Source organism: Poseidonocella sp. HB161398 (assembly GCF_005870025.1).
Lineage (GTDB): Bacteria > Pseudomonadota > Alphaproteobacteria > Rhodobacterales > Rhodobacteraceae > Mangrovicoccus.
The window spans coordinates 1-56709 of record NZ_VATA01000011.1; the positions used below are offsets into that span (position 1 = coordinate 1).

At 71.0% G+C, this 56709-nt stretch carries 47 protein-coding genes and 1 pseudogene (1 of these 48 only partly in view); 24 read left to right on the top strand and 24 right to left on the bottom strand.

Features of this window, described 5'->3' with window-relative positions:
- Positions 1-492: 492 nt before the first annotated feature.
- Positions 493-624, bottom strand: a complete 132-nt coding sequence (locus FGX59_RS39295; protein ID WP_255471569.1) for a hypothetical protein — start codon at positions 622-624, stop codon at positions 493-495.
- A 638-nt stretch (positions 625-1262) separates the two neighbouring features.
- On the opposite strand from FGX59_RS39295, the gene FGX59_RS10765 reads away from it, so the two are divergent.
- The 7 genes and pseudogenes from FGX59_RS10765 to FGX59_RS38650 all read left to right on the top strand — a co-directional run.
- Positions 1263-2330 carry a LacI family DNA-binding transcriptional regulator gene (locus tag FGX59_RS10765; RefSeq protein WP_171060603.1) on the top strand — a complete coding sequence of 356 codons (1068 nt, stop codon included), beginning with the start codon at positions 1263-1265 and terminating at the stop codon, positions 2328-2330.
- 26 nt (positions 2331-2356) lie between these two features.
- A complete protein-coding gene (locus FGX59_RS10770; protein WP_206078334.1) occupies positions 2357-3616 on the top strand; it encodes a sugar ABC transporter substrate-binding protein in 1260 nt (419 codons plus the stop codon).
- 10 nt (positions 3617-3626) lie between these two features.
- Positions 3627-4532 (top strand): carbohydrate ABC transporter permease, encoded by a 906-nt coding sequence (locus tag FGX59_RS10775; protein WP_138466542.1) that lies wholly within the window; start codon positions 3627-3629, stop codon positions 4530-4532.
- Positions 4529-5371 (top strand): carbohydrate ABC transporter permease, encoded by an 843-nt coding sequence (locus FGX59_RS10780; RefSeq protein WP_138466543.1) that lies wholly within the window; start codon positions 4529-4531, stop codon positions 5369-5371. The genes FGX59_RS10775 and FGX59_RS10780 overlap by 4 nt, the downstream gene beginning before the upstream one ends.
- Before the next feature lie 6 nt (positions 5372-5377).
- Positions 5378-6994 carry an FAD-dependent oxidoreductase gene (locus FGX59_RS10785; RefSeq protein ID WP_138466544.1) on the top strand — a complete coding sequence of 539 codons (1617 nt, stop codon included), beginning with the start codon at positions 5378-5380 and terminating at the stop codon, positions 6992-6994.
- Positions 6995-7018: 24 nt separating this feature from the next.
- Positions 7019-8080, top strand: coding sequence for an ABC transporter ATP-binding protein (locus FGX59_RS10790; RefSeq protein ID WP_138466545.1), 1062 nt, complete (start codon positions 7019-7021; stop codon positions 8078-8080).
- 786 nt (positions 8081-8866) lie between these two features.
- Positions 8867-9628 (top strand): annotated as a pseudogene (locus tag FGX59_RS38650) (IS5 family transposase); the annotation flags it as partial.
- Between the two features lie 24 nt (positions 9629-9652).
- Here FGX59_RS38650 and FGX59_RS10795 read toward each other — a convergent pair.
- From FGX59_RS10795 to FGX59_RS10805, 3 genes are all read right to left on the bottom strand, one after another.
- On the bottom strand, positions 9653-9850 hold the full coding sequence (locus FGX59_RS10795; protein ID WP_138466546.1) for a hypothetical protein: 198 nt from the start codon (positions 9848-9850) through the stop codon (positions 9653-9655).
- A 1167-nt stretch (positions 9851-11017) separates the two neighbouring features.
- Positions 11018-12223 (bottom strand): IS256 family transposase, encoded by a 1206-nt coding sequence (locus FGX59_RS10800; RefSeq protein ID WP_138466547.1) that lies wholly within the window; start codon positions 12221-12223, stop codon positions 11018-11020.
- Positions 12224-13017: 794 nt separating this feature from the next.
- Complete coding sequence (locus tag FGX59_RS10805; protein WP_171060604.1) at positions 13018-15039, bottom strand: TonB-dependent receptor; 2022 nt, start codon at positions 15037-15039, stop codon at positions 13018-13020.
- 322 nt (positions 15040-15361) lie between these two features.
- On the opposite strand from FGX59_RS10805, the gene FGX59_RS10810 reads away from it, so the two are divergent.
- Positions 15362-16132 carry an IclR family transcriptional regulator gene (locus FGX59_RS10810; RefSeq protein ID WP_138466549.1) on the top strand — a complete coding sequence of 257 codons (771 nt, stop codon included), beginning with the start codon at positions 15362-15364 and terminating at the stop codon, positions 16130-16132.
- Here the strand turns inward: FGX59_RS10810 and FGX59_RS10815 are convergent.
- The gene (locus FGX59_RS10815; protein WP_138466550.1) at positions 16122-16829 is read right to left on the bottom strand and encodes a DnaA N-terminal domain-containing protein; all 708 of its coding nucleotides are present in this window, start codon (positions 16827-16829) and stop codon (positions 16122-16124) included. The genes FGX59_RS10810 and FGX59_RS10815 overlap by 11 nt on opposite strands.
- 378 nt (positions 16830-17207) lie before the next feature.
- Between FGX59_RS10815 and FGX59_RS10820 the strand changes: the two genes are divergently transcribed.
- Positions 17208-18521 carry an AAA family ATPase gene (locus tag FGX59_RS10820; RefSeq protein ID WP_138466551.1) on the top strand — a complete coding sequence of 438 codons (1314 nt, stop codon included), beginning with the start codon at positions 17208-17210 and terminating at the stop codon, positions 18519-18521.
- Positions 18514-19590 carry a ParB N-terminal domain-containing protein gene (locus FGX59_RS10825; RefSeq protein ID WP_138466552.1) on the top strand — a complete coding sequence of 359 codons (1077 nt, stop codon included), beginning with the start codon at positions 18514-18516 and terminating at the stop codon, positions 19588-19590. The genes FGX59_RS10820 and FGX59_RS10825 overlap by 8 nt, the downstream gene beginning before the upstream one ends.
- A gap of 1844 nt (positions 19591-21434) precedes the next feature.
- Here the strand turns inward: FGX59_RS10825 and FGX59_RS10830 are convergent.
- Positions 21435-22433 carry a tyrosine-type recombinase/integrase gene (locus tag FGX59_RS10830; protein WP_240722383.1) on the bottom strand — a complete coding sequence of 333 codons (999 nt, stop codon included), beginning with the start codon at positions 22431-22433 and terminating at the stop codon, positions 21435-21437.
- Between the two features lie 120 nt (positions 22434-22553).
- A complete protein-coding gene (locus FGX59_RS10835; protein ID WP_138466554.1) occupies positions 22554-23189 on the bottom strand; it encodes a TetR/AcrR family transcriptional regulator in 636 nt (211 codons plus the stop codon).
- Positions 23190-23464: 275 nt separating this feature from the next.
- On the opposite strand from FGX59_RS10835, the gene hpbA reads away from it, so the two are divergent.
- Positions 23465-25501, top strand: a complete 2037-nt coding sequence (gene hpbA / locus FGX59_RS10840; RefSeq protein WP_138466555.1) for an N-methyl-L-proline N-demethylase HpbA — start codon at positions 23465-23467, stop codon at positions 25499-25501.
- A gap of 723 nt (positions 25502-26224) precedes the next feature.
- Here hpbA and FGX59_RS10845 read toward each other — a convergent pair.
- Positions 26225-27229, bottom strand: a complete 1005-nt coding sequence (locus FGX59_RS10845) for a TAXI family TRAP transporter solute-binding subunit (RefSeq protein WP_138466556.1) — start codon at positions 27227-27229, stop codon at positions 26225-26227.
- 159 nt (positions 27230-27388) lie between these two features.
- Between FGX59_RS10845 and FGX59_RS10850 the strand changes: the two genes are divergently transcribed.
- The 3 genes from FGX59_RS10850 (at position 27389) to FGX59_RS10860 (ending at position 30110) form a co-directional block, all read left to right on the top strand.
- Positions 27389-28753 (top strand): mechanosensitive ion channel family protein, encoded by a 1365-nt coding sequence (locus FGX59_RS10850; protein WP_138466557.1) that lies wholly within the window; start codon positions 27389-27391, stop codon positions 28751-28753.
- A gap of 101 nt (positions 28754-28854) precedes the next feature.
- Positions 28855-29256, top strand: coding sequence for an SRPBCC family protein (locus FGX59_RS10855; RefSeq protein WP_138466558.1), 402 nt, complete (start codon positions 28855-28857; stop codon positions 29254-29256).
- The gene (locus FGX59_RS10860) at positions 29253-30110 is read left to right on the top strand and encodes an RNA polymerase sigma factor (RefSeq protein ID WP_138466559.1); all 858 of its coding nucleotides are present in this window, start codon (positions 29253-29255) and stop codon (positions 30108-30110) included. The genes FGX59_RS10855 and FGX59_RS10860 overlap by 4 nt, the downstream gene beginning before the upstream one ends.
- A 263-nt stretch (positions 30111-30373) precedes the next feature.
- Here FGX59_RS10860 and FGX59_RS10865 read toward each other — a convergent pair whose 3' ends face one another.
- The gene (locus FGX59_RS10865; RefSeq protein ID WP_138466560.1) at positions 30374-31306 is read right to left on the bottom strand and encodes a LysR family transcriptional regulator; all 933 of its coding nucleotides are present in this window, start codon (positions 31304-31306) and stop codon (positions 30374-30376) included.
- 128 nt (positions 31307-31434) lie between these two features.
- Between FGX59_RS10865 and FGX59_RS10870 the strand changes: the two genes are divergently transcribed.
- From FGX59_RS10870 to FGX59_RS10905, 8 genes are all read left to right on the top strand, one after another.
- Positions 31435-33249: a CocE/NonD family hydrolase gene (locus FGX59_RS10870; RefSeq protein WP_138466561.1), complete on the top strand. Its 1815-nt coding sequence runs from the start codon at positions 31435-31437 to the stop codon at positions 33247-33249.
- Complete coding sequence (locus FGX59_RS10875) at positions 33246-33692, top strand: hypothetical protein (protein WP_138466562.1); 447 nt, start codon at positions 33246-33248, stop codon at positions 33690-33692. Before FGX59_RS10870 ends, FGX59_RS10875 begins: the two co-directional genes overlap by 4 nt.
- On the top strand, positions 33683-34483 hold the full coding sequence (locus tag FGX59_RS10880) for an ABC transporter permease (protein WP_138466563.1): 801 nt from the start codon (positions 33683-33685) through the stop codon (positions 34481-34483). Before FGX59_RS10875 ends, FGX59_RS10880 begins: the two co-directional genes overlap by 10 nt.
- Before the next feature lie 17 nt (positions 34484-34500).
- Positions 34501-35550, top strand: a complete 1050-nt coding sequence (locus tag FGX59_RS10885) for an ABC transporter ATP-binding protein (RefSeq protein ID WP_138466564.1) — start codon at positions 34501-34503, stop codon at positions 35548-35550.
- A 47-nt stretch (positions 35551-35597) separates the two neighbouring features.
- On the top strand, positions 35598-36635 hold the full coding sequence (locus FGX59_RS10890; RefSeq protein ID WP_138466565.1) for a PotD/PotF family extracellular solute-binding protein: 1038 nt from the start codon (positions 35598-35600) through the stop codon (positions 36633-36635).
- Between the two features lie 3 nt (positions 36636-36638).
- Positions 36639-37469, top strand: coding sequence for an ABC transporter permease (locus FGX59_RS10895; RefSeq protein WP_138466566.1), 831 nt, complete (start codon positions 36639-36641; stop codon positions 37467-37469).
- A gap of 124 nt (positions 37470-37593) precedes the next feature.
- Positions 37594-38070, top strand: coding sequence for a hypothetical protein (locus FGX59_RS10900; protein WP_138466567.1), 477 nt, complete (start codon positions 37594-37596; stop codon positions 38068-38070).
- Positions 38067-40301 (top strand): M48 family metalloprotease, encoded by a 2235-nt coding sequence (locus FGX59_RS10905; RefSeq protein ID WP_138466568.1) that lies wholly within the window; start codon positions 38067-38069, stop codon positions 40299-40301. Before FGX59_RS10900 ends, FGX59_RS10905 begins: the two co-directional genes overlap by 4 nt.
- 133 nt (positions 40302-40434) lie before the next feature.
- Here the strand turns inward: FGX59_RS10905 and FGX59_RS10910 are convergent, their stop codons facing one another.
- The 4 genes from FGX59_RS10910 to FGX59_RS10925 form a co-directional block, all read right to left on the bottom strand.
- On the bottom strand, positions 40435-41622 hold the full coding sequence (locus FGX59_RS10910) for an efflux RND transporter periplasmic adaptor subunit (protein ID WP_138466569.1): 1188 nt from the start codon (positions 41620-41622) through the stop codon (positions 40435-40437).
- Between the two features lie 3 nt (positions 41623-41625).
- Complete coding sequence (locus FGX59_RS10915) at positions 41626-43986, bottom strand: ABC transporter permease (RefSeq protein ID WP_138466570.1); 2361 nt, start codon at positions 43984-43986, stop codon at positions 41626-41628.
- The gene (locus FGX59_RS10920) at positions 43980-44696 is read right to left on the bottom strand and encodes an ABC transporter ATP-binding protein (protein ID WP_138466571.1); all 717 of its coding nucleotides are present in this window, start codon (positions 44694-44696) and stop codon (positions 43980-43982) included. Before FGX59_RS10920 ends, FGX59_RS10915 begins: the two co-directional genes overlap by 7 nt.
- Before the next feature lie 153 nt (positions 44697-44849).
- Positions 44850-45173 (bottom strand): hypothetical protein, encoded by a 324-nt coding sequence (locus FGX59_RS10925; RefSeq protein ID WP_138466572.1) that lies wholly within the window; start codon positions 45171-45173, stop codon positions 44850-44852.
- Between the two features lie 777 nt (positions 45174-45950).
- Between FGX59_RS10925 and FGX59_RS10930 the strand changes: the two genes are divergently transcribed.
- Both FGX59_RS10930 and FGX59_RS10935 read left to right on the top strand, forming a co-directional pair.
- Complete coding sequence (locus FGX59_RS10930; protein WP_171060605.1) at positions 45951-47507, top strand: GH3 auxin-responsive promoter family protein; 1557 nt, start codon at positions 45951-45953, stop codon at positions 47505-47507.
- On the top strand, positions 47504-48565 hold the full coding sequence (locus FGX59_RS10935) for a hypothetical protein (protein ID WP_138466574.1): 1062 nt from the start codon (positions 47504-47506) through the stop codon (positions 48563-48565). Before FGX59_RS10930 ends, FGX59_RS10935 begins: the two co-directional genes overlap by 4 nt.
- A 4-nt stretch (positions 48566-48569) precedes the next feature.
- Here FGX59_RS10935 and FGX59_RS10940 read toward each other — a convergent pair whose 3' ends face one another.
- From FGX59_RS10940 to atpD, 11 genes are all read right to left on the bottom strand, one after another.
- Complete coding sequence (locus tag FGX59_RS10940; RefSeq protein ID WP_171060606.1) at positions 48570-49355, bottom strand: SDR family oxidoreductase; 786 nt, start codon at positions 49353-49355, stop codon at positions 48570-48572.
- Between the two features lies 1 nt (position 49356).
- A complete protein-coding gene (locus FGX59_RS10945) occupies positions 49357-50604 on the bottom strand; it encodes a pyridoxal phosphate-dependent aminotransferase family protein (RefSeq protein WP_138466576.1) in 1248 nt (415 codons plus the stop codon).
- 310 nt (positions 50605-50914) lie between these two features.
- Entirely contained in the window at positions 50915-51772 is an 858-nt protein-coding gene (locus FGX59_RS10950) for a F0F1 ATP synthase subunit gamma (protein ID WP_138466577.1), read from the bottom strand.
- Entirely contained in the window at positions 51769-53292 is a 1524-nt protein-coding gene (locus FGX59_RS10955) for a F0F1 ATP synthase subunit alpha (protein WP_138466578.1), read from the bottom strand. Before FGX59_RS10955 ends, FGX59_RS10950 begins: the two co-directional genes overlap by 4 nt.
- Positions 53285-54019, bottom strand: coding sequence for a F0F1 ATP synthase subunit delta (locus tag FGX59_RS10960; protein ID WP_138466579.1), 735 nt, complete (start codon positions 54017-54019; stop codon positions 53285-53287). Before FGX59_RS10960 ends, FGX59_RS10955 begins: the two co-directional genes overlap by 8 nt.
- An 8-nt stretch (positions 54020-54027) precedes the next feature.
- Positions 54028-54276 carry a F0F1 ATP synthase subunit C gene (locus tag FGX59_RS10965; protein ID WP_138466580.1) on the bottom strand — a complete coding sequence of 83 codons (249 nt, stop codon included), beginning with the start codon at positions 54274-54276 and terminating at the stop codon, positions 54028-54030.
- Positions 54273-54971, bottom strand: coding sequence for a F0F1 ATP synthase subunit A (locus FGX59_RS10970; RefSeq protein WP_206078335.1), 699 nt, complete (start codon positions 54969-54971; stop codon positions 54273-54275). Before FGX59_RS10970 ends, FGX59_RS10965 begins: the two co-directional genes overlap by 4 nt.
- Positions 54968-55258 carry an ATP synthase subunit I gene (locus FGX59_RS10975; RefSeq protein ID WP_138466582.1) on the bottom strand — a complete coding sequence of 97 codons (291 nt, stop codon included), beginning with the start codon at positions 55256-55258 and terminating at the stop codon, positions 54968-54970. Before FGX59_RS10975 ends, FGX59_RS10970 begins: the two co-directional genes overlap by 4 nt.
- Positions 55255-55533, bottom strand: coding sequence for an AtpZ/AtpI family protein (locus tag FGX59_RS10980; protein ID WP_138466583.1), 279 nt, complete (start codon positions 55531-55533; stop codon positions 55255-55257). The genes FGX59_RS10975 and FGX59_RS10980 overlap by 4 nt, the downstream gene beginning before the upstream one ends.
- Positions 55530-55985, bottom strand: coding sequence for a F0F1 ATP synthase subunit epsilon (locus tag FGX59_RS10985; RefSeq protein WP_138466584.1), 456 nt, complete (start codon positions 55983-55985; stop codon positions 55530-55532). Before FGX59_RS10985 ends, FGX59_RS10980 begins: the two co-directional genes overlap by 4 nt.
- A protein-coding gene (atpD, locus tag FGX59_RS10990) for a F0F1 ATP synthase subunit beta (RefSeq protein ID WP_138466585.1) crosses the window boundary here: on the bottom strand, positions 55982-56709 show its 3' portion. The gene runs 694 nt beyond the window's last position; only the last 728 of its 1422 coding nucleotides appear in the window; its start codon lies off the right edge, out of view — the gene reads right to left on this strand; its stop codon occupies positions 55982-55984. Before atpD ends, FGX59_RS10985 begins: the two co-directional genes overlap by 4 nt.

The window sequence follows — 56709 nt, forward strand, 5'->3', positions numbered from 1 at the left end:
TCGCGACCGCAAGCTTGTCCCTGGACATATCAATTCCGGCGCAGATCGTTCCATGGGCGTTCCGCATGTCGTCCTCCATCGCAAACGGACGGCCCCCGCCGCCCCGCGATCAGGATGCAGACTGATCCGGCAGGGCCGGGCCGGTGAGAAAGACATGCGGTCTTGGTGGGTGGCCTCCTTGATCGCTGGTTGCATCCGCCCGACCTGGCCGTTCGTCCGGGGATGACTGATCTTCGCCTGCCGGTGGTCTTTGCCGGTCTCTTGACAGACCCTGCCGGACACGGGGGCCATTGCCTGGCAGTCCCGTTGACGATTGGCAAGTTAAACGCTGTCGCCAATAGGCGCTCGGAGCAATTGCGCGACAATGCCCAATTCCACGCGGGGGTGCCCAGTCGGGCAAGCCTCGGATCTCCGCTTCGGCTTGTCGTCCTTTACATCGGGCAGCCGACTGATCCCGCGGCGCTGCAGTCAGCAGTGCAGAGAATGAGCGCGTCAGCCGCGGTTTGGCGGCTGCAAGGCATAGTGGCGGTCGTCCAGAGGCAGAAACGCATAGCGCCGGAACGCTGCTGCCGCAGTTTCTTCTTCCGGGTCGAGAGCGGTTGATCTCACCTTGCGGGGTTCCATCCGGGCATCCTCGACGCGCCCCGCCCCGGTGGTGCAGATGGCTGCCCAGCGGCCTCGGTGCGCGACCAGAAGCGAACTGCGGCCGGGCTCGGGCGCGACCGCGCGCTTGACCACTCCGAAGCGGCAGAGCCGCCGTTGACCACCTGCCACGACCAGGGTCCCGGGCCTTTCACTGGCTCGCGGACACCTTTCCGCCTCCCGCTCCTCCCGACGCGCCCGCCGGGTCCCGGTGCCATGGCGATCGGCGATACGCCGGAGGCAGAAAGACCTGGCCGCGACTTTTTCCGTCCTGCGAGTCACGTGCCGGGCATCGCCGGACCGGAGACCGCCCCGCGATCTGCGGCCCGAATGTGAGCATCCCGTGCCGGGCGGTTTCGTGGGGCATGCCGACGCCGCGTCCCGCCTGCCGCTCCTCCCCTTGCGCAGGCCAAGAGCGCCTGGGGCAGCCATCCGCACCGCGCAGATGGCGGCGCCGCCGACCATGTTCCGATCACCCGCCCGGCGATAGTGCAGGCAAACGACAGCTCCATCCGGAGAATTGGCGCGGCACCAGTCTCATTCGGTCCCGTCTCGCAAAAATCGCGGATTGCCTTCGGCCATTCCCCATGATAAAGCGCTTAATCAGGGAGGAAATGCAGGTGGCAATCAGCTCAACCAGCGGAAGGCGCCGGGTCACGCAAGCCGATGTCGCGCGCCTGGCCGGCGTTTCGACGGCAGTTGTCTCGGCGATTCTGAATCCCAATAGCGCGACCGGCGTCCGCGTCAGCCAGGAGACGGCCGAACGGGTGCGGAAGGCGGTTCGCGAACTGGGCTATTCGCCCAACCTGGTCGCGCAATCGCTCGCCCGCGGGAAGCGGAACATCCTCGGCGTCTTCACCTACGAGCCGGTCTTTCCCTCCGAACGGGGCAACTTCTTCTACCCGATGCTGCGCGGGATCGAGATGCAGGTGTCCGGCGCGGGCTACGACCTGCTTCTGTTCACGTCGGCGCAGACGGATGACCGGCCGCGGCAGATCTTCGCCGGCGGGTCGAACCGCCTCGGGGTTGCCGACGGGGCGATCCTGCTGGGACAGGAACCGGATTCAAGCGAACTCGAGCGGCTCGTCGACGAGGGCTTCCCTTTCGTGACGGTGGGGCGGCGCCATTCCGGGCGCGTCGAGCTGAACTGGGCGGCGGCCGGCTACGCGGAGGCGACCGCCGGGATCGTCCAGCACGGCCACGAGCGCGGCCATCGCCGCATTGCCTTTCTCGGCGGCGTGACCATCCGCGAACAGCAGCTGGACCGGGAGACGGGATTCCGGTCCGCGATGCAGACGCTCGGGCTGGATGCGGGCCCGGACTGCTGCTGGCACATCGATCCGGAGGCGATGGACGCGGACTGGCTGGAGAACGCCCTCGGCCAGGGCGTCACCTTGATCCTCGCGGAGACGCTCGGACATGCAGAGCGGGCGGAAGACCTGCTGCGGGCGCGGGGGCTGTCCGTCCCGGATGATCTGTCCATCGCCGTTCTCGGAACGCCGCTGGAAGATTCCAAAAGCATCTCGCGATGGACCCATTTCGAGGTTCCGCGCGAAGAGATGGGCCGGGAGGCCGTGCGCCTGCTGCTGGCCCAGCTCGACGGCCGGCTGAGGGGCCCGGCGCAGACGACGCTGCCTTGCAGCTTCATTCCGGGCGGAACGCTGCGCCGGATCGACAGCGCTCACTGACATGAAAATCCAGGGGAGGAGAAACCATGGAACGACACGACAGGATGATAAAGCGCTTAATCGGCGCGAGTGCCCTGATGGCCGGCATGCTCGGGACCACGGCCATGGCCGAGGAGCTTCGCTTCACCGTCTGGACCGGGAGCGACGCGCATCTGGCGATGCTGGACGGGATTGCGGCCAGCTATACGGAAAAGCACCCCGATGTGACGGTCCGGTTCGAGACCATTCCCTTTGCCGACTACGTGCAGAAGATCACCCTGCAACTGGCTGGCGGCAACCCTCCGGATCTCGGCTGGCTGCTGGAGAACTCCGCCCCGACCTTCGTGGATGCGGGCGTGCTGCTGGATGTGTCGGATACACTGAAGGACACGGACGGGTATGACTTCGACGACCTGTCCCAGGCGGCGATGGGGCTGTGGCAGGAGGGCGGCGCCGTCTACGGCGTGCCGTTCTCGACCTCGCCCTTCATCATCTACTACAATGCCTCCCTCTATGACGCCGCCGGGCTGGAGCACCCGGACGTGCTGGCCGCGAAGGGCGAATGGACCTGGGAGCGGCTGAAGCAGGACGCCGCAGCGCTGGCCGATGCCGAGGAGGGGGTCTGGGGGTTCCAGAGCGTCGACGGCCAGGGCTATGGCGGACGGGTCATCCACACGCTGATCCCGATGATCCGCTCCTATGGCGGCGCGGCATGGGAAGATGGCACCTGCGGATTGTCGAGCGACGAAGCCGTCGAGGCGGTCGCGCTCTATCACGACATGATCTTCAAGGACCGCTCCGCAGTGCCCCCGGGCGAACAGGGCGACTTCTTCACCGGCAATGCCGCGCTGACCGTCACCCAGCTCAGCCGGGTCTCCAAGCTGTCGGATGCCGGGTTCGACTGGGGCATCGCCCCCCTGCCCTCTGGACCGGCAGGGGCGGTCTCGGTCATCGGCCAGGCAGCCGTCGTGGCCTTTGCGCAAGGCAGCCAGACAGAGCTGGCGGCCGATTTCCTCGCCCATATGACCCGCCCCGAAAACGTCGCCGTCATGGCGGAATTCTTCCCGCCGGCCCGCTTGTCGGTCCTCGAGGACGAAGCCTTCCTGTCGAGCAACGCCGCGGTCACGTCGGCGCAGATGAAGATCGTCGCCGAGGGCATCGCCAATGGCTCGGTCGCGCCGGGGCACATCGCCTATCCGCAGATCGAGTCCGCCATGCGGCCGAAATTCGACGCGCTGTGGAAGCCGGATGCCGATGTGAAGGCGGTTCTCGAAGACGTTTGCGCAGCAATCGAACCGCTGCTCTGAGGCCGGTGCGATGAAAGCTGCGGCCATCCGGCCACCGATCCCGCTGCGCACGCGCGAGGCGCTGGTCGGATGGCTGTTCGTCAGCCCCGTCACCATCGGCTTCCTGATCTTCTTCGTCGGGCCGCTGATCGCGGTGCTGGGCTACTCGCTGACGGAGTGGAACCTGCTGTCGCAGCAATCCAGCTTCGTCGGCATGGACAATTACGCCGACGCGCTCGGCCGGAACCCGGAGTTCTGGACGGTGCTGCGCAACTCGCTGGTCTTTGCCGCCGGGCTTGTTCCCTTGAACATGGTCCTCGCGCTGACCCTCGCGGTGGCCCTGTCGCGCCCGTTCCGGGGGGTCGTGATCTTCCGGACGGTCTTCTTCGCGCCGGTGGTCACGGCCGCGGTTGCCTGGGCCATTGTCTGGACCTTCCTGCTGCAGGGCGAGAGCGGAGCGGTCAACCAGGGGCTGGCGCTCCTGGGCATCGACGGGCCGAACTGGCTGCGGCATCCGGACTGGGCGATGTTCGCGGTGATCGTCACCCGCGTGTTCAAGACCGTCGGGCTGAACATGATCCTCTACATCGCCGCCCTGCAATCCATCCCCCGCGACTACGAGGAAGCGGCGCGGCTGGAGGGCGCCTCGGGCTGGCAGGTGTTCCGCATGATCACCTGGCCGCTTCTGGCGCCGACGACGCTCGTGATCATGGTGATCACCGTCGTGGGCTCGCTGAAGGTGTTCGACCATATCTACCTGATGACCGAGGGCGGGCCGGAGAACGGCACGCTGGTGCTGGCCTTCTACATCTACGAGCAGGCCTTCGAGTTCTTCCATGTCGGCTATGCCGCCGCCCTGGCGGTGATCCTCTTCCTGCTGATCGCGCTGCTCACCGTCACCCAGGTCATGCTCAAGCAGCGGGGGGGCCCCAGATGACCCGTTTCCGGTCGCCGGCCGTCCGCGCCTGCTGGTACCTGTCGCTCGCCATCCTCGCCGTGCCCTTCGTCTTCCCCTTCCTGTGGATGCTCTCGAGCGCGGTGAAATCCCAGGCGGAGATCTTCTCGCCCGCGCTCTCTCTGCTGCCGGAGACCTGGCACTGGGAGAACTACGCCGAGGTGTTCCGCTACCAGCCCTTCGCGCGCCAGTACGCCAACTCGCTCTACATCGCGGGCCTGGTCACGGCGGGCACGCTCTTCATCTCGTCGCTGGCGGGCTATGCGCTGGCCCGCATCCGCTTCGCCGGCAGCGGCCTGCTGCTCCTGGTGCTGATCTCCGCGCTGATGATGCCCGAGGAGGTCACGATCATCCCCAACTTCTTCCTGATGAAGCAGCTGGGCCTGATGAACACGCACATGCCGCTGATCCTGCTGCCGATGTTCGGGTCGCAGGGCGTCATGGCGACCTTCCTGATGCGGCAGTACTTCACCGCGCTGCCGCCGGAGCTGGAGGAGGCCGCGCGGATGGACGGGCTGTCCCGGTTCGGCATCTTCTGGAAAGTGGCGCTGCCGCTCTCGCGGCCCGCGCTGGCGGCGGTGGGGATCATCACCTTCCTCTACTCCTGGAACCTGTTCCTCGAGCCGCTTGTCTTCCTGAGCGATATCGAGCTCTTCACCCTTCCGCTCGCGCTCTCCAACTTCACCGACGCCTACGGATTGCCGCTCTGGCACCTGCAGATGGCGGCGACCAGCCTGGCCGTCGTGCCGATCCTGGTCGTCTACATCGCCGCACAGCGTCAGATCGTCGAAAGCTTCGCCCTCTCGGGCGTCAAGGGATAGCAGACCATGAAAGACCTCCACGCAGACATCATCATCATCGGCGGCGGCCTGGGCGGCGTCGCCGCGGCGCTGGCGGCGCTCAAGATGGGCCGCAGCGTGATCCTGACCGAGGAATACAAGTGGCTGGGCGGGCAGCTGACCACCCAGGCCGTGCCCCCCGACGAAAACCCCTGGATCGAAAAGGACGGCTCCACGGCCAGCTACCGGCAGCTGCGCGAGGGCATCCGCAGCTACTACCGGCGCCACTACCCGCTGACGGAGACGACGCGGGGGCTTTCTCTCCTGAACCCGGGCAGCGGCAATGTCAGCCCGCTGACGGCGGAGCCGCGGGTCGGCGTGGCGGTGATCGGCGAGATGCTCGCCCCCTGGTTCGGGACCGGGCGCCTGACCGTCCTGCTGGACACGCGGCCGGTTGCGGTCGAGCAGACCGGCGACCGCTTCGACGCCGTCGAGGTCGACAGCCGGGAATACGGCCCGCTCGTGCTGCGCGGCCGCTATGTCATCGACGCCACAGAGCTGGGCGATCTGCTGGAGATGGGCGCGGTCGAGCACGTGACCGGCGCGGAGAGCCAGGCCCAGACGGGCGAGCCCTCGGCGCTGCCCGAGGCGGACCCGATGGACCAGCAGGCGGTCAGCTGGTGCTTTGCCATGTCCTACCACCCGGACGAGGACCACACGATCGACCGGCCCGCCGAATACGACAAGTGGCGCAGCTACAAGCTCGATTTCTGGCCCGACCGGCAGCTGTCCTTCACCGGGCCGGACCCGGTGACCCTCGCGCCCGACACCCGTCCGCTCTTTGCCGGGGACAGCGACGCCGAGGGGATCGAGGACAACTGGCACTACCGCCGCATCCTGCGGCGCCGGAACCATGCAGAGGGGCATTTCCCGTCCGATGTCTGCCTCGTGAACTGGCCGCAGATCGACTATTGCGAAGGCCCCGTCGTCGGCGTTCCGCCAGACGAGGCCAGGCGCCACCTCGAAGGCGCGCGCCAGCTCTCGCTTTCCATGCTCTACTGGATGCAGACGGAGGCCCCGCGCCATGACGGCGGCACCGGATATCGCGGCCTGCGCCCGGCGGGCGAGGTCATGGGCACGCTCGACGGGCTGACCGTCGCGCCCTATATCCGCGAAAGCCGCCGGATCAAGGCGCTGTTCACGGTGACCGAGGCCCATGTTGGCGTGGAGGCGCGCGACGGGCTGGTCGGCGCCGAGGTCTTCTCCGACAGCGTCGGCGTCGGCAGCTACCGGATCGACCTGCACCCCTCGACCGCGCCGCGCAACTACGTGGATATCGCCAACTGGCCCTTCCAGATCCCGCTTGGCGCGCTGATCCCGGAGCGGATCGAGAACCTGCTGCCGGCCTGCAAGAACATCGGATCGACGCATATCACCAATGGCTGCTACCGCCTGCATCCGGTGGAGTGGAATATCGGCGAGGCGGTCGGCGCGCTGGCCGCCTACTGCCTCGATACCGGCGAAACGCCGCGCGGGGTGCGCGAGGCGCCCGGCCATCTCGCGGCCTACCAGCAGCTGCTCCGCCAGCGTTTCGCAATCCCCCTGGAATGGCCGACGCACATCTACCGCACGCCGCGGATGGAACTGTTCGGCCGGGCAGAATGACGGTCCCCGCGAAGGAGAGAAGATATGGCTGACCTGACCCTGACGGGCGTCTGCAAGTCCTTCGGCGCGCTGGAGGTGATCCGCAATGTCGACCTGCAGGTCCGGGATGGCGAATTCGTCGTCTTCGTCGGCCCCTCAGGCTGCGGGAAGTCGACGCTGCTGCGATGCATCTCGGGGCTCGAGGACATCACCGGCGGCACGCTGGAGATCGGCGGCACGCGGATGAACGACGTGCCCGCCGCCAAGCGCGGCGTGGCCATGGTGTTCCAGTCCTACGCGCTCTATCCGCACCTGCGGGTGCGCGAGAACATGGGGTTCGGCCTGAAGGTCCGCAAGGTCGCCAGGCCCGAGATCGCGCGCCGCGTCGACGAGGCCGCCCGCACGCTCAAGCTCGAGAGCCTGCTCGACCGGTTCCCGCGCGAGCTCTCCGGCGGCCAGCGCCAGCGGGTCGCCATCGGCCGGGCGATCGTCGGCCATCCGCAGGTCTTCCTCTTCGACGAGCCGCTGTCGAATCTCGACGCCGAATTGCGCGTCCACATGCGCGCCGAGATCTCCGGCCTGCACAAGCGCCTCGGCACCACGATGGTCTATGTCACCCATGACCAGATCGAGGCGATGACGCTGGCCGACAAGATCGTCGTGCTCCGGGACGGCCGGGTCGAGCAGGTCGGCTCCCCGCGCGACCTCTACGACCGGCCGGCCAATGTCTTCGTGGCCCAGTTCATCGGCAGCCCGAAGATGAACCTCTTCGACGCCGCCGGCCTGGCGGCAAGCCTGCCCGGACACCTCCGCCCGGCATCCGGCGCGGTCCGGGCCGGGTTGCGGCCCGAGGACATGCAGGTGCTACCGGAGGGCGAGGGACTGGTGAGCGGGCGGGTCGAAAGCAACGAATATACCGGCGCGGGCTCCCTTCTGCACCTTCATCTCGACGGATTGGGCCGCTGCCTCGCGCTCTACAACGGCGGGGACGCCCCCGGGGAAGGGGCCGGGATCTCGGTCGGCTTCGACGCGACCCGGCTCTACTGGTTCGACGGGCAGGAGCGGCGCATCGCAACCCGCGAATCCGCTGCCGGGATCTCGACATGAGGCCTTCCGGCAGTGCTTTCAGATCCGGCGATGCCCGGCTGCGGCATGGCGGTGCCCCGCGGCGGTGACGATCCGCCCGGTCCCGAGCATGGAACAGGACGGCAAAGCGGCCAGCAGAACCGTCCCGGGCCCTGCCGTGGCGCGCGGCAAGGGCGGCCGCCATGTCTGGCCGCCGGAGCTGGGCCCGGAGGGTCCCGGACGAAGGCCTGCTCCCGACCAGAGCGCGCCGGGGACATCCGCGCCAATGACAGCATGCTCCGCGCCTGGCTGAAGGACGAACGCGTCCGCCGCGCCTCGCTCCGGCACGCGTCTGCCGGTTGAGCCGGGGTCTCCATGGAAAACGCAGGGGCCACCCTGCCCGCCCTCGGCGTCGTTGCAGACCTCGCCGGATTCCGGGAGTCACGGCGTGAACCCTGTGGTTCAGGACCCCGCCATGACGAAACCCGAACCAGCCCGCCGCCGCACGACGAACGGGATGTCTCATCGTGAGCCATAGATGCGCCACTGGATCGAGCACACTGGCGCACACGCGGAAGCCGGGCTGTACCGGGACATGGCCCGAAGGAGGAGCGCCCAGGGCGTCTACCGCACTTCTCCGGTTGAGGAGGATCAGCACACGGTCCGGGGGAGGCCGGACCGGTCCGCGCCAGCGGCAACTCCTCCGGGGGAGGCTTTGGGGACCGGACGGGCGGCGCCCCGTCCGGCGAATGCAATCCAGGGCCTGACGGGTTGGAGACGCCCAGTCGGCGGCGTTGCGCCAGGCCGGAGAGATCGTCACCGTCAAAAATGGCCGCCCGCATCCTCGAGATGGCAGGCCCGGATTGGCCGGTGCCCGATTTCTCCTCGCTCAGCCGCCGCCAGGAACCCAACGCCGTAGAGGTGTCGAGCCGGCGTGCTACGGGCCCGCCGAACTTGCCGGTCCCTCTCGGGCATTGCTGCGCAACACCCTGCCAGGCAGCGGACAGCGCGGGCATCAAGTTCCCGGACGACGGAGAATGGCCCGCCAGGACGCACGGCAGCTACCGCCAGTACCGCAAGGTCCATCTCGCCTTGCACACGGCAACGGGCGGCATCCGGGCGGTGGAGTCCGCCTCCAGCCGCGAGGGCGACAGCCCTGTCCGTCCCGAACGCCTCGGCCTGATCCCGGACGGCCAGGGGACCGAACCGTGACGGGCGATGGTGCCTTCGACACAGGACGGCGCCATTCGGCGATCCTGGCGCGCGGCCCTACTGGCATCATTCCGGTCCGGAGAAAGGCCGCCTCTGGAGCGAGGACCGCCCCGCTGCGCTGGCGCGCAACGATACCCTGCGGGCCACCCGGCGCCTTGGCGGGACGATACGGAAGAGGTGGCCTGCCCCCCGCGTCCGCGGCCTGATCGAGGCCGGGATGAGCCCCCTAAAATCCTCCGGCGAGCGGAGCGCCGCGAGGCAGCCCCGACCGCCAGACCGCCGAGATCCGCACCCGCGCCGCGCCCGGACCGATGGCGCTTGCCACGCATGCATGCACCGTTTCAACGCCCCGGCGCCGCCGAGGTCGAACGCGTGGCCCGACCTCGGCTCGGGAAAGGCGCATCACGTCCGGATGTCGATTTCAGCACCAATGATGCCGAGGCGGCCCGTGACCCCGGTCCGGGCGGATCCGCGAACGCGCCGCTTGACGCCGCCATGCTTGCGCCTGTGCCACGCGCCTTCGCCCTCCATCTCGCTGCCATTCGGGATCGTCCCCGGACCGGTGGCGGACGCCGCCTCATTGTCCACGCGCAGGAGCAAGGCGCGCTTCGGGCCGCGATAAGAAACGGCCGCATCCTGTATTCGACGGATTTGCGCGGCGACACTGGCGCCGGGACAGGGTGCTGACATCCGGCACGGCTCGCTGAGCCCCGGACCGTTCCAGAAGGCTCGCCACGAAACCGGTCGCCAGAGGGCTCGAACCCGTGGCGTCCCGCTGGTTCGCCCTCGCGGAGCGGCAGGTCAAGGAGCACCTTGATGGTCAGGCAAGCCTGGATGGCGTTCGTCGCGGATTTGATCTTCCTTGCCGCTCTACGCCAGCCGACGGCCATGGCGCCTGGATGGCTTGGCCGCCACCGCATCTCGGGAGGGAGCCGGACGGTCAGCGAGCCGCGCTTCCTCAGCACCTGACGGCACGCGCGCCAGTTGGCGGCATGCTCGTGGCGTCGGTCTATAGCATTGGCTTTACTAAGTAATTCCCTGCCAGAATTTGCGCGACAAGGTCCATTGGATGCACAAGGTGAACCCCCGATCTCCTTCGTGCAACTAGGCCCCTCCGCCCGTTCCGCGACCAAGGCGGTACCCGGCAGGCCCCGTAGCGCGCTCCTCTCTCGGCGCTTGTACGCAATATTTCACCCGAAAACCGCCAGCTTCTGCCGGGCGTCACTATGTCCGGTAAATATGCCAATCTATTCGCCCGGGGCCTCCGCCAAGAGCAGACAAACCTCATGCCCCATCAGCCAGGGGCGCACTCCTGTCGGACTTCTCCCCAACCGCCGAGCGCCTCCGCGGAGCTGGACTCGTTCGTCCCGCGCAAGAGGCCCTGCACCGCAGCCGCCGGAGCTGGCGGGCCGGACTCTTGCCTCTCCCGCCCGCCGACAGCCTCGGGTCATTGGTCGCGCGCATCCAATCTTGCCCTGCGCGACTCTGACCCGGTCCACGGACACGGGACCACTCCGCCAACCCCCCCCATCTGGCAGACAGCCGTCGCCATCCGTCCGGTCCGGCGGCTGGAAAGACGTTTGCTCGGTCGCACGCCTTGGGAACGCCGACACCGACGCGCGATCCATTTCCACGCTGCACTGCGGGTACGGCACCGCGCGCGTACAGGCCAGCGGCTCCGCTCGGCGACGGAGAGAGACATGGCGGCGATGGAGACGATAGCGTCCGTCAAGCTGGTGCAATTTCCCGGATGGCCTGAGGTCATGATCAGGCGGCCTTCGTGGTTATGCTGAGAATGGGGTCGATCTCCTCCTTGTCGATCTGCGCAAAGGCCTCGACCATCATGTAGCGGCTGGCGGTCTGCCATTCGTCGTTTTGCTCGAACAGGACGGCGCCGATGAGGCGCTTGATGGATGCCTCGTTGGGAAATATCCCCACGACGTCGGCCCGGCGTTTCACCTCTTTGTTCAACCGTTCGATGGGATTGCTCGAGTGCAGCTTGGTGCGGTGCTGCCGTGGAAACGTCATGTAGGCCAGCACGTCATCTTCGCTGGCGTCCATCAGGTCCGCGAGTTTCGGCCATCTGGAGCGCAGCTGCTCCGCCACCTTGCGCCAAGTCTCGCCTGCATGGGGGCGGCCGGGCTGGTCGAAAGCCTGCCGGATGGCGGCCGCGACCACCGTATGCTGGCCGCGGGACACATGCGCCAGGGCGTTGCGCATCCAGTGAACGCGGCACCGCTGCCAGGTCGCCTCGAAGACCCGCGATATGGCGGCCTTGAGACCGCTGTGCACATCGCTGATCACCAGCCGCACGCCATCCAGGCCGCGGGCCTTCAGCGAGCGCAGGAACTCGGTCCAGAACGCCTCGGCCTCCGAGGGCCCCAGCCCCAGGCCGATGATCTCGCGCCGTCCCTCGGTGTTGGCCGCGACGGCGATTATGGCCGCCACCGGCACGATACGGCCGCCCTGCCGGACCTTCAGGCAGGTGGCGTCGAGCCAGACATACGGCCATTCCCCGGTCAGCGGGCGGTTCAGGAACTCGCCGACGCGCTCGTCTATGTCCTTGCACAGCTTGGACACCGTGCTCTTGGAAATGCCGCTCAGGCCCATCGCCTGCACCAGCTCGTCGACGCGCCGGGTGGAGACGCCGCCGATCCAGGCCTCCTGGATCACGGCCACCAGGGCCTGCTCGGAGGTCTTCCTGGCCTCGAGAAAGCCGGGGAAATAGCTGCCCTGCCGGAGCTTGGGCACGCGCAGGTTCAGCGTCCCGAGGCGCGCGCCCAGCGATCGGTCGCGGTAGCCATTGCGCCACGTCGTTCGCTCGCCGCTGCGCTCGTGGCGGCCAGCACCGATCAGGCCTTCGACATCGGTCTCCATGATCAGCTGCAGCACGGCCTCGGCGATGCTTCGTAGCAAGTCGCCCTGATCATGATTGGCCATGAGCTCGGACAGGTCCATGTTCGTCTTGGTCATCGGGGTCCTCTTTGGTCCGTGGTTGAAGTCGCCAAACTCCACCTCGACCATACACCTCGGTGACCACCCGGGATCACACCGTCGACGGCGCTGAAATTACACCACGTGCTCGGACACTATCATGAAGACCCGGGGCGGGCGCATGCCGGTTGGGCGCGGCGAACTGACCATCGAGACGCTGGGCATGGCCCCCGTCCCCTGCCCTTCCCGTCATTCGATCCGCTGACGCAAGCGGGCCCGCAGCCGCTGCCGGACACGCGGCGGGTGCTTGCAGCGATGGCGCAGGAGAGGACTTTCCGGGGGGTCCAGCGCCTCCGCGCCCGAAGATCGAGCAGACCGGTCGGCCGTTCGATCTGCGGGACACCCCGCTGGAGCATATCTTCGGCGCGCAAGAGCAAAGGTGGCAGGACTGATCACGGTCCGGGCGCGCCGTGCCGCAATGGCCTCGCGATCTTCCGCAACGCGCGGGCACTTGAACATCGCCGAGGGGACGCCGGACCTGGCGAGGGCGGAGCGGGACCTGCTCCCGGAGCCAAGCTCGGGGAAGACGCAGCACGACCGTTTCGCCCCGGGGCAGGCAGCCTGTCCTCGATCCGCGCCGCGGGCGGCGAAACGGCTGATGCAGACAGCCTCCGCGGAAACTCGGCTGGGATCTCCGCCGGAGCGGAGCGGCTCTCCCCGTCCCGGGGCCAGCGCCTGAGGCTCGCAGGACCCCACCGCGCTCTGTCGACAGAACGCCGGAGGCCGGGCCCGGCAGGACACGCGGGCGGGACCCAGCCCGCCCGCGCGCAGGATCAGAAGGTCGCCTTCAGCCCGATGCCGAAGACCCGCGGCATGGTCATCTTGCCGACCGTGCCGCCGACCGAACGGTCGGTGACCAGGTAGGTCGCCGTGCGCTCGTCCAGCAGGTTGTCGACATAGCCGTAGACCTGGAACCGGTCGTTGATGTCGTAGGCGGCGCGGACATCGACCAGCGTGTAGTCGTCGACCTCGAATTCCGGCGTGTTGGTGTCGTCGGAATAGTAGCCGTCGATATGGCGGATCTGCCCGCCGAGGGTCAGCCCCGGCAGCGCCTCCCAGTCGGCCCCCAGCGTCAGCGTGTAGCTCGGCGCGTTGGCGAAATCGCTGCCCTCGTATTCCACGCCCATCGCATCGGTGAACTCGCCCAGCTCGGTCCACATCAGGCCCAGCCCGGCCGAGACCCGCACCGTCGGGATCACCTGGTAGGCCATGTCCGCCTCGAGCCCGTAGGAGGTCGCGTCATCGGCATTGACGACGACCGTGCCCGACTGGGTGGTGCCGCGGTATTCCGGCAGCTGGCGCTGGGAATTCTCGGCCTCGGTGTAGAACAGGTTGCCGTTCAGCTGCATCCGGCCGTCCATCAGGTTGGCGCGGGCGAAGAGCTCGTAGTTCCAGGAGGTCTCCTCCTCGAATTCCAGGTACTCGCCGGAGATGAAGCTGAGACTCACGCCGCCGGGGTTGTAGCCGCGCGAGATCAGGCCGCCGACGGTGACATCGGGCGTCGCCTCGTAGGCCAGCGACAGCCGGGGCAGCCATTCGTCGAAGCTCTCGTCATAGTCGAGATCCTCGATCGCCACGCCGTTGCCGACATGGCCTTCGCGGCTGATGTCGTCGCGCTGGTAGCGCAGCCCGCCCGAGACCGACCAGCGGTCGGCAAAGCGCCAGGTGACTTCCGAGTAGATCCCGAGGCTCTCCTTGGTGTCGTCGAATTCGGTGACGCCGCCGTAATAGGAGGGCGAGAGGTTCAGCCATTCATCCGCGTCGGTCTTGGCGACATAGACGCCGGCCACGCCGCTGATCGTCGAGACCTCGTCGCCGAAGACCAGCCGGGTCTCGTTCGAGATCGTGTCCATGTCGGTGCGCGCCGTGCCCGAGGTGTCCGGCTCGGTATAGCGGTCGGCAACCAGGTCGGAATAGACGAACTGGTTGATCAGCTTCGCGCCGTTGTCGAATTCGTAGCTGGCGTCGAGCACGCCGTAGGTGGAGTCGATCTTCTGGCTCGGCATGCTGGAGGTGGCGTTCTCCAGGTCGTCCCAGTCGCTGGGATCGCCGGAGGAGGCCTCCCAGGTCGGCACGTTCGACTGGATGTCGGCGATGGTCAGCTGCACTTCGAGCTGCGGCATCGCCTCGGGCTTCCACAGGATCTTGCCGCGGGCGGTGCGGGACTCGAAATCCTGGTCGGTCTTGCCTTCCTGGAAATCCGGATTGGTGTAGTCGATGAAGGTGTCGCGCGACTGGTAGTCATAGGTGAAGCGCGCCGCCAGCGAGTTCGACAGCGGCCCCGAGGCCATGACCGAGGCGCGGCGGGTGTTGTAGCTGCCGAATTCCAGCTGCGCCGCCGCCTCGGGGGTGAAGGTCGGATCGGCGGTGTTGACGATGATCGCCCCTGCGATCGAGTTGGCGCCCTGCGCCGAGGTCTGCGGCCCGCGGAACACCTCGATCGTGTCGACATCCCATAGCGAGCCGATGCCGAAGACCAGCTCGTTGTAGCTCAGCACATGGCCGTCGACATTGACCGGCACCCGCGGGATCGTGCCGCCGAAGAAGGCGTTGCGCCCCTCGGCCGGACCGGCGGCGTTCTCGCCGCGGATCACCGGCGCGCCGGTCGTCGCGGTGTAGATGACGTTCGGCACCGAGCCCACCGCCTCGGCGACGGTCGAGGCGCCGCTGCGCCGCGCCAGCGTGTCGGTCGAGATCACGCTGACCGAACTGGCCGTGTCCTCGAGGCTGCGGTCGATCCGCTCGCCGGTGACGGTGATGGTGTCGAGCACCAGGACATCTGGAATGTCCTGCATGCTCTGGCCCCAGGCGGCAGGGGCAAGCAGGCAGGCTGCTGGAAGCAGGCTCTTGCGGAAACTCGGCGGCATGACTGTCCTTTCGACCGAGGAGTCGCTGGCCGATCGGGGATCCGCTGGCTGTCCTTCTTTCTGGTTCTATGGTTGGGAGGCGGACCCGTCTGGCGGCGGCAGCGGCTGGCGGCCCGCGAATTTCGGTTCCAGATTGCAGAATGCGTTCCGTCATGCAATGCAAAGACGACAATTTTTGTCAGGTGTTGCCGGGCCGATACGAGTTGCATCCGGCGCAGGCGACTGCGATGCCGGAGGAGGCAGGTATGACATGACACAGACAGACGACGACCGCCGCCGCGGCGCCACCATCCAGTCGATCGCCGTGGGCGCCCGATTCCTCGAGGCGCTCGCCGCCGCGGACGGTCCGCAGGCGCTCGGCCAGCTTGCCCGGCGCACGGGCAGCGGCAGCTCGACCGCGCATCGCTACCTGCAGAGCCTGGTGCGCGAAGGCCTGGCGCGGCAGGACCCGGCCAGCGGGCTCTACGATCTCGGCCCGTCCGCCCTCGCCCTCGGCATCGCCGCGCTGAAGCGGATCGACCCGGTCGACATCGCCTCTGCCGAGATGCGCCGCCTCGCGGAGGAAAGCGCCGCCAGCGCCGGGGTGGCGATCTGGACGGAGCGCGGCCCGGTGCTGGTGCGCTGGCACCGCAGCGCGATCTTCTCGATCAGCTCGCTGGGGCTCGGGGACATCCTGCCGCTCGACAACACCGCCTGCGGGCTGGTCTTCCAGGCCCATCTGGCCCCGGCGCTGATCGCTGTCGCCCGCGCCAGCCAGCCCGCGGCGTTCCGCGGCAGCCCCCCTGCCCCGGAGACCCTCGCCGCGATCCGCCGCAGCCGCCGTGCCGAACTGACCAGCCATCTGCTCAGCGGCGTCACCGGCCAGGCCGCGCCGGTCTTCGACGCCCAGGGCGGGCTCGCCTGCGTCATCACCACCGTCGCCGATCTCAACCGCATGCAGGGCCCCGGGGAGCGCGAGGCGATCTTCGCCGCCGCGGACCGCATCGCGGCGCAGAGCGGCACCGCCGTCTTCAGCCGCTGACGCCCAGCACCATCTCGGTTTCCGCGCCGAAGGCCTCGGCCACGGCGCCCCGGAGCATCTCGCCGAAATGCGTCTCGATATAGCGCAGCACGAAGGCGCTCTGGGCGGCGATCTCCACCCGCCCCTCTCCGGCGCCGGTCAGCTGCAGCCCCGCGAACCAGGCGCCATAAGCCTCGGGCGCCGCGGCGCGCAGGCGTGCCTGCACCTGGCTCCACGGGTCCCCTGCCCCGTCGGCGGGCTCCGCCCCGCGCAGCTTGCGGAAATCGACGCGCAGCACCTGCGGCCCCTCCTGCGTCACCGGCGCCGCGCGCCGTGCCGCCAGCCGCTCGATGAAATCCGGGCCGACCCGGTCCCAGTGGGGCTGGGACAGCGCGGCCACCGCTTCGGGCACCAGCCGGTAGCTGGCCACCCTGCCCCGGACCCCAGGGCGCAGAACCTCCAGGAGGCCTAGCTGCCCCAGCCGCTTGATCTCGCGCTTCACCGTCCGCTCGGTCACGCCCCAGAGCCGCGCCAGGTCGCGCTGTCCGATGGCGATCTCGTCGCGCTGCCAGTTGTAGCGCGCGGTGATCATCGCCACGAGCCGCAATGCCGTCGCCTGCTCGCCCTGGGAGCCGTGAAGACCCCATAGCGTCAGCGCCGTGAGAATGTCATACTTCCAGACACCGGCCCCCGGGCCGGTGATGCGTGCGCGCTCCATGACAGCGATCTGTCCTATGCCTCAATACGGGACCCTGTTGCCGGATCCTCGATTCCTTGTTTCGGGAAATGAAGCATGAAGTCCTGCAATCTGTCAACGCGGGGGGAAATACGGGAATTCTAATTCCGGATCCGAAAAAGCTGAATCGGAGAGTCTTATAGGAGATAGGGGACACTCTTATCTGTCACCCTATAAGCCCCTGCCTGTCACCAAAATACGGGAATCCCGGGCAAACCTGTCCCCTTTTCGGCTATGGCATCCGTGCAACATCGCGTTTTTCCGCCCGGTGCCGGCAATTACGCGCGCGAAATTGCCGTTTTGCAGTTTCCCGATTTCGCGTTATTCAGAGCACAACGGTAAAAAACACGAGCAGGCATGATGCGAGACCATTCAGACCTCCAGACAATGAACGAGCGCAGCCTCGCACAGCAGTCCGCCGTGCGCCGCGCGACCTTCTCTCCGGCCGAAACGAAGGAGCTGCGCCGCTTCTCCATCTGGGAGATAAGCCAGTTCATGTTCGATGTCGCCGCCGACACGCTGCGCAAGAAGCTGGCCGAGGATCCCTCCCTGCCCCAGGGCGAGACCGAGGAGGACGGCCGCCAGCGCTGGTTCACCCTCGAGGAGATCAACGAGCTGCGCCGCCGCGTGCGCCTGCGCGGCAAGTCGCTGCTGCCGCGCCGCCCCAAGGGCCGCGCCACCCGCATCGCCGTGTCGAACTTCAAGGGCGGCGTCGGCAAGACCGTGGTCGCCCAGCACCTGGCCAATGCCGCGGCGCTCGACGGCTACCGGGTGCTCTGCGTCGATTTCGACCCGCAGGCGACGCTGACCCATTCCATGGGCCTCGTCGAGGTGAAGGAGTGGAACACCGTCTGGGGCATCATGTGCCGCGACCTCTGCCGCGAGGCCGACCGCATCGCCGCCTCCTATGACGACCCCGACGACTGCCCCTACCCCGCCTCCGACGAGCTGCCCGAGGATGTCCAGTCGATCGGCGCGCAGCGCTTCCAGGACTTCATCCAGCCGACCTGCTGGCCGACCATCGACATCATCCCCTCCTGCGCCAACGCCGCCTTCGTCGAGTTCGCCTCGGCGCAGTACCGCTCCATGCACAAGGCCTGGAGCTTCTTCGGCTGCATGGACCGCTACCTGGCCGAGCTGCCCGCCGACCAGTACGACCTGATCATCTTCGACTGCCCGCCGGCCATCGGCTACCAGTCGCTGAACGCCGCCTTCGCCGCCGACATCCTCTATATCCCCTCGGGCCCCGGCTACTGGGAATACGACTCCACCACCTCCTTTCTCGGCCAGCTCGGCGACGCGCTGCAGGACATTGCCGACGGGTTCGACACGCTGGCCGAGGATGCCGGCCTGTCGCTGCCCAAGCGCTTCCGCGACATCAAGCTGCTGATGACCCGCTTCGAGGTGTCCAATCCCCTCCACGCCGCGATGCAGGGCGCCTTCCGCAATGTCTTCGGCGCCGATGTCTGCCAGAACCCGATCGAGATGACCCGCGCGGTCGAGCAGTCCGGCCGCTTCCAGATGTCGGTCTACGAGCAGGACTACCGCCAGATGACGCGCGAGACCTGGAAACGCGCGCGCCAGAGCTTCGACGCCGCCTACCAGGAATTCAAGGCGACGGTCCTCGCCTCCTGGGAGGAAGGCGCCCGCGAGAAGGAGCTGATCGATGGCTGACCGCAACAAGTTCGGCTTCGACGCCCTCGATACAGGCCTGCCCTCCAAGCGCCGCGAGCGCTCCGTCGGCCCGATGGGCGCCGCCGTGCGCGAGGCGGCCCAGAGCCTGCAGGAGACCACCGAGGCCAAGGTCGAGCAGCGCCGCCGCAATGCCGAGGATGCCAAGGCCTTCCGCGAGGCCGAGGCCTCGGGCCTGGTGCTGCGCCGCCTCTCGATCGGCGACGTGCGCACCGACGACCTGCCCCGCGACCGGCTGGAGCTCGAGGCCGTCGCCTCCTCCGACGAGATGGAAGAGCTGAAATCCTCGATCCGCGCCCGCGGCCAGCGCGAGCCGATCGAGGTCTTCGTCGACGCCAAGGGCCGCTTCCAGCTGAAGAAGGGCTGGCGCCGGCTGACCGCGCTGAAGCAGCTCTATCTCGAGACCGACGACCGCGCCTTCGCCGAGGTGGTCGCGCGGATCGACAGCGCCGGCGACGAGGACCGCGTGGCGCGCTATGTCGACATGGTCGAGGAAAACGTCGTCCGCGAGGATCTGACCTTCGCCGAGATGGCGCAGGTCGCGCTGGCCGCCGCGCTCGATCCGGACGTGCCCGAGACCGATGCCGAGGCGCTGGTCGCCCGTCTCTACGGCTCGCTCCACAAGATGAAGCGCAGCTACATCCGCAGCTTCGTCTTCCTGCTGGCGGAGCTGGGCCCGTCGCTGCAATGGCCGCGCTCGGTGACCCGCAATCTCGGCGTCGAGGTCGCCCGCGCGATGAAGGCGCAGCCCGGCCGCGTCGCGGGCCTGCGCCGCGCGCTGGCCGCAGTGGGCACGGTCGAGGACCAGGCGCAGGTGCTCTCGGACTTCATCTCCGACCGCCGCAAGAGCGACAAGCCGAAGCGCGAGCGCCGCGAGAAATACGAGTTCCATGTCGGCACGACCAAGGTCACGGCGCGCAAGGGCGAGTGCCGGATCGTCTCGGGCGACGACTTCGCCGACATCCCCAAGGACCGGCTGATGCGCGCGATCCGCGCCTTCGAGGCGGCGCTGCGCGAGGAGGAAGGTAACCCGCGGGTTACGTCGCTCTGAGCCATCCGCCTTTGCTCTGACAGAGGGCGCGGCCGCCGGGGCCGCGCCCTTTTTCGTTCCGGAGCATCCGGCACCGGCGTCTCGCGGAAAGCGTCCCCGCGGGACGCTCCCCCTCGGCCCAGCGTCCCGCGGCAAGGCCAGTCCGGCGCGCGCGGCGGAGTGCGGCACCGGGCAGGCGCCGGTGCAGGATGGCTCCTTCACCGGGGGCGCGTCCTGTCGGCTCCGCGGGGCGCTGGCGCTCGGGGTAACCCGCGGGTTACCCATGCCGGAGACGCCCGGACCGGCTTGGCACATGCAGGGACGCCGACGCTCCGTCCGCCCGGCCGGACCTGTCCCGCAGCGCAGGGCGACGAGCGCTATCGCTCCGGCCGGGGTCCGGGGCTTGTGCGAGGTGCTCCAGCTAGGCGCCCCGCGCTGAGCCCGCCGCTCGCGCCTTTGGCGGCCTCCACAGGCTGCCGCACCAGGCGCGGGGTCTGTGTTGCAAGAGGATCTGAAACCGGCGCAGCCAAGCCGCAGCCAGAACGGCAGACAGAGTTCCGCGGTGGAGCTGGGGATGACGGCAATGCCGCGCGCTGCGACGGGATGGCAGGCGCGGCTCGAACGCATGACTTCGGGAGCTGGCTGCAGGCGTCCGGCGGGAGGCGACGCTGGGGGCGAAGGGCGCAGCACCAGCCGTCGATGACCGCGTGCTCCGGCGACGCAGTAACCCGTGGGTTACGGCCGGGCCTGCCGGTTGCTGGTGGCGGCGGAGCTGCGGATCTGCGGGACGTTGCCTCCAGCCTGTCCGTCCGCTTTGACCGAAGCAGGACGGATGACCGATTTTCTCCACGCTCCACGCTCCACGCTCCACGCAGGCCCGTGCCCGGATCGCGCGTCCCTCGCGGTCAGGCTCCCGGCCCAGTGATGCGGGCTTGCGGGGCGGGTCGGTGGCCATGCGGAACGGCCTGTCAGGGGGATGGGCCCCGGCGCGCATGAGCGCATGCGACCGGATGCCGGGCTGGTGCGACCGGCGTTTCGACCCGGGCGGCCGGGCGTGCTGTTTCGGAGCGGCAGCCGGCCGCAGGGACTGCGGAGAACTGCGCGGCTGCCGTTTGGAGAGGGACCACTCATGGCACTGGAAGGCCCGCGCAACTCCCCGGCGGTCTGAGGCCGAGAGTTGTGGCGGCAACGGGCGTCACTGGTGGCGGGTGGATTGCGAAACCGGCGTAGAGACGGGCAACGGCAGGCCGCCCGGGCTTGGAAGGAAGAGCGGTTCCTTCGTCGAGATTGCGGCTGGGCCAAGCGGGTGGGCGATGGTTCCGGTCAGGAGCAGGAGCAGGAGCAGGAGCAGGAGGAGGAGCAGGAGCAGGAGCGGTGGGTGGCCTCGGGCATTGTGTGATTGCGGTGGCGGCGCGGCGCGTCGGACGTGTCGCGGCGGGCTGGCGTTTCTCTGGACCGTGTCTCGGGCCCGGGCATCGTTCGGATGGTAGGGGCCCGAGGTCGGGCGTGGCTCGGTGGGGGAGACGGGACCGGCGGCGTGGTGCCGCGACGGCCAAAGGGGCAGAGACGGCCCGCTCAGGTAACCCGCGGGTTACCCTGGCCAGGCGCGGGGTGTCCTCGGTGGGGTCGGGTGCGCGTGAGGGCACGGGCGAGCCGGGAACTGACTCGATTGCCTGCACCGCTCCGGAACGGCACGGGGCCTTGGGCATCGAAGAGGCCGGGCCGCCGCGGACGGGTGCCGAAGTCACGAGACCATGCCTCCTGCGGCAGGGGATCGAGGAGCGCCGAAGGGTCCCGGACGGCTGGCGCGCCTGGGGCGGGAGGCGGCCGTCGGGGGCGGGTAACCCGCGGGTTACCCGGCAGGGTCAGAGGCCGGCGGCGCGGGTCAGGTTCACGCGGAACCGGTCGCGGCGGCGCTGGTAGCGGCGGGTCATCTCCAGGCTCGCATGGCCGAGCTGGCGCTGGATGTCCTGGTCGGGCGCCTCGGCATGGCTGGCCAGGCCCGCGCGCAGCGAGTGGCCGGCGAAGAGCGCGGCGCGCTCGGCCTCGGGCAGCTCGGGGCGCAGCCCCGCGGCGAGCGCCGCGGTCTTCACCAGCCGCGCCACATGGCGGTCGTTCATCCGGCCGCCGAGCGCCCGGCGGCCGTCGCGGGAGACCCGGCGGAAGACCGCGCCGTCGCTGATCCGGCCGAGCTCCAGCCAGCGCTCCAGCGCCGCCACCGGGCAGCTCCGCTCGGTCGAGCCGCGGCCGACCTCGACCTCGCGCCAGCCGGTCTTGCCGCGCAGCACCAGGAGCGCGCCCTCGGTCTCGATCTCGACCCAGCCCGCGCCGTCCTCGGTGCCGTCGCGATGCAGGTCGAGCCCGGTCAGCTCGGAGCGGCGCAGCGCTCCGGCGAAGCCCAGCAGCAGCATCGCCCGGTCGCGGAAGCCGCGCAGGTCGCGGGGCAGGGTGGCCGCCATCGCCATCAGCTCCTCGGCGGAGATCGGCGCCTTCTGCACCGGCGGGCGGCCATGGCGGCGGCGGATGCCCTTCATCACGGTGGAGATGTGGCGGTCGCCGCGGTCGAGCTCCATGCCGCGCTGGCGGTAGCCCCAGCCGATCCCGGCAAGGCGCCGCTCGAGGCTGGAGACCGACAGGGTCCGCGCGCGCTCGGCCAGGTAGAGCCCGACCAGCTCGGCCGAGGGCGGCAGGGCAGGGGCGCCGCGCAGACGGCACCAGCGGGAGAAATCCGCCCAGTCCTGGGCATAGGCGCGCAGCGTGTTGTCGGAGGCGGAGGCGCGGGCATAGTCCTGCGCCGCCTCGGCAAGCTCTTCCAGCGCCGCGGTGGGCGCAATGGCGGGGATCTCGGGATCGGTCTGTGACATGGTCGGCCCTGCTCGTATTGCTCTTGTTTGAGAGCAATTTACCGGACATGTCTGCATCCGGCAAGCCGTGGCGGTTTTTCTGGTGGAACCGGTTGGAAAGCGCCGTCGCGAAAGGCCGTGTCAGGCCGGGCCGCGATAGCCGATCCGCGCCCTGAACCGCGCCATCTCGTGTTCGGGCGGGCGCTGTCCGGTATAGATTTCGACGTAATGGGGGAAGCGGGCAAGCCGTTCCTCGAGGCTTTCCTCGACGCGCATCGAAATGTAGCCGACCTGCACCAGGTAGATCGTCCGCGCCCGCACATCGGCATCGACCGCGTCATGGCCCCAGCGCATCAGCATCTCGCGCAGCGCCGCCAGCCGCTCGGCATCGGCGGCCTGCAGCCGGTCCAGCACCGCCGGATCCTGCTGCGCCCAGGCGCGCACGGCGAGCTCCAGCCGGGTGTCGAAGCTGTTATCCGACAGGAAGGTCGAGATGACGTTCAGCATCGCCTCGGTCTCGGTCGCGGCATAGTCCCCGGCGGCGGCGACCAGATGGCGGGTGGTCGAGGTCTCCCAGCGGTCCAGGAGCGCCGAAAGGAGCTGCTTGCGGTCCTTGAAGAACCAGTAGAAGCTCGTCCGGGACAGCTTCAGCGAGCTTGCCAGCGGCATGATCTTGACCGCGTCCACGCCCTTCTCGACCAGCGCCGCATAGGCCGCGTCGAGCCAGATCTCGGGGGAGCCGCGCCAGCCGCGCTCGGGGAGGGTCTCTTCGCTCATGGCCGACTCAATAGGCGCCGGGCCGCCCTGCGGCAACCGGATTGTCCGCATCTGTCGTCAAAATGTACAGGACTGACTATTTTTTCAGCCGCCCCGCGCGGGACCGGTTGCGCGCCGTCGCGACGTCCGGCGCGCACAGGGCCTTGGCGGCAAGGGATTTTCCCGCGGAGGGCAGGGCAGGGGGCGCGGAACAGCGGTGATCTGAATGTTGACAGGTGTGTACACTTTGCCCAGCCTCGCCGCAGGACCCCCCTAGTTCCCCGGAAGGCACCGCGATGACGAACGACCCGCTCCTGCAGCCCTACCAGCTGAAGCATCTGACCCTGAAGAACCGGATCATGATCACCAGCCACGAGCCGGCCTATCCCGAGGACGGGATGCCGAAGGAGCGCTACCGCGCCTACCATGTCGAGCGGGCGAAGGCCGGCGTGGCGCTGACCATGACCGCGGGTTCGGCGAGCGTGTCGCGCGACAGCCCGCCGGTCTTCAACAACATCCTCGCCTGGAAGGACGAGGTGACCGGCTGGATGAAGAAGATGGCCGATGACTGCCATGACGAGGGCTGCGCGGTGATGATCCAGCTGACGCATCTGGGCCGCCGCACCCGCTGGGACAAGGCCGACTGGCTGCCGGTCGTCTCCGCCAGCCACGAGCGCGAGCCCGCCCACCGCGCCTTCCCCAAGAAGATGGAGGACTGGGACATCCAGCGGATCATCGGCGACTATGTCGATGCGGCCGAGCGGATGAAGGCGGCCGGGCTCGACGGGGTCGAGATCCAGGCCTACGGCCATCTGATGGACCAGTTCTGGTCGCCCTTGACCAATGATCTCGACGGGCCCTATGGCGGCAGCCTGGAGAACCGGCTGCGCTTCACCTTCGAGATCCTCGAGGGCATCCGCAAGCGCTGCGGCGAGGACTTCCTGCTGGGCGTGCGCTATACCGGGGACGAGGATCTGCCGGGCGGGCTGACCCTGACGGACGGGCTGGAGATCTCGCAGCGGCTGAAGGCCTCGGGGCTGGTCGACTTCCTCAACGTGGTGAAGGGGCATATCGATACCGATCCGGGCCTGACCGACGTGATCCCGATCCAGGGGATGCGCAACGCGCCGCATCTGGATTTCGCCGGCGAGATCCGCAAGGCGACCAATTTCCCGACCTTCCATGCCGCCAAGATCCCCGATGTCGCCACCGCGCGGCACGCGATCGCCTCGGGCAAGCTCGACATGGTCGGGATGACCCGCGCGCATCTGGCCGACCCGCATCTGGTGCGCAAGGTGATCGAGGGCCGCGAGGACGAGATCCGGCCCTGCGTCGGCGCCAATTACTGCCTCGACCGGATCTACCAGGGGGGCATGGCGCTGTGCCTGCACAACCCCTCGACCGGGCGCGAGATCGAGATGCCGCATGCGATCGCCAAGGCGGAGGCGCCGAAACGCGTCACCATCATCGGCGCGGGCCCGGCGGGGATGGAGGCGGCGCGGGTCGCCGCCGAGCGCGGCCATGCGGTGACGGTGCTCGAGGCGGCCGACCAGCCCGGCGGGCAGATCCGGCTGACCGCGCTGCAGGAGCGGCGCCGCGAGATGTCCTCGATCATCGCCTGGCGCTACGACCAGTGCGAACGCATGGGGGTGACGTTCCGCTTCAACACCTATGCCGAGGCCGAGGACGTGCTGGCGACGGCGCCCGACGAGGTGGTGATCGCCACCGGCGGGCTGCCCCATACCGAGGTGCTGGCCGCGGGCAACGAGCTGGTCGTCTCGGCCTGGGACATCGTCTCGGGCGACGTGAAGCCTGGGCAGAGCGTGCTGGTCTATGACGATGCGGGCGATCATGCCGGGCTGATGGCGGCGGATATCGCCGCGGCGGCGGGCGCGAAGGTGGAGATCGTGACGCCCGACCGCAGCTTCGCCCCCGAGGTGATGGCGATGAACCTGGTGCCCTACATGCGCGCGCTGCAGGCGAAGGACACGGTCTTCACCGTCACCTGGCGGCTGGCGGAGGTGCAGCGCGAGGGCAACGGGCTGAAGGCGGTGCTGGGCTCGGATTACGGGCCGGTGCGGCGCGAGCGGCTGGTCGACCAGGTGGTGGTGAACCATGGCACGCGGCCGCTGGACGAGCTCTATTTCGAGCTGAAGCCGCAGTCGAAGAACCTGGGCGAGGTCGATTACGAGGCGCTCTCGAACGGCGGTCTGCAGGCGGTGGCGCCCAATCCCGGCGCGGCCTTCCGGCTGTTCCGGATCGGCGACGCGGTGGCGGCGCGCAACACCCATGCGGCGATCTACGACGCGCTGCGGCTGGTCCGCGGCCTCTGAGCCGTCCGCTCCGGCGGGGTCCCACCGCCGGGGCAGGCAGGTCGCCCGGGGCGCTTCCGGCGGGGCTCCGGTTCCGCCGCTGGCGGACCGGAGCGGGCAGGGGCAGACCCCGTCCCCGTCCCTCATGCGGACGAGGGCGGGGCCGTCCCGGCGGACGCAATTGCGCCCAGTCTGCCGGAGGGGGCCGGTCGGCGGTCCGGAGGCGCGCGGCGCTGCCTGCAGGGTCTTCGGCCCTGGCCCGCCTTGCGCAAGATCCGGTGCGCTGGACGGCCTTGGCGGAGCCGCGGCGGCTGGAAGATCTGGCAGGCTGCCGAAGGAGGCTTCCAGGGCGTCGGGATGGCGGAATTTGTTCCAAATTCGGTCACGACGGCTGTCATAGTCAGTAGAGCAGGGCCGCCTCCAGGCCGATTCTCCCGTTCTTGCCCTCGCCCGCAGCCGTCGAAACGGTTTTTCGGCACTCTGCTGGTGGCGCAGGACCCGCCGTGGTCCCCGGCCCGCTTCGCAATGGCGGAAGGTCCTGCCGGGAGGTTGTCCCTCTCCGCTTCTGTCGCGGGTGCCGGAACCCGGGAAGGGTCAACGGGCGGCGACTGTGCCGGCATCCGATCTGGGCGGTCTGCCGCGCTCCGGCACGACCGGATCGGGAGGGGCGCCCCCGGTCCGGTATGCGGTCCGCGGGGGGCGGCTATCCGTCTTCCCGGCCAATTGGGCAGGACGGGCGGCAGGTCAGTTGGCGGGCGCCTGCGCGGCCTCTTCCAGCTCCAGCCGGATGCCCGGATAGCGCGGGGCGGACATGCCTTCGCCCAGCATCTGCCCGGCGTCGAATTCCGAGAAGGCCGGGTGCCGCGCGCGGAAGGCCGGGAGATCGGCGAGGATCGCCCCGGCCACGTCCTCGACCACCGGCGGGGGCACGCGGGTGGAGGTCACGAGCCCGGCCGCCAGCGCGAAGCCCGGGACCGCGATGCTCTGGCCGGGATAGGTCCGCGCCGGGATCGAATAGGCGAAATAGGCCGGGTGCGCGTCGATCAGGGCGCGGATCTCGGCGGTGTCCGCGGGCAGCAGCACCGCGCCGCAGGAGGAGACCATCTCCTCCACCAGCAGGTTCGGATGGGCGATGATGACCAGCGCGGCGTCGATCTCTCCCTCGCAGAGCGCCCGCGGCAGGTCGCTCCAGCCGAGCTCGGAGAGATGCTCGAAATCCCCGCCGCTCCAGCCCATGGCGTCGAGCACGATCTCGGCCGTCGCCCGGCTGCCCGAGCCCGGCGGGCCGATATTGACGCGCTTGCCCGCGAGATCGGAGAGCCGGGCGATGCCGCTCTGCGGGCGGGCGACGACGGTGAAGGGCTCGGGGAAGAGCGCCAGCACCGAGCGCAGGTCGCGGTCGGGGCCGAAGCCCTCGAACACGCCGCTGCCCGCCACCGCCGCCTGCTGCCAGTCGGACTGCACGATGGCGAAATCCGCCGTGCCGGTGCGCAGCGCGCGCAGGTTGTCGATCGAGCCGCCGGTCTGCCGGGTGACGCAGCGCAGCCCGGTCTGCCAGCGGCGGGCATTGACGAGGCCGCAGATCGCGCCGCCGGCATAGTAGTAGACGCCGCTGCGCGAGGCGGTAGCGATGGTGACCAGCCGCTGCTCGGTGCTCTGGGCGCCGGCCGGGAGCGCCGCGGCCAGGGCGAGGAGGCAGGCCAGGGCGGCCCGTGCGGGGAAGCGTCCCCGGGTGCGTCTCGGCGGCATTCGGTTCTCCCTTGCCCGTCATCGTGCAGTCCTGCCCGCAGAGACTACACGACCCGTGCCGCGACGCAAAAGCCGAGGCGCAAACTGTTGATTTTCCGGTCTCCGGATGCGGTACTCGGGGCAAGACGACGGGATCGGGGCAAGCGGATCGGGGCAGCCATGGAAAGCTATCAGCGACTGGTCGACGTGATCGCGCTGGAAAACCTGCAGATGCGGGCGGAATACTGGGTGCTGACGCAGGTCCTGGTGGCCGCCACGCTGTGGCAGCTGGCGGCGCTGGCGGTGGCCGGCGGGCTCGCCTGGCTGCTGTCGCGCCCGCTGGAGGCGCGGCTGCGGCACCGCCGCGCAGGCCTCGCCGCGCGCCGCCAGGCAGAGCAGGCGGTGCTGCGCGCGGCCGCGGCGGCGGTGCGGCCGCTGGCGGCGTTCTGCCTCGTGATGGCGGCGGTCGGCGGCTTCGGGCTTGCCGGGCTGCCGGTGCCGATGCTTGTGGCGGCGGCGAAGCTCCTGGCCTTCTGGACCGGGCTGAGGCTGCTGTCGCTCTTCGTGCGCAATGCCTTCTGGTCGCGCGTGGCGGCGCTTGCCGCCTTCGCCATCGCCGCGCTGAGCGTGCTCGGCCTGCTCGAGGCGACGATCGTGCGGCTCGACCGGATGGGGTTCGGCCTGGGCTCGATCCATCTCTCGGTGCTCGACCTGCTGCGCGGCGCGGTGCAGCTCGCCGTGCTCCTCTGGGTGGCGCTAGCGGTGGCGCGGCTGCTGGAGAGCCGGGTGAACAGCGCGACCGGGCTGACGCCCTCGCTCAGGGTGCTGACCGGCAAGCTGCTGCGCTTCGGGCTGGTCACGCTGGCGCTGGTCGCCGGGCTGTCGAGCATCGGCATCGATCTCAGCGCCTTCGCGCTGTTTTCCGGGGCGCTCGGCGTCGGGCTCGGCTTCGGCATGCAGAAGGCGCTGTCTAACCTGATCAGCGGGCTCCTGCTGCTGTCGGACCGCTCGATCAAGCCCGGCGACGTGCTGGAGCTGTCGGATCCCTCGAACCGCGACGTGCAGCTCTTCGGCTGGGTGACGGCGCTGAATGCCCGCTATGTCTCGCTGACCACGCGCGACGGCACCGAATGGCTGGTCCCGAACGAGGAGCTGATCTCCACCCGCATCGTCAACTGGTCCTACAACCACCACCGGCTGCGGCTGCTGACGCCGATCAGCGTGTCCTTCGACTGCGACGTGCGGCTGGCGATGGAGCTGGCCGAGACCGCGGCCAAGGAGACCCCGCGGGTGATGACGGATCCGCCCCCGGTCTGCCGGCTGATGAGCTTCGGCGACAGCGCGGTGAACCTGGAGATGCGGTTCTGGATCGAGGATCCGGTCAACGGCGTCATCAATGTCCGCAGCCAGGTGCTGCTGGCGATCTGGGAGAGCTTCCGCGCCCATGGCATCCGCACGCCGCTGGGGCATCGCGATCTCTACATCAAGGAGGGCTCGGAGGTGAATGTCGTCATGAAGCCGAGCCCGGGCGCGCGGCGGGCCTGAGCGCCGGGGGGTGCGAAAGAAAATCTGTCACGGTTCCGCCGGTCCCCGCCTCTTCCCATCTGCAGACCGGAAGAACGGCTGCGTTCAGACAGGATGAAGAGATGAAGACCTTCGACGTGCAATCCGTATCCATCGACCGCCCGGCCGCGGCGGTGTTCGACTATGTCTCCCGCCCGGCCAACCTGCCGGCCTGGACCAATGCGTTCCGCCGCGCCGATGACGAGAGCGCCGATCTGGAGACGCCCGCGGGCATCGCGCCAATCCGGCTGCGGACCGTGGCCGACCGGCAGAGCGGCACCATCGACTGGCACATGACCTTCCCCGACGGCGCCGAGGGCGTCGCCTATTCGCGGGTGACCGAGAACGGCGCGGCGGGGGCGGTCTATTCCTTCGTGCTGATGGCCCCGCCGGTGCCGCTCGAGGCGCTGGAGGGCGCGCTGGCCGAGCAGATGCAGATCCTGGCGCATGAGCTGGCATCGCTGAAAGGGGTGCTCGAGGCATGATCACGCTCGATCCGGAGCTGGTCCTGGCGGCGCGGGAGGGAAACCGCGCCGCCCTCGAGGCGGTGGTGCGGGCGGCCGAGCGGCCGGTCTACAACCTCGCGCTGCGGATGCTGGCGAACCGCGCCGATGCCGAGGACGCCACGCAGGAGATCCTGGTCAAGATCGTCACCCGCCTGGGCGGGCTGCGCGAGCCCGCCGCGGCGGGCGGCTGGGCGATGCGGGTGGCGGCCCGCCATCTGGTGCGGGAGCGCCGCCGCGGCCGGGTCGAGGCGCTGCGCCTCGACTTCGGGGCCTTCGCCGAGGATCTGGCCGAGGGCGCCGCGCCGGGCCATGAGAGCGGGCTGAGCGAGGCGGAATACGCGCTGGCGGTCAAGGAGGTGCGGATCGGCTGCACGCTGGCCATGCTGGTCTGCCTCAGCCGCGACCTGCGGATCGCCTATATCCTCGGCGACGTGTTCGAGCTGACCGAGACCGAGGCCGCCGCGGTGCTGGAGATCGCCCCGGCCACCTACCGCCAGCGGCTGAAGCGGGCGCGGGACCGGGTCTCGGCCTTCGTCGCCAAGGGCTGCGGCGTGGCCTCGGCGGGCGCGCCCTGCCGCTGCGACCGCCGGGTCGTCCCGGCGCTGGCCAAGGGCCGGATCGCCCGCGGCCGCCCGGTCTTCGGCCCGGAGGCGGGCACGGCGGAGGACCCGGCCCGGGTCGAGGCGCGGGTGCAGGCGCTGGAGGAGAGCCGCCGCGCCGCCGCGCTGATGCGCGCCACGCCGGATTTCGCCACGGAAGTCGGCGCGCTGACGCTGCAGGTGCTCGACCGGCTGCAGGGCGGGGAGGCGCCGCCCGGCGGCAGCCTGCACTGACAGGGGCGGCCGCAGGGCCGGTCAGGGCGCGTGCCGCCTGCCGAAGCGCCGGGGGGCGGTTCTAGCAGGCTGCTGAAAAAGGAATCCAGGGGGTCGCCGTGGAGGAAACTGTTCCGAGTGTTCTCCGTGCCGCTCCCTGAATCCATCGATCCCGGCTGCGCTGACGACTTTTTTCCAATGTTTCTATGAACTCCGCGGCCGAACAGACCTTTTCAACAGCCTGCTAGGCTAGTGCCCCCGGGGGCATGACGGCGCCCCGGGGGTCAGATCAGGAAGGTTTCGGCATCCCCGCCGAGGATCGAGGCGGCAAGCGCTGCGGTGGTCCTGCGGATCTCTGCCGCGACCTCCTCGACGACCTCGGTGCGGCTGGCCCAGCTGGGGTAGAGAAAGCCGTAGCGCAGCATGCCCTGCGGTGCGAAGGGGCGCAGGACCAGCGACTCCACCCCGCTGGACAGCGCCACGAACGGATCCGCCAGGCAGCAGCCGAGATCGAGCCCCGCCATCTGGCAGGCGATCACGCCGTTGCGCGCCTCCACCCGGACATCGAGCCGCTTGCCGCTCTGGGTGCAGAGCGCCTCGAGATGCTGGCCCAGCAGCGAGCGCGCATGGGTCGAGACGATCGGATGCGCGGCGAAATCGTCGAAAGTGACTATTTTCCGGGCAGCCAGCGGATGGCCGGGATGCATCGCCACCATCATCGGCAGGTCGAGGAACGGCTCCACCTCGAAGGCGCCCGCCTTCACCGGCAGGGGCGCGATGCCGAGATCGAAGGTCTCCTGCCCGACCCAGAGGTCGATATCGAGCCGCACCCGGGCGTCGATCTGCGCCGTCATCCGCGGGCGCTTCTTCATCACTTCGGCGAGCGAGCGGTTGATGACGGCATGCGAGATGAACGGGGCGACGAGGATGCGCAGGTGCTCCTTCCGGCCGCGGCGGATCTGGTCGGCGCGCCGCTCGGCATCGTCGAAGGCCTGCAGGACCAGCTCGGTTTCTCGGTAGAATTCCGTGCCTTCGCGGGTCAGCCGCAGCCGGCGGCCATGCCGCGCGAGCACCGGGAAGCCCAGCTCCTCCTCCAGCGCCGAGAGCAGGCGGCTGATCTGCGGCGGGGTGCGCAGCAGACGGTCGGCGGCGCCATTGACCGAGCCGGTCTCGACGAAGGCGCGGAAGGCTTCAAGCGATCGGTGGCTCAGCGGCATGGCGGTCGGTCCTCGGGCAGGCTCCGCCAACAGTTACGCAAAACGCAAGTGAACTGCAAAATTATTCAATTTACGCAATCCGGAATTTTGTCTGTAACGGCGGCAGGACAAACCACGGAAGACCCCCGATGACCTCCCAAGCCGATCTGCACAGCCGCGTCGCCGCCTATGAAGCCGGGCGCGCGGTGCCCTACCGCCTGCCCGCCGCGCCGGTCTCCTGCTACGTGACGATGCGGGACGGCTGCCGGATCGCCGTCGATGCCTGGCTGCCCGAGGGGGCGGCCGAAGGCGCGCGCTTCCCGGCGCTGCTGCTCTTCACCCCGTATTTCCGCCGCTTCAAGCTGCGCCCGGGATCGGACGCCGTGCCCAATCCGAACACCGCCAAGTTCAGCGACTATTTCGTGCCGCGCGGCTATGCGGTCGTGGTGGTGGACGTGCGCGGCACCGGCGCCAGCTTCGGCACGCGCGACGGGTTCCGCTCGCCCGCGGAGCGGCTGGACAGCGCCGAGATCGCCGACTGGGCGGTCGCGCAGGACTGGTCGAACGGCGTGCTGGGGGCGACCGGCATCTCCTATCTGGGCGCGGCCTCGGACTTCCTGGCCTCGACCGGGCATCCGGCGGTCAAGGCGATCGCGCCGCTCTTCTCGGTCTGGGACACTTATGCCGACAACTACTTCCCCGGCGGCATGCAGTGCAGCTCGCTGACCCGGATCTACGACGACCTGATGAAGGGGCTCGACCTCGACCAGCGCAGCTACCTGAAGGACTACAAGTACTACGCCCATCCCGACTACCAGGGGCCGCAGCCGGTCGACGCGGACGCCGATGGCAGCCTCGCCGCCGCGGCCGTGGCCGAGCACCAGGGCAATTTCCGCCAAACCGATTTCATGGCCGATCTCGCCTATCGCGAGGAGGGGCTGCCCTATGATCCGGATTACAGCAGCGCCGCGATCAGCCCCTATGCCTATGCGGCGGGCATTCCCGCGGACGTGGCGGTCCTGTCGGTCTCGGGCTGGCTCGACGGGGCGGGCTACGCCAATGGCGCCATCGCGCGCTTCCTGACGCTCGACCGCAATCCGCGCCATCTGGTGCTGGGCCCCTGGGATCACGGCGCGCGGATCGATGTCTCGCCCTGGCGCGAGAGCGAGGATCCGGGCTTTCCGCTGCTGGGCTGCGTGCTGCGCTTCTTCGATACCTACCTGGAGGGCGCCGAGACCGGCCTGGCCGGCGAGCCGCCGGTCTCCTACTATGCGCTGCACGAGGAGGCCTGGCAGGACGCCGCGGACTGGCCGCCGCAGCCCGGGATCCGCAGCCTGCATCCCGACGCGGCGGGCGGGCTGGGCGCCACGGCCTCGGAGGGGGTGGCAAGATACCAGTGCGTGCCGCAGACCGGCACCGGCTCCGAGACCCGCTACGAGCGCATCGCGGGGATGGATTCGCGCAACTACTACTGCGACTGGCAGGGGCGCAGCGACGCGATGCTGAGCTGGGACAGCGCCCCGGTGGCGGAGGAGACGCGCATCGCCGGGCATCCGCTGCTGACGCTTTCGGCCGCCTTCGACGCGCCCGATGCCGGACTCTTCGCCTATCTGACCGAGATCGAGGCCGACGGCACCGAACGCTACATCACCGAGGGCGTGCTGCGCGCGCTCTTCCGCCAGGAGGCGGAGCCGCCCGAGACGATCCGCGTGGCCTGGCCCTTCCGCAGCTTCCGCCGCGGCAGCGCGCTGCCGCTGCCCGCGGGAGAGTTGCAGACCATCCGCATCCCGCTCCTGCCGACCGCCTGGACCCTGTCGAAGGGCAGTCGGCTGCGGCTGTCGATTGCCGGGGCGGATGCCGACCATTTCAAGAAGGTCCCGCATGGCCGCATGCCGCTGATCTCGGTCGATCTGGCCGGAACGCGGCTCGACCTGCCGATGGCGGGCGCGGAGGGGCGGGCATGACGGCCGGGCGCAGCTTCCCGGCGCTGCTGGACGAGCTTCGCGGCATTGCCGGGATCCGCGCGCTGACCGCGCTGCGCTATCGCGGCGACCGGGCGGAGCGGGCCTTCTCCAGCCATCCGGAGATCTTCGCCGCCGAAGGGGTCAAGCTCTTCGCCGAGGCGCCGACCATGGCGCGGGTGCGCGCCGCCGGGACGCCGGTCGTGACCGAAGGGGCCGCGGCGATCCGCGCGGGCTTTCCCGACGGGGACGCGATCCTGGGGCTCGGCGCCGATGCCATCGCCAACCTGCCGGTGCGCGCCGGGGACGGACGGGCCGTCGGGCAGCTGAACCTGATGGGCCGCGCCGGGGGCTTCGGCCCGGAGGCGATGGGCGCGCTGCAGGCGGTCGCGGACCGCTATGCCGTCTGCTTCGCCGCCGAAGGGGAGGAGGCCGCATGCGACTGACCGGAGCGATCTACCGCGGCGGGATCGTCCTGGCCTATACGGTCATGCTCCTGCCGGTCGTGCTGCTGGCGGTGACCTCGGTCTTCCGCGACGCGATCATCGCCTTCCCGCCCAGCGGCCTGTCGCTGGAATGGTACCGCAATGCGCTGGGGCGGGACGAGTTCCTCGACGGCTTCGTGACCAGCTTCAAGGTCGCCGCGATCGCCACGCTGATCGGCGTGCCGGCCGGGACCGCCGCCTCGCTGGCGCTGGTGCGCAGCAACCTGCGCGCCAAGCAGGCGATCACCACCTTCCTGCTGGGCCCGATCATCGTGCCGGGGATCGTCGCGGGCACGGCGCTCTACCTGACCTACCTGCTGGCGCAGACCCGGCTCGACCGCGACATCGTCGGCACGCTGCCGGGGCTTGTCGCCGCGCATGTGCTGCTGACCATTCCCTGGACGGTGCGGGTGGTGACGGCCGGGCTGCAGGGGCTCGACCGCAGCGTCGAGGAGGCCGCGCTCAACCTCGGGGCGCGCCATGCCACGGTGTTCTGGCGGGTGACGCTGCCGATGATGCGCCCGGCCATCGTCGCCGCCTCGATGTTCTCCTTCATCCAGAGCTTCGAGAACCTGGAGCTGACGCTGCTCCTCGTGGGCCCGGGCATGAGCACCCTGCCGATCGCCATGTTGAACTACCTGGAATTCCAGATCGACCCGACCCTGGCCGCCGTGGCGACCATCCAGATCGTCGTCATCGCCGCGATGATGCTGGTCACCGACCGCTACGTGAAACTGTCCCGCATCGTCTGAGACCCGGAGTGACGCACATGAAATCGCTGGAACTTGTCAATATCCGCAAGGACTATGGCGGCGCGGTCGCGGTCGCCGGGATGAGCATGCAGATCGCCCGGGGCGAGCTGGTCTCGCTGCTGGGGCCCTCGGGCTGCGGCAAGACGACGACGCTGCGCATGGTGGCGGGCTTCGTCGCGCCGAGCGCGGGATCGGTGCTGATCGACGGGCGCGACGTCACCCGGCTGGCCCCCTACGAGCGCGATACCGCGCTGGTCTTCCAGTCCTACGCGCTCTTCCCGCACATGACCGTGGCGCAGAATGTCGGCTTCGGGCTGGAAATGCGCAAGGTCGGCCGCGCCGAGCGCGAGGCGCAAAGCCTAGAGGCGCTGCGCCGCGTGCGGCTCGAGCACCTGGCCGACCGCTATCCGCGCCAGCTCTCGGGCGGGCAGCAGCAGCGGGTCGCGCTGGCCCGCGGGCTGGTGCTGAACCCGGCGGTCTTCCTGCTCGACGAGCCGCTCTCCAATCTCGACGCCAAGCTGCGCGGCGAGGTCCGCAGCGAGATCCGCGCCCTGCAGCAGTCGCTGGAGCTGACCACGCTGATGGTCACCCATGACCAGGAGGAGGCGCTGACCATGTCCGACCGGCTGGTGCTGATGGAAGGCGGTCGGGTGCGGCAGGCCGGGACGGCGCAGGATCTCTACGAGCGCCCGGCCGATGCCTTCGTCGCGGAATTCGTCGGCCGCTCGAACGTGATCGAGGGCCGCGCCGAGGGCGGCGGGTTCCGCACCGCCTGCGGCACGCTCCTGCCTGCCGCCGCCGCGGGCGCGGCCGGGGGCAGCTTCTACGCCATCCGTCCCGAGAAGATCGTCCTCGCCCGCGAGGACGCAGGCGAGGGGGTCGGGGGGGCGCTGCGCGAGATCCTCTATCTCGGCGCCCAGACCGAATACACCGTGATGCTCGGCCAGACGCCGGTCACCGTGATCGCCGCGACCCCGGGTCCGGACGACGCGCTGGCCGGGCTGCGGACGGGCGACCCGGTGCGCCTGAGCTGGCCGGGGGCCAGCGCCAGGCTGCTCGGCGCCTGAGCCGGGCGCCGTCCGAACGACAAGACAAACCAACAGGAGATACCGACATGACGCGACTGTCCCGCCGCGCCTTCCTTGCATCCGCCACGGCCGCCTCTGCGGCAGGGCTGCTTTGCACCCCCGCCATCGCCCAGTCCTCCGACATCGTCGTCGGCACCTGGGGCGGCACCTTCGGCGACCTGCTGAAGGCCAATGTCGACGAGGCGATCCTCGAGCCCGCCGGCTGGAGCATCCTGCAGGAGGTCTCGGGCCCGGTGCCGCGCCGCACCAAGCTGATCACCGAGCGGATGCAGCGCCGCGGCAGCATGGATGCCGCGCTGCTTGCCGATTTCGACATGCATGCCGCCGCCAAGGTCGGCGCGCTCGAGGAGCTGGGCGAGGAGACCGTGCCGGGCTATGGCAACATCCTGCCCTTCCTGCGGAAATCCCATTCGGTGCCGTTGATCTACTCGGCCCATGCGATCGTCTACCGCAAGGACCTGATCCCGACCCCGCCGGCCTCGGTCGCCGAGCTGTGGAACCCCGCCTACAAGGGCAGGATCGGGCTGAGCGATTTCCTCTACACCTCGAACATGGCCTATGCGGCCATCGCCAATGGCGGGACGCTGTCGGATTTCGAGGGCGCCGAGACCGGCGTGCAGGCCTGGCGCGAGCTCGACGCCAAGCTGCTGCCCTCGACCGAGGCGGTCGGCCAGGCGCTGGCCTCGGGCGATATCTGGCTGACCGTCATCTCGGCGGCGCGCGGCTACAGCTGGCGCAAGGGCGGGATCGACCTCGGCTGGGTGATCCCCGAAGAGGGCGCCTTCCCCGCGGTCTACGAGGCGGCGGTGCCGAAGAACGCCCGCAATGCCGAGGGCGGGATGGCCTACATGTCCGCGCTGCTCGACCCGGCGGCGCAGGCGGCCTTCGCGGCCAAGATGGGCTATCTGCCGACGGTCTCCAACGGGTCGATCCCGCCCGAGCTCGAGGCCGAGATCGGCTTCACCGAGGCCGAGCGCAACCGCCTCTGGCAGCCCGACCTCGACTTCATCATGGAGAACCAGGCGGCGATGCTGGATGCCTGGAACCGCATCCTCAAGGGCTGACCCATGGCGAAACTCGTTCTTCCGGCGGGCCTTCTGGTCCTGCTGCTGCTCGGCGGGCCGATGCTGCTGATGCTGCGCTACTCGTTCAACGTCTTCGACCCGCTTTTCCTGATGAAGCAGGCCTTCACCTTCGAGAACTACGCGCGGGCGGTGGCCGATCCCTACTACCAGAAGATCCTGACCACCACGATTCTCGTGGCGCTGGCCTGCACGGCGCTGACCACGCTGCTGGCCTATGGCCCGGCCTACTGGCTGGCGCGCATGGAGAGCCGCTGGAAGAGCAAGCTGACCATCCTGACCATGTTCCCCCTTCTCGTGGGGGGCGTGGTGCGCTCGGCGGGGTACCTGGCGCTGCTGAGCACCGACGGGCTGGTGAATGCCGCCCTGCGCGGGGCGGGGATCATCGCCGAGCCGCTGCAGCTTCTCTATACGCCCGGCGCGGTGATCTTCGCCACGGTGGGGATCGTGCTGCCCTACATGATCCTGACGCTGGCCTCGGTGATCGAGAGCATCCCGCGCCAGGTCGAGGAGGCCGCGGCCAATCTCGGCGCGCGCCCGGGGCGGTCCTTCTTCCGGGTGCTGATGCCGCTGTCGCTGCCCGGGGTGCTTGCCGGGGCGACGCTGGTCTTCATCCTGTGCATGAACGCCTATGCCACGCCGCTGCTGCTTGGCGGGCCGCAGTTCCAGATGATGGCGCCCGCGGTCTACGAGCAGTTCGCCCGCGCCTCCAACTGGCCCTTCGGCGCGGCGCTGGCCTTCCTCCTGCTGATCGTCACCGTGATCCTGACGAGCCTCGGCAGCTCGGTCATCGCCCGGCGCTACAGGGCGGGCTGAGCGCGCCCCGCCTGCCCGGTCTTGGGGCAGAACACGCAAAAGGCGAGCCGGGCCGGCGGAAAGCGCTACGGGAAATGCCGTCCCGGCGCTAGGATTGCCGCAGCGGCAGGGGGAGGCGCACGGCATGGAAAGGGACGGCATCGACACGGCCAGCGCGCTGGCCCGCGCGGTGGTGGGCGAGCTGCGCCCCGCCGAGCTTCTGCTGATGCCCGCGACCGAGGCCGCCTTCTGGCGGAATGGCGGGCGGCTGCCCGCAAGCAGCTACGGCCGCGCCATCGGCTTCGGCACGGCTGCCGAGGCCGGGGCTGCGCTTGCGCCGGTGGCGCTGGTGCTGGCCGCCTTCGGGCTCGAGACCCTGCGTGACCTGGCCAAGGAGAAGGCGCTCGGCGCCGGGAGGGCGCTGTTCGCCGCGATCGGCACGCGGCTGGCGGGCGGCAAGGCGGAGCCGCTGGAGCTGCCGCCCGCGGAATTCGCCCGGCTGCAGGAGGGCATCGCCGCGGAGGCGCGCAAGTACCTGTCCGAAGACGTCGCCGCGGCGCTTACCCATGCCATCGTGTCGCGCATCGCGGCGCCCGCGCCGCCCGGCGCCGGGCCGCAGTGACCGGGCCGGGCCCGCTCCTCAACCCGTTCCCCTTCGCTGGGGAGACCCGCTACCGCCTGGCCTTCCTGCTTCTCGTCTCCTCCGCCGTCGCGCTCTCGGCCGGGTTCCACGTGGTCGGCGCCTTCGCCCCCTCGCTCGCCGCGGTCGAGGACTGCCTGCGCGCCGAGGCGATGCCGGTTCTCTCCCGGGCCGCCGCGGAGGCCGCGCCGGAGCTGGTCCTGGAGCTCCGCAGCACGGTCAATGGCTGCATGGCGGGGCTCGCGGGGGGCAGCGCGGTCTTCTGGCCGGTCGTCCTGCTGCTCCTTTTCTGGGGCGCGACGGTCCTTCTCGCCACGGCCTTGCGCTGGCGGATCGTCGCGACGGCGGGGCTGGAGCCGCTGCCCCCGCCGCTTGCCGATGCCGTCGGCGCGCGGCTCGCCCGGCTGGCGGCCGCGATCGGCTGCGCGCGGCACCCGAAGCTCCTCTGGGCGCCGCTCGACCCCTTGCCTCGCGCCGCGGTGCTGGGCTCGAACCGGCGGCCGGTGATCGCGCTGAGCGGCGGCGCCGTGGCCGCGGCGCTGACCGATCCGCCGCAATTCGACGCGATGCTGGCACATGAGCTGGCGCATGTGGCCAATCGCGACGTTACCACGACGCTCGTCACCCGCGCGGCCACCACGGCGCTGCTTTGCGTGATCTGGCCGGCCTATCTGCTCCTGGCGCTGGCCGAGCCCGCCGAGCCCGAGACGCTGCGCCGCGCGCTTGCCGGAGACGGCGCCTCGATCCGCTTCATGGCCTGGGAGCTGGGGCGGCTGGCGCTGGTCACCGGGCTGGTCCTGCTGGCGGCGGCGGCGGTCTACCGCGCGCGCGAGCGCTATGCCGACCTGCGCGCCGGGCTGGTGCCCGAGATCGGCGCGGGGCTCGCGCGGGAATTCGCGCGGATGGCCGATCCGCCCGGCTGGCGCGTCCTGCTGTCGCTGCACCCGCCGCCCTCGGCGCGGCTGCTGGGGCTGGGCGCCACCGGAGACACCTTCGCGCCGCGCCCGGCGACGCTGTTTCCGCTGGCCTATGCCATCGCTTTCGCCACGCCGATCGCGCTCCTGACCTGGTTCGGGCTGTTCCAGGCCGACGCGATCCTGCGGCTGTTCTCGGCGCCCGCGGCGGTGATCGCCGCGGCGGGGCTGGCGCCGCTCATCCTGCTGGCCGTGCCGATGGGCGCGGCGATGGCGCCGATCGCCTGGCGGAGCTGGCATGCCGCGGTGCTGCTCGGCTGCCGCCCCCCGCCGGTCGCGGGCCAGGCCGCCGCGGCGGCCGCGGGCACGCTGGCCGGGCTCGCCACCTCGGCGGCGGGCATCGTCTTCTCGGTGCCGCTGCCCGGGGCCGCAGGCAGCGCGGGCGGCGAGATCCGCATCGCGCTCGCCATGCTGGCGCCGATCCTGGCGCTGCAGTTCCTGCTCTACTGGATCTGGCTCGTCTGGCTGCGCCGCGCGGCGGTGACCTGGACGCCGGTGCTGGCGCGGCTGGAGCGCGGGCCGGGGCTGCTGCGCGTCCTCCTTGCCTGCGCCGCGCTGCCGCTGGTCCTGCTGGTGCCGCCCGGGCTGGTGCTCGGCGCGCAGCTCCTCTTCGCCGGTATCTTCCTTGCGGCGCCGGGGCAGGGGATCGCCTCCGTGCTCGGGATGCTCGCGGGCGGCATGCTGATGGCGGTGGCGATGAACCCGTTCGCGCCACCCGTGCTGGCGGTGGTGGCCGGGCTGCCGCTGGCGGCGCGCTTCGCCCGCGGGCGGGCGGGCCGCGGCTGGCCCTATATCTCGGGCCCTGTGGGCGCGCCGCCGCCGGAGCCGCGGCTCCGCCCGCTTGCCGCCCTGGCCATCGGCGCGTTCTTGGGCGGCCTGCTGGCCTGGCTGACGCTCGGCGGGGTTTGGCAGAGGGCCGTCACGGCCGCCGCCGGGCCGATGCCGCCCCGCCAGGCGCTGGCGGTGCTTGCCGCGCTCCTTGCCCTGGCCGCCTTCCCGGCCGCGCTGGCTGCGCCCGGGCGGCGGACCGAGCACGGGCTGCTGGCCGCCGTCACCGCCGCCGTGACCTGCACGGCCGCCCTCGGCGCATTGGGCGGGTTCGGCCTGACCGGCCTCTGGATCGTGGTCACCGGCGCGGCCTTCCTCGGGCTCGCCATCGCCCTCTGCGGCGCGGGGCTGGCCGCCCTGGCGCTGTGCCTCGCGCGGATATGGCAGCGCCCTGGCGCAGAGCGCATCTGAACGGCGGAGGAATGGGCCCGCCGCCGCCGTCGGTCGGCCGTTCGCGGCCGATTTCTTCCGGTCCTGGACGCCGGGCAGAGGGAAGCGCCCCGTGCCCGCCGGTAGGATAGGGCCGGCGGCGCCTGTCACGGGCTCAGGACGGGGCCTGCACGACTTTCGTGCCGTCGGCCACGGTGTCGGCGGGATGCAGGATGACCTCCTCCGCCGCGGAGAGCCCGTCCAGCACCTGGGCGAAGGCGTCGCTGCGCGCGCCGATGACGATGCGCCGGAGCCGCGCGCGGCCGTCCTCCACCCGGAAGACCGCCCAGTCCGGCCCGTCGCGGAAGAGCGCGCCGACCGGCACCGCGAGCACGTCCTGCCCGGACCAGACCCGGATATGGACGTTGACGCGGAAGCCGTGCCCGAGCGCGGCGCGCGCCTCCGGCCCGCCGGTCAGGGCCAGGATCACCTCGACGCGCTGCTCCTCGATGCCGAGCGCCGAGACCTTGGTCTCCGCCGCCGGCTCGACCCGTTCGACCGTCGCCGCAAGCTCCGGGCCGCCCCAGCCGGTGATCCGCGCGGCCGCCCCCGGCACGACCTCGACGGCATCGCGCGACAGCAGGTCGGCGACGATCTCCAGATTGCCGGGATCGCCGATCTCGAGGATCCGCGTGCCGGCCTGCACGACCTGCTCGTCCTCGGTCAGCACCCGCAGGATGCGGCCCGAGACCGGGGCGGTGACCGCGACGCAGCAGCTGGCCGGGACGCTGCCATTGCCGATCGCCAGAAGCGCCTCCGCGCTGTCGCGCTTGCGTTCCTGCACCTCGAGATTGGCCCGCGCGCTTTCCACCGCCGCGGCCGCGGTGCGTTCGGCCAGAATGGCATTGTCGCGCAGCTGGGCCGGGATCGCCGCGCGCTCGAAAAGCTTGCGGCTGCGCTCCGCCTCGGTCGCGGCATGCTCCTGCTCGGCCTCGGCCTGGGCCAGCTCGGCGCGGGCCAGCGCGACCGCGGCATCGGCAGCCGCGGCGGCGGCCTCGGCCACGGCGCGGGCGCGCCAGTCGAGAAGCTCGGGCGCGGCCGGGCCGATGCGGGCGACCACGGTCTCCTCTGCCGTGACCGCGTCCCCGGCATGGAGCGCGATCCGCTCGAGCCTGCCCGAGATCGGGGCGGAGACGGCGAAGACCTCGCGGATGCGGGCGCGGCCCTCCTCGGAGATCTCGACGGCCAGGTCGCGCGGCGCGATGCGCGCGGTCTCCACCGCCACCGGGCGCGGGGCGAAGGCCCAGGCGAGGGCCAGGAGCAGGGCGAGGGTGGCGAAGAGGGGCAGGATGAGGCGGCGCATGGGTCACTCCCTTGTCTTCAGCACGCCGATGATGTCGAGCCGGGCGATCCGCCGGCGCAGCGCCAGCGCCGAGAGGAGCGCGGCGGCGCAGACGGCGAGGCTGGCGGTGGCGTAGACCTCGCGCCCGATGACGAAGGGCACCCGGTAGAGATCCGAGGCGAAGGCGGCGGCCATGGCGCGCGCCATGGCATGGCCGATCGCCCAGCCGAGCGGCTGCGCGGCCAGCACCACGATGGCCAGCTCTGCATGGAGCATGGCGGCGACCTCTGCTCTGGTGAAGCCGAGGACCCGCAGGCTGGCAAGCTCGCGCCCCTGCTCGGACAGGGCGATGCGGGCCAGGTTGTAGACCACCCCGGCGGCGATCGTCGCGGCGAGCCCGACATAGACGCTGATCATCACGGCCAGGTTCTCGGCCAGGGTGGCGCGGAACCGCGCGAGCGCCAGCGATGTCACCGACAGGAGCCCGGTCTCGGGCGCGGCGCGCGCGGCGGCGAAGAAGGCCTCCTGCCCGGCGGGGTCGAGCTGCAGCACGGCGCCGGAAAGCCGCGCGCCCTCGCCGGCCGCGCGGTTCAGCGCGGTGATCTCCATCGCCGCGCCGAGCCCGACATAGCCGACTGAGAGCCCGCTGACCGGCAGCTGCACCGTCCGGCGGCGGCCGTCGAGGAAGGCGACCGTCACCTCTTCTCCGGGGCGGACCTGCAGCGCCTCGGCCAGCGCCTCGCTGAGGATCAGCCCGGTGCCGGGCATCGTCATGGGCCGCAGATCCGGCGAGAGGACGCGGCTGAGCCGTGGCTCTGCCGGGCGGCCCTCGATCGAGATGCGCTTGGCGCGCGGCCCGGCGGAGATCCGGGCGGGCAGGCTGCGGAAGGGCTCGGCGGCCATCACGCCGGGCAGGTGGCGGACATCGTCGAGCGCGCCCGGCCCCTGCGCGGTGGCGAAGCTGAGCCGGACATCCTGCCGTTCGCCGCGATGGAAGGTGACGTCGATCATCTGCTCGACCGAGCCGAAGGTCCAGAGCGAGGCGATCAGGATCGCGGTCGCCATCGCGACGCCGAGGATGCCGGAGGCGGTGCGCAGCGGCCAGTGGAGAAGGTGCCGCGCCACCATCCGCAGGCTCTGCCGCATCGGCAGGAGGGTGGCGAGCCAGCCGGGGCGCTGGCGGTAGGCCGGCGGGGCGGGCGGCGCCATCGCCACCGCCGGGGGCAGCGCGGCGACGGCACGCACCGCCCGCAGCGCGCCCGCCGCCGCGGCCGCCAGGGCGATCAGCGCCGCCAGCGCGTAGATCTGCGGGTCGCGGGTGAAGACCAGGAAGGGGAAGGAGAAGAACTCGGCATAGAGCCGCGCCATCCCCGCGCCCAGCCAGGCGCCCGCCGCGAAGCCCATCAGGATGCCGGCGAGCGCGATCGCCAGGACGAATTCCATGTAGTGCCCGGCGATTGCGCGGCGGCTGTAGCCGAGCGCCTTCAAGAGCCCGATCTGCTCGCGCTCCAGCGCGATCAGCCGCGACATCGTCATGTTGACCAGCATCGCGGCGACCGCGAGGAAGATCGGCGGCAGCACGCGGGCCATGGCGCCGAGCTGGCGCAGCTCGGCATCGAGGAAGGCATGGGACATCTGGTCTGCGCGCCCGATCGCCCCGGTGCCACCATAGCGGGCGAGAAGGCCGTCGAGCGCGGCGATCACCCGCGTCTCCGACGCGCCGGGGGCGAGCTTCAGCACCAGGCTGTCGAAGGCGCCCTCCATGTCGGCCGCCGCGGCCAGCGGCGCGCGCGGCAGCCAGGCGATGCCGAAGCGCGACGGGTCGGGCATCATCTCGCCCGGTCCCAGCGCATAGATGTATTCCGGCGAAAGCGCCGTGCCGGTGACGGTGAAATCCAGCCGCCGCCCGTCGAGCACGACCGCAAGCACGGAGCCGGGACCCAGCTGGTGGGCGGCGGCGAAGCTCTCGGAGAGGGCCAGCTCGCGGTCCGACTGCGGGTCGGGCAGCCGCCCGCGGCGCAGGTGGAGCTGGTTCAGCCCCTCCGCGGCGGGCAGCGAGACCAGCATCATCGCCGCCGGGGCGGACTGGCCCGGAAGCTCCGGCCGCCCCAGCCGGACGATCCGCGCCTCGGCCGCCAGCACGCCGTCGATCGCCGCGGCCTCGGGCAGGAGCGCCAGCGGCGCGCGGGTCAGATCGGCGAAGACATCGGCAAAGCGGTTCTGCTCGTAGTAGCGGTCGCGCGTCTGGGACAGCGCGTCATGCGCGCCGGTGCCCAGGATCATGGTCGCGACCCCGGCCGCGAGCACCGCCGCGATGGCCAGCGCCTGCGCCCAGAGGCGGCGCAGGTCGCGCAGGACCTTGCGGCGCAGCGGCGGGATCACCATGACACCTCCGCCGGCGCCTTGCGCGTGCTGTTGGCGATCTCCTCGACGATCCGACCGTCGGCAAAGCGCAGGCTGCGGTCGGCGATCTCGCGGATTGCGGCATTGTGGGTGATGACCAGCGTCGTCGCCCCGGTGGCGCGGTTGACGCCCTCCAGCGCCTCGAGCACCCGCACCCCGGTCACGCTGTCGAGCGCGCCGGTCGGCTCGTCGCAGAACAGGAGCTCCGGCCGCTTGGCGATGGCCCGCGCGATGGCGACGCGCTGCTGCTCGCCCCCCGAGAGCTGCGCCGGGAAATGCCCGCGCCTCGGGCCGAGCCCGACCAGCTCCAGCGCCTCGGCGGGGGGCATCGGATCGCGGGCGATTTCCGTGACCAGGGCGACATTCTCCAGCGCGGTCAGGCTGGGGACGAGGTTGTAGAACTGGAAGACGAAGCCGACATGGTCGCGGCGGTAGAGCGTCAGGCCGCGCTCGCTCATCGCGGTCAGCTCGGCATCGCGGAACCAGACATGGCCCGAGGAGGCGGTGTCGAGCCCGCCGAGGATATTGAGGAAGGTCGACTTGCCCGAGCCCGAGGGGCCGAGGATGACGACGAATTCCCCCGCCCGCGCCGCGAAATCCACGCCGCCGAGCGCCTGCACCTCCAGCGCGCCGCTGCGGTAGACCTTGCCGAGGCCCGCCGCGCGGATGATCTCTGCGCCCTCTGCGGTCATGCCGCTGTCCCTCCCGCGTCCGAGCCTAGCGCAGATCGCCGGGACCGCCCTGACATGGGTCAACCGCGTGCCGCGCCGGGCCCGCCTTTTGCGCGGGTCCGGGGGCCGCCTGTTGCCGCGACAGGGGGGCCACGGCAACGGATGGCGGCGCGGCTAGGCCGGTTCGGCCAGGCGCTCCGCGTGCAGCACGCGCCGGACGAAGGCCGCCATCCCGCCGGGTCCCGAGGCGCGGTCCTTCAGGTGGATGCACAGATCGGGGCGGCGCGACGCGATCACGCCGATCAGCTCGCCGCGCGTCCGGTCGTCGAGCCCCGCCCCCATCACGACAGTTGCGATGCCGGGCTCGCGCTCGAGCTGGGCCGCGACCTCGTCGCGGTCATGCGCGCCAAGCCACTGGACGGGCAGATCCTCGAGCTCGCGCGCCACGGTTTCGACCACTGCCGGAAGACGTCCCACAAGCAGTATCACTGGCTTCATTTCCGGTCCTCCCATGCCGGTGCCGCATGCGGCGCCGGGGGCGCCGGATGCAGACGCTGCCCCGAGACTACCATATCGGCGCCGGGCGCGCATCGGGAACCGGCGCCGGGCGCAGTCGCGGCAGAGGTGGCCGGCATCCGGGTCCGGCGGCTGGAGCCGGTTGGCTCTCGGCCTCCGTGAAAGGGCAGCCTCGCCCCCGGCGTGATTTCTGTCCCGTTCCCCGAGGTACCGGCCGGCCGGGTGTCCATTGGGACGGGGCACTCCCGGCAGGGACGGCAAGTGCCACGCGCAGGTTGATGAAAATTGGGTCCCGGGACGTCGCCCAGGAGGAAATCGTTCCGGATTCGACCAAGGCTGCCTGATTTGAGCAAGTCCAGCCGCCCGGAAGCCCCGCTTCCCGGCATTGCGCCCGAGCTCCGCGGCCGAACAGGCTTTCCGGCGCTCTGCCAATGGCCCGCCGCGTCTCCCGGTGCGGGGGACATACGGGCCGGCGGCCTGCCGCGCGCATCGCTGCGCGGCCATGCCCGTTCCGGCCCGGGATGCCTGCTCTGCCCCGGCCCGCGGGCGGACGGCGCACTTCACCCTGTCCGTGCGCATCTGAGCCCTGGGACCGCAGGGAAAGCCGGTCGGGCCGTTCCGCGCGCAGGCACGGGCCCTTCCTCAAATCCGCCGCCTCCGGCGCTGATCGGGGATGACGCGGGTGGCGGCGTTGCGGCAAGATGGGAGGGCGGGCCGGTAGGGCGGCGGCGCGCCGGAAGGGAGGACCGGATGTCTGCCATGGCACCGGCGAGGCAACACGGATGGCGGCTGGACCCGACGCCGGCCCTCAGGGCCTATGCGCGCCTGCGGCGGGCCCGGCTGGCGCGGCTCGATCCGGCGGCAGTCCAGGCACGGCTGCTGCGGCGGCTGCTGCGCCGGGCCGCCGGGACCCGCTTCGGCCGGGCGCATGGCTTCGACGCGATCGCCACGCCGGCGGAGTATGCGGCCCGCGTGCCGCTCCGCGGGTTCGACGCGTTCTGGCAGGAATGGTGGCAGCCGTCCTTTCCCCAGCTCGAGGATGTCAGCTGGCCGGGGCGGATCGGGGTCTTCGCGCTGACCTCCGGCACCGCGACCGGGCGCTCGAAGCACATCCCCTATACCCCGCAGATGCGCCGCGCCGCCGCGCTCGGCTTCTTCGACCTGCTGGCCTTCCACCTCGCCGCCCGTCCCGCCAGCCGGGTGCTGGGCGGGGCCGCGCTGGGGCTAGTCGGTCCGACCGGGCTGGAAAGCCGCGCGCCGGGGGTCGAGGCGGGGGCGGTCAGCGCGATCACCGCCGCGATGGCGCCGCGGTTCCTGCGCGGCCGGCTCCTGCCGCCGCCGGAGATCGCGGCGATTTCCGACTGGGGCGAGAAGATCCGCCGCCTCGCTCCGGTCGCGCTCGGGGCCGACCTGCGCTTTCTCGGCGGCTCGCCCAACTGGAGCCTGCTCTTCCTGCGCGAGGTCGCGCGCCAGGCGGGCGGCAGCACGCTCGCCGACTGGTTCCCGCGGCTCGAGCTGATCGCCCATGGCGGGGTCGATTTCGCGCCCTACCGCGACAGTTTCGCGGCGCTTCTGGCGGGCAGCCGGGCCGAGACGCGCGAGGCCTATTCCGCCAGCGAGGGCTTCTTCGCCTATGCCGATCGCGGCGACGGAGAGGGGCTGAGGCTGCTGCTCGACGGCGGCATCTTCTACGAATTCGTGCCGCTGGAGGAGCTCGGCCGCCCGCAGCCGCGGCGCGACTGGATCGGCACGGCGCGGACCGGCATCGACTATGCGATGGCGATCTCCACTGCGGCCGGGCTCTGGGCCTATCTGCCGGGCGATGCCGTCCGCTTCGTCACGCTCGACCCGCCGCGGATCCTGGTGCGCGGGCGCACCTCCTCTTCGGTTTCGATGATCGGCGAGCACCTGGCGGAGCCGGACCTCGTCGCGGCGGTCGCGGCGGCGGCGCGCGCCGCCGGGCGCAGCGTCACCGATTTCACCGTCTCGGGCATCCTGCAGGGCGGGGCGGGGCCGCGGCGCCATCTCGTCCTGGCGGAGCTCGACCGGCTGCCCGGCCCGGCGGAGGCGGAGGCCTTTGCCGCCGCGCTCGACCGCGCGCTGATCGTCCGGAACGACGATTACGCCGAGCTCCGCGAGAACGGCTATGCGCTTGCCGCGCCGCGGGTCCGCTTCGTGCCGCCGGGCGGTTTCGCGCGCTGGCTCGGGGCGCGGGCGGGCGGGCAGGCCAAGGTGCCGCGGGTGATCTCGGACCCGGCGATCCTCGCGGGGCTGGAACGGGCGCTCGGCCAGATGGAGACGGAGGGCGGGACATGACGGGCGCAGAGCCGCTCTGGGCCGATCCGGCCGGCGGCGCGGCGGTGATCTGCGAGCCCGCGCCCTCGGCGCAGACGCTGGCGCTGCTGGCCGCCACCGAATGGGGCAGCGGCGCGACGCGCTACCGCATCCCCGGGATCGCGGAGAAGCTGGCGCGGCTGCGCGACCCGGCCTTCTTCGTCCATCGCGAGGACGGGACGGACATCGCGGTCATGGTGCTCGACCGCTGCCGCAAGCGGATCGCGGGCGAGTGGGTCCCGGGCTTCCATTTCGTCATGGCCGCGACGCGGCCCGACCGGCAGGGCGAGGGGATCGCGGGGCGGCTGGCGGAGCTGGTGCGCGCCGCCTGCGAGGCCGAGCTGCCCGGGGCGGGGTTCGGCTTTGCCTATGTCGAGGCGGGCACCGCCTTTTCGCTGCGGATCTCCGACCGGATCGGCCACGCGCTCGAGGCGGAGTTCCCGCTGGTGCTGTTCAGCCGCCTGCATCCGCGCCCGGACCCCGCCGTGCGGCCGCTCGCGCCCGGCGAGGCGGCAGAGGTGACGGCGCGGCTGGAGGCGCTCTATGCCGGGCACGAGCTGACCGATTTCCCGCTGTCGCTGCGGCCGCAGGACTACCTCGTCGCGCTGCGCGACGGCCGGATCGCCGCCGGGCTGCAGGCGGAGGTCCTGCGCTGGTCGGTGACCGCGATGCCGGGCGCGGCGGGCTGGCTGCTTCTGCGGGCGCTGCCGCGCGTGCCGGTGCTGCGCAGGGCGCTCGACCTCTCGGACCTGCCGGTGCTGCGCTTCGGCAATATCCTCGCCGAGCCGGGGCGGGAGGCGGACGTCCTCGCCGTGGCCGGAACGGCGCTGGCGCGGGCGGGGGCGAAGGTCGGGCTGATCCTGATGGACCGCCGCTCGCCCGTTCTGGGGCGTCTCCTGCGCCATGGACGCCGCGGGCTGCTGTCGCGGGCGATGGCGGGGTCGGCGGTGCTGCGGCTCGACGTGGCCGGGATGGCGCCCGGGCAGATCCGGCGGCTCGAGGCCGGGCCGCTCCATGCCAGCGCGGCGGACGTGTTCTGAAGCCTCAGCCCCGCACCATCCGGCGTCCGAGCGCGGCCGGGGCGAGCTTGAAGGCCACGGCCACCATCTTGTTGAAGAGGCCGGGAATGCAGACCGGGCGGTTCGCGGCCACGGCGCGCAGCGCGGCGGCCGCGACGTCGGCGGGCTCCGACCACAGCCATCGCGGCACCGCGACCGACTCCACCGTGCCGCCCGCCGCCGCCCGGAACCCGGTGGCGGTGAAGCCCGGGCAGACCGCGGTGACATGCACGCCATGCGGGCGCATCTCGGCGTGGAAGGCCAGCGAGAACTGCAGCAGGAAGGATTTCACCGGATAGTAGAGCGTGCCCCCGGCATGGGGCGGCAGCAGCGCCGAGAGCGAGGAGACATTGACGATCCGCCCCGAGCGGGCCGCCATCATCGCCGGGGCCAGCAGATGGCAGAGCCGGACCGGGGCGGCGGCCATCACCTCGATCGTCGCGCGGTGCCGCTCCCAGGGGACGTCGCAGAGCATCCCCGGCACGCCGAAGCCCGCATTGTTCACCAGGAGGCAGGCGGCAAGCCCGCGCGCGGCCAGCCCGGCGGCGATCTCCTCCGGGGCGCCGGGCCGGGCCAGATCGGCGGGCAGGCAATGGGCGCGGATGCCATGCGCGCGCTCCAGCGTCCCGGCGACCTCCCGCAGCGGCGCCTCGCGCCGCGCCACCAGCGCCAGGTCGTGCCCGCGGGCCGCCAGCGCCCGGGCAAAGCCCGCCCCGATGCCGGAGGAGGCGCCGGTCACCAGCGCGACGGGACGGGGCGATCCCGGCGCCATCTCAGTCCGCCTGCCGCAGCTCGGCCAGGCATTTGAGCAGGTAGCCGATCTGCTCGCGGTCATGCTGGCAGGTCATCACGAAGCGGATCCGCGCGCGGCCCAGGGGAACGGCCGGAAAGCGGGCATGCGGCGCGACGATGCCGCGATGGCGCAGCCGCCGCGTGGCCTCCGCCGCCTCTGCCTCGCCGCCGATCAGCACCGGCACGATATGGAACGCGCTGCCCAGCGTGTCATAGCCGAGCGCGTTCGCCTCGCGGCGGAAGAAGGCGGCGTTCTCCAGCGCCTTCTCCCGCCGCCAGGGCTCGCGCTCGGCGATGTCGATGGACTCCGCCACTCCGGCGGCGATCGAGGGCGGCAGCGGCGCCGAGAAGATGTAGGTGCGCGCCGAGATCCGCAGGAAGTCGACCAGCTCGGCATCCCCGGCGACATAGCCGCCGATGCCGCCGAAGGCCTTGGTGAAGGTGCCCATCTGCAGATCGACCTCCTCCGTGCCGACGCCCAGATGCTCGAGGCTGCCGCGGCCGCCCTGGCCCAGCATGCCGACGCCATGGGCGTCGTCGATCATCAGCATGGCGTCATGCTCGCGCGCCAGCGCCGCGAGCTCGGGGACCGGCGCGATGTCGCCGTCCATGCTGAAGACCCCGTCGCTGACGATGAATTTCGACGGCGCCTCCGACGCCTCCAGCAATCCGGCCAGCGCCGCCATGTCCCGGTGCGGGAAGCGGCTGACCTCGGCCCGGGCCAGCCGCACGCCGTCGACCAGGCTGGCATGGTTCAGCTCCTCGCTGAAGATCTCCCAGCCCGGCCCGCAGCCGGGCTCCATCGGCGCCACGGATTTGACCTGGTCGATCTCCAGGTAGCGGTCGAGCTTCATCAGCGCCGGGACGCTGCCGACATTGGCCATGTAGCCCGCGGCAAAGCAGATCGCGTCCTCCTGGCCGAGGAATTCGGCGATGCGCTCCTCCAGCGCGCGGTGGACGTCGATATTGGCCGCCATCTGCCGCGAGCCGCCCGATCCCAGCCCGTAGCGGTCCAGCGCCTTGGCGGCGGCCTCGCGCACGCCGGGATGGTTCGACAGGCCCAGCAGGTTGTTCGAGCAGAAGAGCAGGTGGTCGCGCCCGCCGACCCAGACGACCGGCTCTGTCGTGGCGCTGTTGACGACCGGGTTCTGGGGATAGAGCCCCGACGTCCTCACGGCGCGGACGAAGTCCTTGATCCGCCGCGCCGGCGCATGATCGATTTTCGGCATCTCGGCCTCCCCGCCCTTGTGCCGCCGCGGCGGCTCCTCCGTTGCAGCCTGCCGGTGATGCTAGCCGCGCCGCCCGGGCGGCCGCCTTGACCTGCGTCATTGGAATTATAATAGTGGTATATGTACAGCCTGAGGTTGAAATCGGAACGGGCGATTTGCCTCCGCCCGGCACCGGCCCGCGACGCCCGGCGGGGGGGCATGGCTTGGGCGCCGACAGCTGTGGCCCTGGACCTGGTCCGGCGCAGAGATGGCGGACAAAGGCGCCGGCCCGGCCAGCTTGCGCCGGGATCCGCTCGGCTTTGGCTGATGTTCAGCGCCGCGGCAGGCTGCCCGCCGACAGTTCGATGATCTCTTCGGTGATCGCCTCCTGGCGCAGCCGCCGCGCCTGTCCGGTGAGCGTCTCGAGCGATCCGTCCACATTGTCATGGGCCAGGATCATCGCCCGCATGCGGGCCTCGTTCTCGGCGGCGAATGACAGCATCAGCGCCTCGCAGATCTCGGCGAAGACGTATTCCTCGACCAGCCGCGCCAGCAGCTCCCCGGCGCCGAGCCCGGTCAGCGGCAGCGGCTTGCCTCCGGGACGCCGGAAGCGGGAATAGTCGAAGGGGACGAGCTGCCGGCGCACCAGGGTGTAGCCGCTCTCGCCGCCGGGCGCGGCATGCAGGATCGACACTGCCGGGTCGCGTCCGGCCGAGATGCGCTCGAACACCGCCCCGGCGATCCGGTCGGCGAGTTCGGCGGCGCCCGCGGGATGGGCGATCATCGGCGCGGTCCAGCCCGTCTCGATCCCGTATTCATGGGCGACGAGCAGTCCGCGGTCGCCGACCAGCAGGACCTCGGCCGGGCCCGGAGCGGCCCGGATCGCGTCCTGCGCGGCTTCCAGGATGCGGGCGGAGAAGCTGCCGGAGAAGCCCTGTTCGGCGCAGAGCAGGATCAGCAGCGCGCCGCCCGGCGGCGCGCCGGAATGCGCCTCCGGCTCGGCGACGGGGAAGGCCAGGGCCTGGCCGATCGCCGCGCCGATCGTGTCCGCATAGAGCCGGATCGCCCCGGCATGGAGCTGGGCGTCCTGCAGCCGCGAGGCGGCGATGCCGCGCATGGCGCCGATCACCGCCGAAAGCTTGCGGATGGTGCCGATCCGCTCCTCGACATCCGGAAGGGTGCCGCTCATGGCGCGGCCTCCCCGCCGAGCTCGCGCGCGAGGCCGGAGACCAGCGCGACCAGCTCCGCCCGGTCCGCATCGTCCAGCTGGCCGGTCTCCTGCACCCGCGCCAGGGCCCCGGCGCCCTGGCTGTCGAGCCGGGCCGGCAGGCGCCGCCGGAGCTCTGCCAGCTGGTCCCCCGACAGCGCGTCGAGCCGCCCCTCGGCCAGCGCCGCCAGCAGCGCGACCTGGTCGGCCAGCCGCAGCCCGGCATAGCGCGGCTGCTTCAGCAGCGCCCGGATGCACTCGCCGCGCGCGATCTGCGCCTTGACCCGCGTGCTGGAGATGCCGCCGAAGCGGGTGAACATCTCGAGCTCCTGGAACTGCGCGTAGTCGAGCCGCACCCGGCCCGACACGCTGCGCAGGGCGGGGGCCTGGGCCTTGCCGCCGACGCGGCTGACCGACAGGCCGACATCCACCGCCGGGCGCTGGTTCGCCGCGAAGAGGCGCGACTCCAGCACGATCTGCCCGTCGGTGATCGAGATCAGGTTGGTCGGAATGTAGGCCGAGAGGTTGCCCGCATCGGTCTCGGCGATCGGCAGCGCGGTGATCGAGCCGCCCACCTCGCGCGGGAGCTTGGCCGCGCGCTCCAGCAGGCGGGCATGCAGATAGAAGATGTCGCCGGGATAGGCCTCGCGGCCCGGCGGCTGGCGGGTCAGCAGCGCCAGCTCCCGGTGGGTCTCGGCATGGCGCGTCAGGTCGTCGATGACGATCAGCACGTCGCGGCCCGTGTCGCGGAAGGCTTCGGCCATTGTCATCCCGGCAAAGGGCGCGATCCATTGCAGGCCGGGCGCGCTGCCGGTGCTGCCGACGACGAAGACGCAGCGCTCGGGGGCGCCGTGGGCGCGCACCGCGGCGATGACCCGTTCCACCGCCGTCGCGCGCTGGCCGACGGCCACGTAGATGCACAGCACGTCCGAATGCTTCTGGTTGATGATCGCCTCGACCGCGAGCGCGGTCTTGCCGGTCGCCCGGTCGCCGACGATCAGCTCGCGCTGTCCGCGGCCGAGCGCGAAGAGGCTGTCGACGGCCAGCACGCCGGTCATCATCGGCTCGGAGACGAGCGCGCGCTCGATGATCCCGGGGGCGGGGCGCTCGACCGGCAGCCATTGCGCGGCGGCGGGCGGGACGCCGCCATCGATGGGCCGTCCCAGCGGGTCGAGCACGCGCCCGAGAAGCGCGTCGCCGACCGGCACCCGCACGACATCGCCGGTATCGGCGACCTTGCTGCCGGCCCGGATCCCGCTGATCCCGTCGAAGAGCACGGCGGCGATCTCGGTCTCGTCAAGCGCCTGGGCAAAGCCCGCCTGGCCGCCCTCGAAGGCGAGGAGCGCCCCCAGGGGCGCGTCCGGAAGGCCCGAGATCCGCGCGATCCCGTCGGCCGCCGAGATGACCCGCCCGACGGGCTCCGCCTCGGGCTCCAGCCGGGTCCGGGCCAGCGCGGCGCGGCTGCGGCGGAGCCAGGCGGCGGGGGGATCCTGCTCAGCCATGCGCGCCGAGCTCCTGCCGGATGCGGTCGAGATCGGCGCGGAAATGGTTGCGCACGACGGCATGGGGCGCGTCGAGCTCCAGCCCGGCGATCAGCGCGGGATCGACGCTGACGGAAAGCGCGACCTCGCGGCCCAGCACCGCCGCGAGCCGGTCCGCCAGCGCGCGCGTCTCCTCGGGGCCAAGAGCGCAGGCTGCCCGGATCGCGACCGGGCCGGCCGCGCCGAGCCCCTGCCGCGTCTGCTCCGGCAGCTCCGCCACGGCCTTCGCCAGCCCGTCGATGAACCCTGCGGAAGCGCCCGGGCCCGGCAGCCGCGCCAGCAGCCGCTGCGAGATCTCCACGGCCAGATCGGCGGCGGCGTCTTGCATCGCGGCCTCGGCCTCGCGCCGGAGGCGGCGGGCCTCCGCCTCGGCCCCGGCGCGCAATCCGGCAGCCTCCTGACGAGCCTCCTCCAGCAGGTGCTGCCGCGCCCGTTCCGCGCCCTCCTGCGCCTCCGACAGCAGGGCTGCGCGCTGCTGCGCCACGTCGTCGTCGCGGGCGCGCGCCTCGGCCAGCGCGGCCTCGGCCCGGGCCCGGTCGGCGCGCGCGCGGCCGAGCTCGTCCATCGCCGCCGCCTGCCGCTTCGCGATGATCTCCGAGACCGGCCGGAACAGGAAATGCGACAGGATCCAGAACAGGACCAGCACGTTGACCGTCTGAAGCCCCAGGGTCCACCAGTCGAAGGTCATTGCCGCGCTCAGGCGAAGGGGTTGGCGAAGAGCAGCAGCAGCGCGATCACCAGCGTGTAGATCGCCATCGTCTCGATCATCGCGAGCCCGACGAAGAGGGTCCGGCTGATCGTGCCCGCGGCCTCGGGCTGGCGGGCGATCGCGTCCATCGCGGCGGCGACCGCGCGGCCTTCGGCGAGGGCCGGGCCGATGGCGCCGAAGGAGACGGCAAGCGCCGCGGCGAGGATGCTGGCGATCTGGACGAGGTCTCCGGTCATGGTCTTGGCTCCTTTGCGGTTTGCGAAGCGGGGGGATGCTCGCCCATGGCGGCGCCGATGAAGACGGTGGCCAGGACGGCGAAGATGTAGGCCTGGACGGCCCCGGTCAGCAGGTCGAGCGCCATCAGCGGGATCGGCACCAGCAGGCCCGCGAGCGACAGCAGGATGCCGATCACGAAGACCCCGCTCATCACGTTGCCGAAGAGGCGGACGATCAGCGAGAAGGTGCGGGTGACCTGCTCGACGAGGTTGAGCGGGATCATCACCCAGCTGGGTTCGGCGAAAGTGGCAAGGTAGCCCCCTGGCCCCAGCGCGGCGATGCCGTGCCAGACGGTCGCCGCGAAGACGATCAGCGCCAGGGCGGCGTCGGTTTCCAGCCGCGCGGTCGGCGGCTCGATCCCGGGCACGAGCGAGGACCAGTTGGCGGCGAGGACATAGAGGAAGATCGAGCCGATCAGCGTGCGGAACCGGCCCGGATCGCGCTGCATCGTGTCCCGGATCTGGCTGTCGAGGGCGGTGACGAAGAGCTCCAGCACGGTCTGCAGCCGGCCCGGCGCCAGGCGCAGCCGCCGCGTGGCCAGGTGGCAGCCCGCCGCCGCCAGCACGAGGATCGCCCAGGTCACGGCCACCGGCTCGGTGACCGGCACGGGGCCGAGGCGGAAGAGCGGTTCGAGGGTCAGCGGGTTCTCCATCACGGCGCTCCGGAGCGGCGGCGCAGAACGGTGCGGCGCCCGAGCAGCAGTCCCAGCGTCCCGGCCAGCAGCGGCAGCGCCCCGGCCTGTGCCAGCAGCGCCAGGAAGGCCGCCAGCATCGCCAGCCGCGCAGCCTGGAGCGCCAGCGCGCGCAGGACGGAGCCGCCCCCGAGATAGAGCGCCGCCACCCGGTGGAGGAGCGCGAAATGCGCCAGCCCCAGGACGATGCCGGCGCAGAGCGCGGGCAGGGCGAGGGCAGGGCCGGTGTCGAAGGGCGGGGGCAGTGTCATTGCCTGTGCATCCATTTCCAGGCGGCGTGGAAGCCGATCGCCGCGCCGAGCATGATCGCCGGGGCCGTGAAGAAGACGCCGGTGCCAAAGAGCCGGTCGGCCGCGCGGCCCAGAACGACCCCCAGCAGCGTCGGCACGACGATGGCCCAGCCGAGGATCCCGATCTGACCCAGCCGCGCGCCGAGCGACGGTTCGGGCGCCTCCTTGCCCAGCCGCGCGCGCTCGGCCGAGCGGCGGGCCGCGTCGGCGAGATGGTTCCGTCGCGGCCCGGTCATGTCCCCTCTCCCGGCTGTGCGGGCGGCGCTCCGGCGGGCGCGCCCGCGCGCCCCGGCCGCAGGTACTGCATCAGGTGGCGCACCGCGCTGGCATGCAGCCGCATCTGCTCGACCCGCTCGCGCCTGTCCGCATCGGCCTCGGCGGCGCGCAGCGCGGCGACCTCCGCCTCGAGCGCCGCGAGATCGTCGCCAAGCACCCCCTGGCGGCAGGTCACGGCGACCGTCCTGCCCTCCGCCACGGTCAGGAGGCCGCTGCGCAGGGCGCAGTACCGCTCGGTGCCCGTCGCCGTCCGCCAGCGCAGCACCGAAGCCGGCAGCACCGTCATGAAATCCGCGTGCCCCGGCAGGATGCCGAAACTGCCGCTGCGATCCTCGGCCCGCACCGAGCGGAGCCCGGTCTCGTCGGCGAGCACAGCCATCGGCGTGGTCACGGTCAGGTGCAGCCCGGTCATGGCGCCCTCCGTGCCGCCGCCTGCCTGGCGCGCGCCTCGCCGAGCGTGCCGACCATGTAGAGCGCGCTCTCGTCCCAGTCGTCGCATTCGCCCGCCAGGATCGCGCTGCAGCCCGCGATGGTCTCCGCGACCGGCACCGAGCGCCCCTCGATCCCGGTGAAGGCCTCGGTCACCGCGAAAGGCTGCGTCAGGAAGCGCTGCAGCCGCCGCGCGCGCTCGACGATCCGGCGGTCATGGCTGCCCAGCTCCTCCATGCCGAGGAGCGAGATCACGTCCTGCAGGCCGCGGTAGTGCTCGATCGCCTGGCGGACCTCGTTGGCGACGCGCACGTGTTCCTCGCCCAGAAGCAGCGGATCGAGCAGGATCGACGAGGACGCCACCGGGTCGATCGCGGGATACATCCCGTCGGCGGCCATCGCCCGGGACAGGACCACCGTGCTGTCGACATGCGACGCGATGGTGGTCACCGCGGGATCGGTGAAATCGTCGGCGGGCACGTAGACGGCCTCGACCGCGGTCACCGAGGCGGCGCCGGTGGAGGCGATCCGCTCCTGCAGTTCGGCAACCTCGGTGCCCAGCGTCGGCTGGTAGCCGACCCGCGAGGGCAGCCGTCCGAGCAGGCCCGACACCTCGGCCCCGGCCTGGACGAAGCGGAAGACATTGTCCATCAGCAGCAGCACGTTGCGCCGCGCCTCGTCGCGGAAATGCTCGGCGATGGTCAGCG

What these genes read in the sequence shown, in the direction of transcription:
- FGX59_RS39295 (WP_255471569.1), bottom strand. Translation starts at nt 624, where the DNA reads ATGGAACCCCGCAAGGTGAGATCAACCGCTCTCGACCCGGAAGAAGAA.
- FGX59_RS10770 (WP_206078334.1), top strand. Translation starts at nt 2,357, where the DNA reads ATGGAACGACACGACAGGATGATAAAGCGCTTAATCGGCGCGAGTGCC.
- FGX59_RS10775 (WP_138466542.1), top strand. Translation starts at nt 3,627, where the DNA reads ATGAAAGCTGCGGCCATCCGGCCACCGATCCCGCTGCGCACGCGCGAG.
- FGX59_RS10780 (WP_138466543.1), top strand. Translation starts at nt 4,529, where the DNA reads ATGACCCGTTTCCGGTCGCCGGCCGTCCGCGCCTGCTGGTACCTGTCG.
- FGX59_RS10785 (WP_138466544.1), top strand. Translation starts at nt 5,378, where the DNA reads ATGAAAGACCTCCACGCAGACATCATCATCATCGGCGGCGGCCTGGGC.
- FGX59_RS10790 (WP_138466545.1), top strand. Translation starts at nt 7,019, where the DNA reads ATGGCTGACCTGACCCTGACGGGCGTCTGCAAGTCCTTCGGCGCGCTG.
- FGX59_RS10800 (WP_138466547.1), bottom strand. Translation starts at nt 12,223, where the DNA reads ATGACCAAGACGAACATGGACCTGTCCGAGCTCATGGCCAATCATGAT.
- FGX59_RS10805 (WP_171060604.1), bottom strand. Translation starts at nt 15,039, where the DNA reads ATGCAGGACATTCCAGATGTCCTGGTGCTCGACACCATCACCGTCACC.
- FGX59_RS10810 (WP_138466549.1), top strand. Translation starts at nt 15,362, where the DNA reads ATGACACAGACAGACGACGACCGCCGCCGCGGCGCCACCATCCAGTCG.
- FGX59_RS10815 (WP_138466550.1), bottom strand. Translation starts at nt 16,829, where the DNA reads ATGGAGCGCGCACGCATCACCGGCCCGGGGGCCGGTGTCTGGAAGTAT.
- FGX59_RS10820 (WP_138466551.1), top strand. Translation starts at nt 17,208, where the DNA reads ATGCGAGACCATTCAGACCTCCAGACAATGAACGAGCGCAGCCTCGCA.
- FGX59_RS10825 (WP_138466552.1), top strand. Translation starts at nt 18,514, where the DNA reads ATGGCTGACCGCAACAAGTTCGGCTTCGACGCCCTCGATACAGGCCTG.
- FGX59_RS10830 (WP_240722383.1), bottom strand. Translation starts at nt 22,433, where the DNA reads ATGTCACAGACCGATCCCGAGATCCCCGCCATTGCGCCCACCGCGGCG.
- FGX59_RS10835 (WP_138466554.1), bottom strand. Translation starts at nt 23,189, where the DNA reads ATGAGCGAAGAGACCCTCCCCGAGCGCGGCTGGCGCGGCTCCCCCGAG.
- hpbA (WP_138466555.1), top strand. Translation starts at nt 23,465, where the DNA reads ATGACGAACGACCCGCTCCTGCAGCCCTACCAGCTGAAGCATCTGACC.
- FGX59_RS10845 (WP_138466556.1), bottom strand. Translation starts at nt 27,229, where the DNA reads ATGCCGCCGAGACGCACCCGGGGACGCTTCCCCGCACGGGCCGCCCTG.
- FGX59_RS10850 (WP_138466557.1), top strand. Translation starts at nt 27,389, where the DNA reads ATGGAAAGCTATCAGCGACTGGTCGACGTGATCGCGCTGGAAAACCTG.
- FGX59_RS10855 (WP_138466558.1), top strand. Translation starts at nt 28,855, where the DNA reads ATGAAGACCTTCGACGTGCAATCCGTATCCATCGACCGCCCGGCCGCG.
- FGX59_RS10860 (WP_138466559.1), top strand. Translation starts at nt 29,253, where the DNA reads ATGATCACGCTCGATCCGGAGCTGGTCCTGGCGGCGCGGGAGGGAAAC.
- FGX59_RS10865 (WP_138466560.1), bottom strand. Translation starts at nt 31,306, where the DNA reads ATGCCGCTGAGCCACCGATCGCTTGAAGCCTTCCGCGCCTTCGTCGAG.
- FGX59_RS10870 (WP_138466561.1), top strand. Translation starts at nt 31,435, where the DNA reads ATGACCTCCCAAGCCGATCTGCACAGCCGCGTCGCCGCCTATGAAGCC.
- FGX59_RS10875 (WP_138466562.1), top strand. Translation starts at nt 33,246, where the DNA reads ATGACGGCCGGGCGCAGCTTCCCGGCGCTGCTGGACGAGCTTCGCGGC.
- FGX59_RS10880 (WP_138466563.1), top strand. Translation starts at nt 33,683, where the DNA reads ATGCGACTGACCGGAGCGATCTACCGCGGCGGGATCGTCCTGGCCTAT.
- FGX59_RS10885 (WP_138466564.1), top strand. Translation starts at nt 34,501, where the DNA reads ATGAAATCGCTGGAACTTGTCAATATCCGCAAGGACTATGGCGGCGCG.
- FGX59_RS10890 (WP_138466565.1), top strand. Translation starts at nt 35,598, where the DNA reads ATGACGCGACTGTCCCGCCGCGCCTTCCTTGCATCCGCCACGGCCGCC.
- FGX59_RS10895 (WP_138466566.1), top strand. Translation starts at nt 36,639, where the DNA reads ATGGCGAAACTCGTTCTTCCGGCGGGCCTTCTGGTCCTGCTGCTGCTC.
- FGX59_RS10900 (WP_138466567.1), top strand. Translation starts at nt 37,594, where the DNA reads ATGGAAAGGGACGGCATCGACACGGCCAGCGCGCTGGCCCGCGCGGTG.
- FGX59_RS10910 (WP_138466569.1), bottom strand. Translation starts at nt 41,622, where the DNA reads ATGCGCCGCCTCATCCTGCCCCTCTTCGCCACCCTCGCCCTGCTCCTG.
- FGX59_RS10915 (WP_138466570.1), bottom strand. Translation starts at nt 43,986, where the DNA reads ATGGTGATCCCGCCGCTGCGCCGCAAGGTCCTGCGCGACCTGCGCCGC.
- FGX59_RS10920 (WP_138466571.1), bottom strand. Translation starts at nt 44,696, where the DNA reads ATGACCGCAGAGGGCGCAGAGATCATCCGCGCGGCGGGCCTCGGCAAG.
- FGX59_RS10925 (WP_138466572.1), bottom strand. Translation starts at nt 45,173, where the DNA reads ATGAAGCCAGTGATACTGCTTGTGGGACGTCTTCCGGCAGTGGTCGAA.
- FGX59_RS10930 (WP_171060605.1), top strand. Translation starts at nt 45,951, where the DNA reads ATGGCACCGGCGAGGCAACACGGATGGCGGCTGGACCCGACGCCGGCC.
- FGX59_RS10935 (WP_138466574.1), top strand. Translation starts at nt 47,504, where the DNA reads ATGACGGGCGCAGAGCCGCTCTGGGCCGATCCGGCCGGCGGCGCGGCG.
- FGX59_RS10940 (WP_171060606.1), bottom strand. Translation starts at nt 49,355, where the DNA reads ATGGCGCCGGGATCGCCCCGTCCCGTCGCGCTGGTGACCGGCGCCTCC.
- FGX59_RS10945 (WP_138466576.1), bottom strand. Translation starts at nt 50,604, where the DNA reads ATGCCGAAAATCGATCATGCGCCGGCGCGGCGGATCAAGGACTTCGTC.
- FGX59_RS10950 (WP_138466577.1), bottom strand. Translation starts at nt 51,772, where the DNA reads ATGAGCGGCACCCTTCCGGATGTCGAGGAGCGGATCGGCACCATCCGC.
- FGX59_RS10955 (WP_138466578.1), bottom strand. Translation starts at nt 53,292, where the DNA reads ATGGCTGAGCAGGATCCCCCCGCCGCCTGGCTCCGCCGCAGCCGCGCC.
- FGX59_RS10960 (WP_138466579.1), bottom strand. Translation starts at nt 54,019, where the DNA reads ATGACCTTCGACTGGTGGACCCTGGGGCTTCAGACGGTCAACGTGCTG.
- FGX59_RS10965 (WP_138466580.1), bottom strand. Translation starts at nt 54,276, where the DNA reads ATGACCGGAGACCTCGTCCAGATCGCCAGCATCCTCGCCGCGGCGCTT.
- FGX59_RS10975 (WP_138466582.1), bottom strand. Translation starts at nt 55,258, where the DNA reads ATGACACTGCCCCCGCCCTTCGACACCGGCCCTGCCCTCGCCCTGCCC.
- FGX59_RS10980 (WP_138466583.1), bottom strand. Translation starts at nt 55,533, where the DNA reads ATGACCGGGCCGCGACGGAACCATCTCGCCGACGCGGCCCGCCGCTCG.
- FGX59_RS10985 (WP_138466584.1), bottom strand. Translation starts at nt 55,985, where the DNA reads ATGACCGGGCTGCACCTGACCGTGACCACGCCGATGGCTGTGCTCGCC.